The 57671-nt window shown below is 39.0% G+C and carries 32 protein-coding genes (1 of these 32 cut by a window edge); 17 read left to right on the top strand and 15 right to left on the bottom strand.

Annotated features, from left to right (window positions below; translation table 11 throughout):
- The 3 genes from H5163_RS11575 to H5163_RS11565 all read left to right on the top strand — a co-directional run.
- Positions 1–60, top strand: partial view of a TRAP transporter small permease gene (locus H5163_RS11575; protein WP_182735177.1) — the 3' end only. It extends 429 nt beyond the left edge of the window; the window shows 60 of its 489 coding nt (coding positions 430–489); its start codon lies beyond the left edge, outside the window; it ends in the stop codon at positions 58–60.
- Positions 60–1361 (top strand): TRAP transporter large permease, encoded by a 1302-nt coding sequence (locus H5163_RS11570; protein ID WP_165742666.1) that lies wholly within the window; start codon positions 60–62, stop codon positions 1359–1361. The genes H5163_RS11575 and H5163_RS11570 overlap by 1 nt, the downstream gene beginning before the upstream one ends.
- A 190-nt stretch (positions 1362–1551) precedes the next feature.
- On the top strand, positions 1552–2571 hold the full coding sequence (locus H5163_RS11565) for a LacI family DNA-binding transcriptional regulator (protein WP_145239108.1): 1020 nt from the start codon (positions 1552–1554) through the stop codon (positions 2569–2571).
- Positions 2572–3180: 609 nt separating this feature from the next.
- Here H5163_RS11565 and H5163_RS11560 read toward each other — a convergent pair.
- Together H5163_RS11560 and H5163_RS11555 are read right to left on the bottom strand one after the other, a co-directional pair.
- Complete coding sequence (locus tag H5163_RS11560; RefSeq protein ID WP_182735176.1) at positions 3181–9363, bottom strand: pectinesterase family protein; 6183 nt, start codon at positions 9361–9363, stop codon at positions 3181–3183.
- A gap of 80 nt (positions 9364–9443) precedes the next feature.
- Positions 9444–12413, bottom strand: coding sequence for a TonB-dependent receptor (locus tag H5163_RS11555; RefSeq protein WP_182735175.1), 2970 nt, complete (start codon positions 12411–12413; stop codon positions 9444–9446).
- A 200-nt stretch (positions 12414–12613) separates the two neighbouring features.
- On the opposite strand from H5163_RS11555, the gene H5163_RS11550 reads away from it, so the two are divergent.
- Positions 12614–14041 (top strand): polysaccharide lyase family 1 protein, encoded by a 1428-nt coding sequence (locus tag H5163_RS11550; protein WP_182735174.1) that lies wholly within the window; start codon positions 12614–12616, stop codon positions 14039–14041.
- An 833-nt stretch (positions 14042–14874) separates the two neighbouring features.
- Here H5163_RS11550 and H5163_RS11545 read toward each other — a convergent pair.
- From H5163_RS11545 to H5163_RS11520, 6 genes are all read right to left on the bottom strand, one after another.
- A complete protein-coding gene (locus H5163_RS11545) occupies positions 14875–17424 on the bottom strand; it encodes a glycoside hydrolase family 88 protein (protein WP_182735173.1) in 2550 nt (849 codons plus the stop codon).
- A gap of 49 nt (positions 17425–17473) precedes the next feature.
- Positions 17474–18922 carry a glucuronate isomerase gene (uxaC, locus tag H5163_RS11540; RefSeq protein WP_182735172.1) on the bottom strand — a complete coding sequence of 483 codons (1449 nt, stop codon included), beginning with the start codon at positions 18920–18922 and terminating at the stop codon, positions 17474–17476.
- Between the two features lie 91 nt (positions 18923–19013).
- Positions 19014–19637 carry a bifunctional 4-hydroxy-2-oxoglutarate aldolase/2-dehydro-3-deoxy-phosphogluconate aldolase gene (gene eda, locus H5163_RS11535; RefSeq protein ID WP_182735171.1) on the bottom strand — a complete coding sequence of 208 codons (624 nt, stop codon included), beginning with the start codon at positions 19635–19637 and terminating at the stop codon, positions 19014–19016.
- Between the two features lie 22 nt (positions 19638–19659).
- On the bottom strand, positions 19660–21129 hold the full coding sequence (locus H5163_RS11530; RefSeq protein ID WP_182735170.1) for a glycoside hydrolase family 28 protein: 1470 nt from the start codon (positions 21127–21129) through the stop codon (positions 19660–19662).
- Positions 21130–21370: 241 nt separating this feature from the next.
- On the bottom strand, positions 21371–24394 hold the full coding sequence (locus H5163_RS11525) for a TonB-dependent receptor (RefSeq protein WP_182735169.1): 3024 nt from the start codon (positions 24392–24394) through the stop codon (positions 21371–21373).
- A gap of 533 nt (positions 24395–24927) precedes the next feature.
- Positions 24928–27642: a TonB-dependent receptor gene (locus H5163_RS11520; protein WP_182735168.1), complete on the bottom strand. Its 2715-nt coding sequence runs from the start codon at positions 27640–27642 to the stop codon at positions 24928–24930.
- Between the two features lie 421 nt (positions 27643–28063).
- Between H5163_RS11520 and H5163_RS11515 the strand changes: the two genes are divergently transcribed.
- The 3 genes from H5163_RS11515 (at position 28064) to H5163_RS11505 (ending at position 31295) form a co-directional block, all read left to right on the top strand.
- Positions 28064–28822, top strand: coding sequence for a rhamnogalacturonan acetylesterase (locus H5163_RS11515; RefSeq protein ID WP_182735167.1), 759 nt, complete (start codon positions 28064–28066; stop codon positions 28820–28822).
- 257 nt (positions 28823–29079) lie between these two features.
- A complete protein-coding gene (locus tag H5163_RS11510; protein WP_182735166.1) occupies positions 29080–30075 on the top strand; it encodes an LLM class flavin-dependent oxidoreductase in 996 nt (331 codons plus the stop codon).
- Between the two features lie 239 nt (positions 30076–30314).
- On the top strand, positions 30315–31295 hold the full coding sequence (locus H5163_RS11505; RefSeq protein ID WP_182735165.1) for a patatin family protein: 981 nt from the start codon (positions 30315–30317) through the stop codon (positions 31293–31295).
- Between the two features lie 83 nt (positions 31296–31378).
- Here H5163_RS11505 and H5163_RS11500 read toward each other — a convergent pair whose 3' ends face one another.
- The gene (locus tag H5163_RS11500) at positions 31379–32245 is read right to left on the bottom strand and encodes a DMT family transporter (RefSeq protein WP_182735164.1); all 867 of its coding nucleotides are present in this window, start codon (positions 32243–32245) and stop codon (positions 31379–31381) included.
- Between the two features lie 88 nt (positions 32246–32333).
- On the bottom strand, positions 32334–32942 hold the full coding sequence (locus H5163_RS11495) for an AraC family transcriptional regulator (RefSeq protein ID WP_259399806.1): 609 nt from the start codon (positions 32940–32942) through the stop codon (positions 32334–32336).
- Between the two features lie 295 nt (positions 32943–33237).
- Here H5163_RS11495 and H5163_RS11490 point away from each other — a divergent pair, with 295 nt between their 5' ends.
- On the top strand, positions 33238–34644 hold the full coding sequence (locus tag H5163_RS11490) for a sodium:alanine symporter family protein (protein ID WP_182717275.1): 1407 nt from the start codon (positions 33238–33240) through the stop codon (positions 34642–34644).
- 73 nt (positions 34645–34717) lie between these two features.
- Positions 34718–35764 (top strand): patatin-like phospholipase family protein, encoded by a 1047-nt coding sequence (locus H5163_RS11485; protein WP_182735163.1) that lies wholly within the window; start codon positions 34718–34720, stop codon positions 35762–35764.
- Between the two features lie 135 nt (positions 35765–35899).
- Here the strand turns inward: H5163_RS11485 and H5163_RS11480 are convergent, their stop codons facing one another.
- Positions 35900–36463, bottom strand: a complete 564-nt coding sequence (locus tag H5163_RS11480) for a YSC84-related protein (protein WP_145239042.1) — start codon at positions 36461–36463, stop codon at positions 35900–35902.
- Positions 36464–36605: 142 nt separating this feature from the next.
- On the opposite strand from H5163_RS11480, the gene H5163_RS11475 reads away from it, so the two are divergent.
- Entirely contained in the window at positions 36606–37817 is a 1212-nt protein-coding gene (locus H5163_RS11475; protein ID WP_182735162.1) for a tyrosine-type recombinase/integrase, read from the top strand.
- Entirely contained in the window at positions 37818–39008 is a 1191-nt protein-coding gene (locus H5163_RS11470) for a sodium:proton antiporter (RefSeq protein ID WP_182735161.1), read from the top strand.
- Between the two features lie 56 nt (positions 39009–39064).
- Here H5163_RS11470 and H5163_RS11465 read toward each other — a convergent pair whose 3' ends face one another.
- On the bottom strand, positions 39065–42121 hold the full coding sequence (locus H5163_RS11465; protein WP_182735160.1) for an FAD-binding and (Fe-S)-binding domain-containing protein: 3057 nt from the start codon (positions 42119–42121) through the stop codon (positions 39065–39067).
- 149 nt (positions 42122–42270) lie between these two features.
- Here H5163_RS11465 and H5163_RS11460 point away from each other — a divergent pair, with 149 nt between their 5' ends.
- The gene (locus H5163_RS11460) at positions 42271–42480 is read left to right on the top strand and encodes a PGPGW domain-containing protein (protein ID WP_145239030.1); all 210 of its coding nucleotides are present in this window, start codon (positions 42271–42273) and stop codon (positions 42478–42480) included.
- Between the two features lie 77 nt (positions 42481–42557).
- Here the strand turns inward: H5163_RS11460 and ppsA are convergent, their stop codons facing one another.
- Complete coding sequence (ppsA, locus tag H5163_RS11455; protein ID WP_149980298.1) at positions 42558–44933, bottom strand: phosphoenolpyruvate synthase; 2376 nt, start codon at positions 44931–44933, stop codon at positions 42558–42560.
- 154 nt (positions 44934–45087) lie between these two features.
- On the opposite strand from ppsA, the gene H5163_RS11450 reads away from it, so the two are divergent.
- Positions 45088–45897 carry a pyruvate, water dikinase regulatory protein gene (locus tag H5163_RS11450; protein ID WP_149980299.1) on the top strand — a complete coding sequence of 270 codons (810 nt, stop codon included), beginning with the start codon at positions 45088–45090 and terminating at the stop codon, positions 45895–45897.
- A 94-nt stretch (positions 45898–45991) separates the two neighbouring features.
- On the opposite strand, the gene H5163_RS11445 is transcribed toward H5163_RS11450, so the two are convergent.
- Positions 45992–47341 (bottom strand): class II 3-deoxy-7-phosphoheptulonate synthase, encoded by a 1350-nt coding sequence (locus H5163_RS11445; protein WP_145239021.1) that lies wholly within the window; start codon positions 47339–47341, stop codon positions 45992–45994.
- A gap of 1276 nt (positions 47342–48617) precedes the next feature.
- On the opposite strand from H5163_RS11445, the gene H5163_RS11440 reads away from it, so the two are divergent.
- Complete coding sequence (locus H5163_RS11440; protein ID WP_145239018.1) at positions 48618–49493, top strand: DNA replication terminus site-binding protein; 876 nt, start codon at positions 48618–48620, stop codon at positions 49491–49493.
- Between the two features lie 57 nt (positions 49494–49550).
- On the opposite strand, the gene H5163_RS11435 is transcribed toward H5163_RS11440, so the two are convergent.
- Positions 49551–50765 (bottom strand): replication protein A, encoded by a 1215-nt coding sequence (locus H5163_RS11435; RefSeq protein WP_145239015.1) that lies wholly within the window; start codon positions 50763–50765, stop codon positions 49551–49553.
- 771 nt (positions 50766–51536) lie between these two features.
- On the opposite strand from H5163_RS11435, the gene H5163_RS11430 reads away from it, so the two are divergent.
- From H5163_RS11430 to H5163_RS11420, 3 genes are all read left to right on the top strand, one after another.
- A complete protein-coding gene (locus H5163_RS11430) occupies positions 51537–52775 on the top strand; it encodes an AAA family ATPase (protein ID WP_145239012.1) in 1239 nt (412 codons plus the stop codon).
- Positions 52776–52790: 15 nt separating this feature from the next.
- Positions 52791–53753 carry a transcriptional regulator gene (locus tag H5163_RS11425; protein ID WP_182731207.1) on the top strand — a complete coding sequence of 321 codons (963 nt, stop codon included), beginning with the start codon at positions 52791–52793 and terminating at the stop codon, positions 53751–53753.
- A gap of 412 nt (positions 53754–54165) precedes the next feature.
- Positions 54166–57312, top strand: a complete 3147-nt coding sequence (locus H5163_RS11420; RefSeq protein WP_145239006.1) for a DEAD/DEAH box helicase — start codon at positions 54166–54168, stop codon at positions 57310–57312.
- Positions 57313–57671: the final 359 nt, after the last annotated feature.

Genomic DNA, 57671 nt, shown 5'->3' with positions numbered 1-57671 from the left:
ATTAATTGCATTGAAAACCTGATCAATTATGCACAGCAAACATTCACGGAGGAAGCGTAATGGACTTAACAGCCATCGTTTTAATTATTTGCTTTTTTGCTTTATTGTTTATTAATGTACCTATTTCTTTGTGTATTGCGCTATCAACATTAGCAGCGCTATTAATGCACATTGATTTTACGCCTGCCACCACGACCATAGCCCAGCAAATGGCCGGTGGCATTGATAGTTTCGCATTATTGGCAATCCCATTTTTTATCTTGTCTGGATTGATAATGGGTCAAGGCGGCATTGCTAAACGGCTGATTGAATGTGCTATGGCGATGATAGGCTTTTTACCCGGCGGCTTGGCACTAGTAAATGTAATGTCGTGCATGTTATTTGGTGCAATATCAGGATCTGCCGTTGCAGCCACATCGGCGATTGGTAGTTTTATGGTGCCAGAAATGAAAAAACATGGTTACAGTGCCAGTTTTGCTGCGGCGGTTACCGCAAGTGCAGCCACTACGGGCATGTTAATACCACCGAGTAATATTTTAATTATCTATGCCATCGCCAGTGGTGGGGTGTCGATTGCGGCATTATTTATTGCCGGCTACTTACCGGGAATTTTAGTGGGGCTGGCGTTGATGATTGTTTGCGCTATTTACTCTATTCGCAACAATTACCCTGTAACAGCAAGACTGCCATTTAACATTGTGATGAAAAAAATACTCGCAGCTTTGCCAAGCTTATTGCTTATTTTTATTGTTATTGGCGGCATTATTGGCGGTGTATTTACCGCAACTGAAGCAGGCGCTATTGCCGTTATTTATGCTTTAGTACTGTCGGTATTTATCTACAAAGAAATCAATATAGCTGAAATGCCCGCTATATTACTAAAAGCTTGTGAAACAACGGCTATTGTAATGCTGATCATTGCCGCGTCATCGGGCATGTCGTGGTTATTGTCATACACACATATTCCACAGCTGGTCAGTGAGTTCTTTTTAACACTCAGTGATAATCCGATTTTAATCTTGTTGTTGATCAATCTGATTTTAATTTTGGTTGGCGCGTTTATTGATATGACACCTGCGGTATTGATTTTTACACCGATCTTTTTACCGGTAGCTGAGCAATTTGGTATGTCGCCGATTCAATTTGGTATTATGATTGTATTAAACTTATCAATTGGCTTGGTGTCTCCGCCAGTTGGGAGTGTGCTGTTTGTCAGTTGTGCGGTGGCGAAAACATCGTTACATAAAATAATTAAGCCAATGATGCCGCTGTATGCTGTGATGTTTTTAGTCTTGATGTTGGTCACATATGTACCGGCAATCAGTGAAACGTTACCGCGTTTATTTGGTTTAATCGAGTAACTAACCTGAACTTAGGATAATTTATTTGTCAGCGTTTAGGTTAACTTAATCAAACAAATCTGTGATGGAGCTCTACAGCTCCATTTTTCTTTTAAATCAAAGTAGTCAATGTATAACAAGAGCTGACTAACTACTTCTATGGATCTACGGTTAGTGTTAAACTTTGCAATCATCCTAAATAGGAACTTTTATGTCAGTAACGATTAATGATGTAGCTAAGCTGTGCGGTGTTTCAAAGCGCACAGTTTCACGTGTGATCAACCGTTCTCCCGCTGTGGGTGAAGCGACGCGGGAGCGAGTGCTTAAAATTATCAGCGAAGTTGGTTTTTCTCCTGACAAACAAGCACGGGGGCTGGCATCAAGTCGTTCTTACTTATTAGGTTTAATTTATGATAACCCCGATGCATTGTATATTGATCAGGTGCAACGAGGTGCATTAAGCGTCTGCTCTGAACTTGGCTATGAATTGGTTGTTCATCCTAGTTACTCTAAAAGTGCTGAATTTATTGACGATTGCCTGTCATTTATCTCTCGCTCTAAACTTGATGGCGTGATTATTTTACCGCCAGTATCTGAAAACAAAGAGTTAGCTGCAGCAATTCGTGAAGCAGGTTGTCCTTATGTGCGCTTAGCATCGGTAGATTTAGATGATGCTGATAACATTGTGGTCTCAGACGAACGCGCAGCAATGAAAGAAATGGCCAGCTACTTGGTTGAACTTGGCCATAAGGACATTGGTTTTATTTCTGGACCGCAGGTTTATCGTTCTTCAATTGAACGCTTAGCCGGCTTTTTAGCTGAACTGCAACAATGTAATGTGCAACTGCCTGGAAATCGTATTATTGAAGGCAAAAATAGTTACGAAAGTGGTATTGAATGCGCTATGACGTTGTTAAGCACTGAACCAAGACCAACGGCCATTGTTGCTAACAACGACGAAATGGCGGCGGGGGTATTACGGGTTGCCAGTAATTTAAATATCAAAGTACCAGAACAGCTATCAGTAGCAGGTTTTGATGATAATATTTTGGCTTCACGGATCATTCCATCGCTAACGACTATTCGAAGACCTGTACAAAACATGGCATGTTTAGCGGTACAAAAACTCATCAATAAAAGCCAATCGACACAAAGTGAAAAAATTAAATTAGATGACGTAGTCACTCCTTACTTAGTGAAGCGTGAATCTACCAACAGATGCGCTAAATAGTACCGATTAACCCCCCTCATAATATTTTTGTTACAGGCATTCAAAGCGCCTTACTGACAGTAGGGCGCTTACTTCTATCCGTAATCCAATAATACTTTTTTGATTTAATTCATGAGTTAATTAAATCTGAGGAGCACCTTTGATAAAATAGCATGAAATATCGGTGTTAAACGAAACGGCCGATATGCTGCCTAAAGGATAAAATGCATAGCGCCCGTTTTTAATATCTGGAACATTTTGAGCGCTGTAAGCCCCGGCTGATGTCAATCGTATTAAGTTACTGACCATTTATAGCGACAGATAAATACAGTGATAACAAGTCAGAAATTTTGATAGGGTGTTCTTGGCAATTGCTCCTGCATTGCTCTACCTCCTGCATCTATGCAGTCGTACTTGAAAAATTACTAACTCAATTTAATAACGTTAACTTCATGCCCTCGCTCTTTAACCGCAGCGCCTGTTAATCTCTTTGTGAATTATTAACTTGAAGATTTTGTTGCGCAAAGAGAAAGGAATGATATGGATAAAAAAATACCCTTGCTGTGCGGGGCAAGGGTATTGGTAACTATCAAATTGTGTGAAAGCAGCGCTTGGCTGCTCTCATTACAACTATTGGATGGTTATTTCATCCAATGTGATAGTTGCTTCACTTTCCGTTCTGAGAGTGATGAATGAGGTAGCTGTGGCTACCAATCCATCGACGGTGTACGTTTGACCTGGGACTAAGTCTTGAAGCTGTACTGAGTAGAACTTCGATGAACCACCGTGGATTGAATTAGCGCTACCAGAGGTGTTGTTATCTACATATATTTGGAAGCTTTTTGCGGTATTGCCTGCTACAGCCGCGACTTGAAAGCTCACTTGATAACTGTTACTTAAATCAAGTAACCCCGTGGTGCTTGCATCTGCTGAAGTTGTACTAACCGCAGGGGTAGTATTCGCTATACTAATGCGTGCCCCTGTCATAGTTAATTGGCCTGCTGATACATCAATAGCGCCCGTTACACGATGGAACAGCGGCGTACCAGATCCAGCTAAGCCCGATAAGTCGCGGTAACTATTACTAAAAAACTCGTCCGTATTCGCTGCAGCAAAATTTTCAGTAAAGGGTAACCCAAGCGGCTCTTGCACAGGTGGCTCACTTGGCGCTGCAATGTCAGGGATGTCTAAATCGCTTTGATCCGTTTTACCAATACCGGCATGGGCAATAACATGCGCTTTAACATCCATTACTGGTGTTAACTTATACTCATAAGGTGCTTGGTATGAGCTGGTGGGTGTCATACCAGTAGCAGTAACCTCTGCAGCCACATCGCCGTCAGCCACATCACCCCAAGTAACACCTTCACCTAGGTAGTTACCCGAGGTATTCCAATAACCAATTACTTTTGAGTAAAAAGAGACCACAGGATTTTTAGTATGCTCAAAGTAGTTATTCTCAATATGTAGCTCTGCGCCCATTCGTGAGTTAATCGCGCTAGAGGTGATATTGTTATAATAGTTGTTGAAGAGATGACCTTGACCAAATCTAAACAACGGAACACGCGATATGATGTTTTCAAAGCGGTTATGGTGAAAGGTAATATGACGATTCTTGTTGCTGCTCGAGTCATCATCACTGTGACCATGGAGTGACGTTTTCCAGCTATCGTGAATATAGTTATATGAAATGGTAATGTTTTCAGCACCCGATTTAGAATCGATTAAACCATCATAATAATCTTGATCAACATTTAACGATGAATATAGTTCGTTATGATCAATCCAGATATTCGCGGTAGGTTTATTTTCATCACCTTCAATCGAAATACCATCTTTACCGCCGGTAAGTACTTCATGGATTTTTAAGTTTTGGATAATGATGTTATTAGCACGACGAATAGCAATGCCGATACCACTTAGCTCACCACGATCTGCCACACCAATGATTGAGATATTATCCATATCTTTAATTTCGATAGAAGAATTATCGCCGCCACTGTTTGCATCAGTAATGACACCATCGACATAAATAGTCACTGGAACACCTGATGATTTTGCTTGTGCTAAAGCCGATTTAAGCGCTGTGCCATTATCAACGGTTACTACTGTTCCACCTTCGCCACCGGTTAGGTTAAAATTATAACCAGCAAAACCCAGACTATTATTCACCGGTGTTATTGCAATTGGCTCATCTGGCAAGATTGGGATAGCTAGTGGTTCAGGTGTCCAACCTTGGCCATCATTAAAGCTTGCAAAAATAGCGTTACGCTCAAGTAAGTTAACTACGTCGCTGTCTTGCATAATGTAACCGCCAACACGGGCACTTAAATCAAGGGAATTACCTGCTAAATCCATGCTGCCATACTCGCGCCAGCCACTGGTAGCCGTTGCAATTTCTGGATTTGGTGCAGGTTGACTGTTAACTCCTTGCACAGCCCAACCTGAGGTTGCAATGTGAGTATCAAATTTATTATTGATAAGAGTAACATTATCAAAATATGTGTCACTGCCACCACTGCGTGCAATATAGGTTGAATTATCTAACACATCATTGCCAATTGGTCCTGGGCCATGAGTAAAGCGGTTATTTAAGAAGATAAAGCCAGGATCTGTTTGCACAGGTACGCGGGCTTGTAACACATAACCACCTGATGAGTCTTTAGTTGGATCACCATCTTTGGAGTCACCAATGGTGCGAATTTCACTGTCTTCAAATAATGCAGTGACCGGGTAGCCCCAAATAAAGTCAACATTACCTGCAACTAAGCTATTGTAAAACCATGTGTAACCTTTAAGTAATAGGGTATCTTGTTCGCTAATAAAGCTGGCATTATTAGCCACTAAACGACCATTACTATTAAAGTAAATAGTTTCAGCTTGGTTTGAATCAACATTGTTACGCAAGTGGGTGTTTTTCAATGTTAGGTTGTTGATCACTAACATATCCGCACCTTCAACTAAGAATACACCACGACCGCCGCCCGGTGTGCCAGAACCTATAGGCGCACTGCCACCTGAGCCACCATTGAGTGTTTCGTAGTTTTCGTACTGAATAATGGTATTGTCTTGGCTTTGCCCTTGTATTGTTACGTTATTTTTATTACGTAAGAACAGCAGTTCGTTGTAGATCCCATCTTTGACTGAAATGATAGTTTGCTCATCTTTAGCAAGGCTTGCCATTGCAAAGTTAAGTGCACCTTGCACGGTTCTAAAGTCAGCTACACCGTCATCATCAACCAGTAGTTGGTTGCTTGCCGGCGTTGTCACTTTAGTGGTGAACGTCCATTGGCTATTATCACCGAGGCCAATAAAATCAGCACCGTTTAGTTGTGCGCCTAGTACCACGTCATCACCAATGACAACACGATAAGTATGGCCATATTCAAGCACATTATTATGCGGTTTAATGGTTAAGGTATTGCCTTCAATCGTGAGCGGGTAGTAGTACACAGAGCGCAATCTATCTTGGCCTGTGTAACCAATCACATCGACATTTTTACCAACTTTGAGGGTATCAACAAGGGTGTTGTCGTTTTGTTTATAAATACGTATTTCACCTAAACTACCAAACGTAGGGGCGTTATCAAAAGTAATCGATAACTGGGTATCAACAAATTGGCTATCGCTAGCAATCGCTGGCATCACTTTATCTGTTAAATCACCATAGTCAGCGGTTGGCATAACAAAGCCTTCTGCAACAGAGACTTTAATAGTACGCGTAATACTTGGGTCTGAATCTGATACAAATGTGACCGTTGCATCGCCTGCAGCAATCGGTGTAAGGGTGATCGCATTTCCATCGATTGCAACGCTCACCACTGCTTCATTGCTTGAAGTGACCGTGTAGGTGTCGGCTGTGATACCGTCGTTTTTAATCGCTGTAACGTTGATCAACAATGGATCCATACTGGTACTTGTGTCCCAATTAGGCTCTTTGTAATCAAGGGTTAACTGAATTGGCTTGATGCTAGGGTCGCCCACTTTTACATCATCAATTTCAAACGAACGATTATTCGTAAACACACCAATTAAGCCACGCGCTGTATAGCTGGTATCAGTCGCAGAGCCCATTTTCTCACCATCTAAGTATACGGTAAGTTGATCATCAATCATCTCAAAGCGAGTGGTGTACCAAACGCCATCTTCTGTAGCGCCTTTTTCACCGAGTAAGATTGGTGATTTTGTTTGCACTGGACGCGAAATTGATCCTTCGCTACTAACGGCAACTTCCACTTGCGTACTGCTTGATGAGTTTTGCACATTTAAGCCACCGGCGTACCAATTACCGGCATTTAAATAGCGTGCCATCAGAAAGATCTGCTTATTGGCCGTTGTAGAGTTCTGACGTGGGCGAATTTTCGCTTCAACAAAGTAGTTACCTGTCGCAGGTACGTTTGCCATAGCTTCTTCAGTGGCTAAAATTAGCTCGCCACCAGCACCGCCTGCGGTGTATCGCATCATGTTATTACCCATAATGTCGAGTACATCAAACTCACCCATTGGGGCTTCTGTGTTATCTGGCTTGGCTAAAATTTGCCAATTATTTAAATCACCATTGGCAAAGTCATCACAAAAATACAGTTCAGGTGCATCCGTGCAGCTAAATACAGATGGATCTTTAACATACTCAACTCTGAGGTTATTGATAACCACAGTGCCGCCTGTTTCGGTACGTAACTGTAAAAATGAATTTTTAGTCGCAAGCTTTCCGGGTACTGTTAAAGTTTGACCAGGGGTAAGCGAGTTGATCAATTCATTATAAAAACGTGAGTCATTACCATGGATTGATTTAGAACTGCTTGATGAGTTGTTATCCACATAAATTTGGAATTTATTATCACCTTCAGGGTCACTTACACTGACAATATCCATCACCACTTGATAAGGACGAGACAAATCCAGTGCTCCACTGGTGGTGGTATCCGTTGCTGCTGTTTCAATACCTGGTGTGGTGTTACCTAATGTGAAACGTCCTCCATTGAGTTCTAATCCAGTATCAATCACAGTGACTGAGCCGCCTGTTTTGCTAAACATGGGGATTTCATCGCCGTTAGCATCAATAACTTTTTGATGATCAACAGAGAAAATATCCGCAGTAAGTGCGGTAAAGTCAGTGATAATTGGTAATTCTATTGTTGGGATCTCACCTTGAACAGGTGGTTCAACAGGTGGTTCAACAGGTGGCTCAACTGGCGGTTCAACATCTGGCACATCTGTAGCAACTGTTTCAATGGTTAAGTTATCAATGACAATCATTGCCGCTGAATCAGTGCGTATTTGGAAATATGAATTTTTAATCTCAGGATTTAAAATACCACGGGCATCGATATTAGTTAGATCTGGGCCGGTATTTACATCTTCACCTGGAATGTACGTATAAGAGAACTTTTTACCTGCAGGGGTGTTGGTTTCGTTTATATCTTTACCATAAAACTTTGAAGCACCACCATGCACTGAATTACTTTGACTGGCAGTATTATTATCAACATACAGCGATAATCCACCGGCACTATTATGAGAAATAACATCAAAGCTAATGGTAAACCCTTCGCTTAAATTATAAATCCCCACACCTGAGCTATCAGTCGCTGTTGATTCTTTGCCGGGCAGAGTATTACCGATTGTAATACGGTCGCCTTCTAGAATTAGGTGGCCTGCTACATCGTCAATTTTTGCACTACCGCCACTTTTAAAATATAACGGGCCGCTGCCTTGCTCATCCGATAAGCTTTTATAGCTCGATGAGAAAAATGTTTCAGTGTCAGTATCAAACTCTTCAATTAAGGCTAAACCAGCTTGCTGTGCTAAATCATTGAGTTTAACTAACTCTTCTTGAGCTTGTTGTTCGGAGAACACTAAAATATTGTTTTTAGCATCATCATTACTATCACAAGTAAGCACCAGTGTTGCCAGTGCGCTTGCATCGCTGGTGGCACAAACACTGTAGGTGTTATTAACCGTATTATGCGAACGAGAGATTATATACTCAGTGGTAGCAGACTCGCCCTCAACTGAGGTCAGTGCAAGTACACGGTTACCGAATAAAAACGAATAATTGCCTGTTACTGTTTTGTTACCATCCACTACTTGGCTGAATGTTCCACTAAGGTTTGCTTCATCAACGGGCGTGAATATCAACTGTGCAATACTTGCCTCACTGCCTTGTACTAACGGGTTATACAATGTTCCGCTAAAATCGGCAGTATTAAATGCTAAAGGTTGTGTGCTGTTGTATTGCTTAAAAATAAAATCAACAAAGTGCACAATGGCCTGATCAGTAGGCACTAACGCTGTGTTAGCCGAGCCTGCATCAGCGAGCCATGCATTTACGTTCGCCTCAAACTCGTCGCTACTAAAATAATCAGTAACTGTTTGTCCTTCACTAAGCGTCATCTGCGCTGCCTGCGCAGCTTGCGCGCTAATGGTGATCCCATTACTTGGATCGCCATCAACATCGAGTGACTGCAATAAACGTAAGCTATTTATAACAGCGGGGTGAAACACGGTATCTGTTGAAAATAAAGCAAGTGGGGTAAGCACATTTGCTGCGGCAACCGTGGGGAAGGTAAGCTCACCAATGGAAAACACGACGGCTTCCCCCCTAAAGTAATCAAACTGTCCTTCAGCTGTGGTTACGCCATTAGTAACCGATGGGCTATTATAAGTTAAACCAGCAACAGGGCTGTCAACAAACACCCCTTGGATAGCGGGTAACGGGGCTTCTTTTATATTAATAGAACTTTCTTCACCGCAGCCTGCTAAAATCGCGGTGATCAGCAAACATGATGGTATTTTTATTGTATTATTCATGCATCCCTCCAAGGATGAAAGCGTGTCTTCTACGCGTTAATTGTGTGTGAAATTAACGATTTTTATTACTTCATTGATTGTTAATAAAATTTATAATTCATACCTAACTGGAATGTGCGGCCATAATCTTCACGCTGGTAGAGGATCTCGCCACCAGATTGCTCATTACCGGTGAAGTAACGTAGATCTGATTCGTCGGTTAGGTTAATTGCATCAAAGTACACGCTGAGGCTTTTTGAAAAGTCGTATTTTACTTTTATATCAAAAGTCATTATGTCGTCTTGGTAAATATCAGCCCATGTTTTGCAAGTATGACTATCGGCTTTATTCGCTGACACAGGGCAAGAGCCAACTTCTTCAAGAATATCAGAGCGGTAATTACTAATTAGGCGTAACGAGAATGACTCATCTTCCCAGCCCACGGCAATATTACCGGTAACGTCAGCCTGACCAGGCAGTGGCATTTTATCTTGACGAATAGTGGCATCGAGCTCAGCTTCACTTTTTACAAATGTCATATTACTTTGCCAAAATAAACCATTCTCAAAGAACTGGTTGTAACTCAATTCAATACCATAAACAGTTGCTTTATCGCCGTTTAAAGTGATATCGACCTGATTGAGAACAAGATCTTGTGGAATTGCAAAATCAGACACTTGATTAACTGGTAAAGTCAGTGGTAATTCGTCTATCCCCATTTGAATACCGGTGACATCGACGATGAAGTTATCGATATTTTTGTAAAATACTGCTGCTTCCATAAATAACTCTTTTGATGGATACCAGCCAAATGATGCATCAAAGTTGTCAGATGTCATGGCTACTAGATTAGGATTACCAACTTGTACTGCGTTATCGGGTCCTAAAATATAACCTTGAAGTTCAATGGCGCTCTGTCCATCTGGCGAGCTGTAACATTCGTTCGTTGTTGGATCGCATAAGCTTATGTCGTCATCAAACTTAGCAAAACCACGAGCTTGTTTAAAAGAAGGGCGGGTGTAACTGGTCCATAATGAAGTACGTACCAAAATTTGATCGCTAGGCTCATAGCGAACATGAATACTCGGGAAAAACTCACTATAGGTAATTGACGATTCAGGTAATGGGATTGCTAAATCAAGCATTTTGTCATTGCCAAAATCCCAGTCATCGTTTTCAAGCGACATAAAACCAGTTGAAGAAAACTCAGTATGCGCATAGCGTACACCGGTGATCACGGTTAGTTGCTCAGAAAGTGGCATTTCAGCCATGATAAAAGCTGCATAAGTGTCTTCAGTAAGCGTGTAATCTTCTTTGGTACTGTCAATTGACTCTTCGCCACCGGTGGCACTTTCGCGTGTTATTTTTGTAGAATTTACAATGTATTCAACATCCTGTTGGCTTACAAATGGATAGGTAAATAAACCACCTGCTGGCACCGCGTAATTATAATCAGTGATATTTGATGTTGCGACATCCATACAGGTTTGGTCGCCACCGCAATCGGCGCTATTAACGGTATAACTCCAGCGATCTTTATTATTGTAATGCTCTCGTTCATTATAAGTACCGCCAACTTTAATAAAGTTAAGGTATTGGTAATCAAAATCTTTTTGTAAGTTTAACTTCAGGCTAGTAATTTCATCTGTACGGGTACTGTCTTCCATAAACAGATTATCGTATTCCATATTTGATAAATCGCTGATATCACCATCGGCTTCACCAGCAAATACATCTTCGTCATCTTTAAGGGCAAACCCGCCCAGAGCTGCTGCTTCTGCAGGGGTCAATACTTTAGCGATAATGTTGTCTCTGCTGCCTTTACCATAGACGATATTTTCGCGTTCACGAAATTGGGCTCGTCGATCCCCGACTGATTTATCTTCAGTTTTAGAGTAAGCAAATTCATAATCGACACGCCATGAATCAGCGATATAGTTTTCACCACCAACACTGAAATTAGTCGTAGTGGTTTCACCTTCTTGAATAAAGTACTGGTTGAAGACATCCACATCTGACAGAGCAAACTCTTTTGTTTCTGCATTCACATAGATAACTTCATCGGCCTCATCGCCATTATAAAAGTTGTAAAACTCACGTTGTGCAATATCCCCATCAGTGTAATTAGAGTAATTACCACGTAAGTAATAAAAACTGTCTTCTGAGGGTTTAAATTCAAAATTGAGGGTTGCGGTGGAGCGTTTTCTATCGGCGATTTCTCGGCGATTTTCTAGTTGTGCTGGAATTAATATTTCTGGTGCATTGCTAAGTTGCTCTTCACTTAGACCAATCCCACCTTGTAAGAAGTTTAATTCACGGGTGCTATGATGGCGTACTTCATCTACTTGAGTTTTTCTATCTTCATAAGAAAGCGCAAAACCAACACCGATTTTGTCATCTAAAAATAACTGTGTGCCATCAAGGCTAAACTTCGGCGAGTGTTCTTCTCTGAGTTCACTGTATGAATCTTGCAGCTTCATTTTTAAGGTGTTTTTACCTCGGTCATAAGCTGATATGGCTCTGACATTAACTGAGCCACCAATAGAGTTAAGGTTCATATCGGGTGTGAGAGTTTTAAAAACTTCAATGGCACCCAGAGAATCACTGGTGATGCCATCAAGACCAATCTTACGATCATCGCCTGCACCGGAAAGCTCAGCACCATTCATACTTACCGAAACGAATTTAGGACCTAAGCCCCGAACTGCAATATATTTACCTTCACCTTCACTGCGCTCTAAAGTGACACCCGGGATCCGACGCAGTGACTCAGCAACATTTTGGTCAACAAAGTTACCCATGTCATCGGTGGCAATCACAGAGCTAAACGCTTTGCTGTCACGTTCCATAGCGCGTGCTTTTAAATCAGCTTGGTAAACACCCGTTACAGCTATTATTTCTATATCGTCTTCAACAATTTGTGCTGATTTGGTTGGTTCTTGTTCAGCATTGGTTGTGGTTTTTTGTGTATTATTTTCAACCTTTGGCTGTGCAGGATCGGCCGTTTGTGCATAAATTGGCATTGCTACCAGTAATGCCGCAGCGATCGCGCTTAATCTCATGCTCTTCATTTTTATTCCTTTTTCAGGCTTTTAATTGTGTGTGCAAGTTATGCGATTCCCGTTGATTTAAATCCCAGCTTGCCACCGGTGGCAAAATGGAATAACATGAAGTTAACACTGTATTAATAATGTTGTCAATTTATTAGCCATCAACATGTGTATTTTTTTATTTAAACCCTAAAGTGTAAAAGCAATTTTAAAGGACCATTATGCAATTATTGCAAAATAATCACTCAAAATATCTGCACATAGCTTACATGTGTATGATTTTTGTGTTTACTATTTCTATTTCAGCTAAATTATCTGCTGAACAAATAAATGCTAATTTAGCATTTCCTTCTGCGCAAGGTTTCGGAAAATATGCAACCGGAGGAAAGGGCGGTGAGCTTTATATTGTCACAAGCTTAGCAGATCAAGCTGATAAACCAATTGAGGGTACGTTACGCTATGCGGTAGAGCAAAAGCATCCTAGAACCATTGTTTTTGCGGTGTCAGGAGTGATAAAGCTGGTAGACGAACTTAAAATTTCACACGGCAATATCACCATTGCAGGACAAAGCTCGCCTGGAGGTATTACCCTTATTGGTGCACCTGTGATTGTGTCGTCCAGTACTAACGTGATTATTCGCTATATGCGCTTTCGTTTAGGTACATTTGGTTACGCAGATGACTCTTTGTCAGTACGAAATAGTGATACGGTGATAATTGACCACTGTTCATTAAGTTGGTCGGTTGATGAAACTGCAAGTTTTTATAATAACCGCAATTTCACACTACAAAACTCAATGATTTCGCACAGTTTAAGCCATTCAATTCACCCTAAAGGAGATCATGGTTATGGTGGTATTTGGGGCGGAGCAAATGCAAGTTTCATTAATAATATACTCGCTAATCATGCCAGCAGAACACCAAGGATCAACGGGCATAGACTTAAATCACCATACGCACAAAATGAAGAGTTTGTTGAAATAATTAATAATATTATTTTTAACTGGGGACATAACAATGTGTATGGCTCAGAAAATGGTCGTTTTAACCTGATCAATAATTACTATAAGCCAGGCAAAGCAAGTAAGATCATGCAGTTTGCGGATATTTGGTACTCCCCTGAGATAAAAGAAAATCAGGCGTATATTATGGGTAATGTACTTGAGAACAATCCACAACTGAGTGAGCATAACTACTTAGGTGTAAACTACCGTAAAGCAGTCAAAGCAAAGCGCACAAAGAGTGATACAAAGAGCCCTTGGTTAAGCGATAAAGTAATTATTACATCTGCTGTGCAAGAATCGTTGGCCTATATTAGTGCAGAGCAAGCATTTTATACTGCCACCAAAGCACAAGACATTGGTGCAAGCAAAAATGCCAATGGCCGATTTATTGATAGTGTTGATAACTTAGTTTATCAACAATTAATAGACGCTGTGCCCATCAAGAAAAACGGTCTAATAGACCACGAGTTTGAATTAATAGGTAGTTGGGATGCTTATGAAAAACAATTTATAGGCTTTACAGCAATCACAGATGCCGATCAAGATGGTGTGGATGATAACTGGCTAAAACAACATCAGCCGCAATTGAAAAATGCCACTAAAGAGCAGGTTTTACAGCAGTACTTAAATTCACTTAGCGAATAATAAAGCAAAAACCACTTTGACTTTAACAGATCTGTTAAGTCATCGTGGCTTTCGATTATAACTTCAATAGTGTTCAACGACTGTTAGCGAATTGTGCTGTTAAAAAGTCATCAATAACGGCAGTCGTTGGTGTTAACCACGGCTGGAATAACCAAAATGAATGCTGCGCGCCTTTGAATTGACAAACTTGGCTGGTTATTTGTAATTCCTCTAACTTTTGTATTGCGCTGTTTCGACCTGCTCGAGAGCGTGGTACTGAGCTATTAATGAAAAGTGTCGCAAACGCGTTGTTATCAATATAGGAAATAGGTGATGCACAGCGCTAACGTTGTGGGATAGTTTCATAACGGTCCCCCCACCTCTTGCTAGCTGAAGTGAAATCACTTAACCCATCAATATTATAAGCGCTTGGACATTAATTCGCTTCGAGTCATTGTCGTTGCTATCAACAATCCCGCCTGTAGACTAATAGCGTTGCTCTGGTTGACGCAGATAGAGCTTCACGAATGACAGTAACACTAAGCAATGGGTAGTGTAGTACCATCGCGGTTAATCGTGCCAATAGGTGGTGTACGCCTGAAGGTTACAGAGCATCTCAGAACTAGCCATTTGTACTGCATAGCTCAGTGAGTTGTTATTATTTTGCGCAGACCCATCCATTATTGAATAAAATAAGCAGCTGATAAAAAATGTTTTTATTTGCGGTGTTTTTATTATACGCATCATAAATCATTATGAGCTTACTGTGCTGATGTGGTTGAAGGGAAAGCGAGTTTTAGCCAGTAAACAAAGTGCAATGTACTTTGTTTACTGGCTAACTTATCAGAGGCTTTTTAGTTGTTACCAGCTAGAAGCTTAGCTATTTCAAGGCTTGCTAGAATGAAGGGACCATTTCCTTTAGGATCATTTTTACTGATCGGTTCGCTCATGTAATAGTGAAAACTACCATCACGGCCAAAGCCAAGTCCTGCAACATAGCATTGGTTTGTCATACTCACCGTGCCATCGTTATGGACTAATGTAAATTGGTTAAGTAAACCTTGATAAGCTGCAAGCGCCGTGTCTTGATAATCAGCATCGATATAACCGTTATTAAGCGCTTTGGCATAAAAATAAGCGAACATTGCTGTTGCAGTAGATTCTTGGTAGTTGCCCAAAGCCGTTGGTTTGTCTAAAACTTGCCACCATGTGCCGGTATCAGTATTTTGAACTTTGGCTATATCCGTGGCTAACTCTTTTACTATGGCGAGTAAGGTATCGCGTTGCTCTGTGTTTTTTGCTGGGATGTAATCGAGTACATCAACCACTGCCATAGCGAGCCACCCCATACCACGGCCCCAAAACTCTGCCGAAACGCCGGTTTGTTTATCAGCCCATGCTTGCTGTTTTGATTCATCCCATCCGTGATAGTACAGTCCAGTTTTTGGATCGCGAAGTGCTTCACGCGTAAGCTTAAATTCATTTACCACTTCAGCAAAAGTTTCTTGTTGCTGGTGGCCCGTTTCAAATAAGCTGGCATACTGGGCTAAAAATGGCATACCCATATAAACGCCATCAAGCCACACTTGATGTTGATATTTGTTTTTGTGCCAAAATGCGCCTTGTGATGTACGTGGCTGTAACTGTAACTGCGCTCGTAACGCTTTTGCAGCCGTTAAGTAGTTTTGTTGCTTGGTATCTTGGTATAGCTGGATAAGGTTGCGACCAGGTGGAATATTATCGATATTAAAATTGCTTTGTTTATAGGCGGTGATTTTGCCTTGTTGATCAATAAAGCTGCCAGTAACTTGGGCAATCACATTTTTATATGTTTGCTCATCCGTTGCCAGTCCTAATTGATAATAGGCATACGGTTGTAAGCCAATAATATCGTATTCAAACTTTGGGCTGCGTTTACGGTTCACATCCCAGCCACCAGCATGGTAACCCAGTGTTTTTCTTTGTAGCTCTGAATCGGCAAGGGCACGAGCCCACTCGAGTGCTGACTCCTCACTCAGTCGCTGCGTTGTTTGTTTTGCTGTTACTGTGGTATACAAAGTAATACGAGGTTTAATTGTCAATCTTTCAGCTTGTTGATTCAGGTACTCAATAAAGCTTTCTTTATCGTTAATACCACTTTCAGGCTGCCACACTGAGGCAAAATAGTAATCTACATGCTGTGTACTTTGCCCTTTAGGTTTTAGTACTGCAAGGTAGTTATTTTTGTCTTGGCGTACATCAATAACATCACCTTTTTTAAAAAATACCGCCATCCCTAAAGCTGATTTATCTAAACTCTGATTGCCCCAACTGGCAATATAGCTGTAGCCATAATTACTCATTGCATCAAGATCACCTTGAATAAACTCAGTATCAGGATGCTTAACAACACCGGCGACTAAATTAGACAAGTCTTTATCTGTTGCAAGTGAAACATGTGCTAAGCGTGAGCCGCCGTGCATACTAATATTAGCGATAAGGTTTTGTTGTTGATAACTATTTTTCCAGCCTTGATACTCAAGTTGGATACTGGCACGTAGATCACCATTTTCAAGGATACGTGCTGTACGTTTGCTAACATCAGATACATGTTCTAATTCATCATTAGATCCCATTAAACCAAAGCCGCCAGCGCCTAATGAATTGCCCACTTTAAGTATATCCATTCCCCAGTCTTGTTTGTCATGATACGAATCATATCCATCAAGACCAACGGTATGTAACACTGGTTTAGTGGTTAATTTGCCAAAAATATCAAAGCCATTACGCCAATCTAAGTAAAAGCGATAGCCTACTTTATCCGACTCAATACCTGGGCCTTCATAACGGATCCAGTTTGAATGATCGGTGTAATAATCTGGTGGAGAAAGTTCTTCAACATTTTTAAATTCACCGCCAACATATTCTTTTTTGCCTGTGCCAATTTGGTGTTTTGGCGGGCGAGAATGTGGTTGCCATTGGCCACCTTCTTTGTGAGCAAGATCAGCTTGAACGCGCTTGGTTTCTACTGTGATTGGATGTTTACTCTGCTGTGTAATAGTGACTTCAACAGGCTTATCATTTAAATCGACAATAAAATATACACCGTCAAGTTCACCGTCTGAATCAATATCTACTGCTTGGCTGGGTAATACTTGCTGTGCCGTTTTTATTGTTAACGCAGATGCTTGGCTCAGACCTAAATCGTAGTAGCTAAGATAGATAGGCTCATCAGGGCGTTTAAATGAAGATGGATTAATAATGTCCACTTTAGCAACTAATGCGCTACCAATGGAGTTAGTTTCACTCGCTTGCAGTGGTGTTTTAAGATCTGCATGTTCTTGGCAGGCACCCAATAATAGGCTTGAGCTTAGAACTGTTCCCATCATAACGCGTTTTGATAGCAGTGATGTTTTGAAAGTCATTGTCTGTCCTCAATGGTTGAGCCACTTAAATTAAGTGGCTCTATTATTGTTATTTATCGAGATTGTATGCTTTTTTCACTAGCCCATAGGTTAGTTGATAAGCCAGAGTCTGTGCAGTACTTTCGCTAATTTGATGATTTGCTACAAGCTCTGCTAAATAGCGACAATCAACGCGGCGTGCGACATCATGACGAGCTGGAATTGATAAAAATGCGCGGGTGTCATCATTAAAGCCAACCGTGTTATAAAAACCAGCTGTTTCTGTTGTTTGCTGTCTAAAACGAAGCATACCGGCAGGGCTGTCATGAAACCACCACGCAGGGCCTAATTTAAGGCTAGGGTAGTGACCAGCTAGTGGCGCAAGCTCACGACTGTAGGTTGTTTCATCCAAAGTAAATAAGATAATTTTAAGATCTGGGTGATTTCCGTATTTGCTCAAGAGTGGTTTGAGTGCGTTAACGTATTCAGTTTGGCTTGGGATATCACAGCCTTTATCACGGCCAAATTGATCAAACACCGCTTGGTTATGATTACGATGTGCACCGGGGTGAATTTGCATCACTAAGCCATCTTTAATACTCATACCGGCAAGTTCAGTGAGCATTTGCCCTCGGAATAACTCTTGCTCTTGCTCTGAAGCCTGACCTGTAAGGCATTTGGCAAATAATGCTTCACATTCACTTAGTGATAAATCCGCAGTAAGTGCAGTAGGGTGACCATGATCAGTTGCTGTTGCAAGACCTTCAATGCGAAAGTAATCTCGGCGAATTTGAATGGCCGCTAAGTAACCTTGCCAAGTTGTTGTATCTTGGTCTGTGATTTCACCGAGTTTAATTACGTTGTCGATAAAATCTTCGCGGCTTGCATCAACAACATCATCAGGTCTAAAGGTAGTGATAACACGTTTTGCCATTGCAGAGCCTGCAATTGCGCGGTGGTGCGGGAGCTGATCAAGTGCACCCTCTGTTGTGGCAATTAGTTCAATATTAAAGCGGTCCATCAGTGCATGAGGCTTGAACTCGGGTGTTGCTAACGCAGCTGTAATTTTTTGATAATAGTGCTGACCATTTTCAGAGCAAAGTTTTTCTGTAAAACCAAACACATCACTAAATACCGCATCTAACCAATAGCCACTTGGCGTACCTGCATACAGGTGATAGTTATCAGCAAAGATTTGCCATACTTTTTCAGGAGCAGCTGCTTTTGAACGTGCCATATCGCCTTGCAGCCCATGCTCTGGCACGCCTAAATCAGTCATTGGGATCCCCTGACTATAAAGCATTCTAAATACGTAGTGATCGGGTTTTATAAATAGCTCAGTGGCATTGCCAAAGTTTTCATTTTCATTAAACCAACGAGGATCAGTGTGTCCGTGCGGACTAACAATCGGTAAGTCTTTAATTGATTCGTATAACTTTCTAGCGATTGCAACAACGGTAGGATCGCTCGAAAACAAACGATCTGGGTGCAATTCTAAAGGTTCAATATTGCCAGACATGGAAGATTCCTTAACTGTTCTGCTTGTTATTTGCCACCGGTGGCATTTAAAGGTAAATTACACTGACAGCACGTGGCAGTCAATATGTAAATTAATTGTTATTTAGTACCTGAAGGCAGGCTTGCGTGATTTTTTCATAGTCTTTACTTTGTACCCATTGTGATTGTGCAACCCAAGTTCCACCCACAGCCATCACATTATTAAGTACTAAATAGTCTTTAAAGTTTTGTTCATTAATGCCACCTGTTGGGCAAAAGCGAATATCAGCAAATACGCTGCTTACTGCTTTTAAAAACTGCTCACCACCACACAAAGAAGCTGGGAATAGCTTTTGCTCAGTAAAGCCATACTCTTTTGCAAGTAAAATATCGGCGGTGTTTGAAACACCCGGCACAACGGGCACAGAAGATTGTGTAAGTGCATCTAATAATCGCGGTGATACGGCCGGTGTGACAATAAAATCACTGCCGGCGGCAAGACTTTTTGCAAGTAATGCTTGATCGGTAATCGTGCCGGCACCAACGCATAAATCGGGTAGTGCTTTTTTGATGGCGACTAATGCATCAAGTGACGCTGGCGTGCGCAACACAACTTCAACTAAATGAATGCCAGCCTTGTGCATGGCAGTGGCAATAGCCACACCTTCTTCGCTACTGTTTGCTTGGATGATAGGCAATATAGGTTGGTTGCCTAATAATGTTGAAAACACGGTCATACAATTTTCCTATTAATACTTATTATTTTTGTAATTGAGCCATAGTTAAAGGCTGTTTGTTTAAAGTGACATTGGTTAAGCTCATGTTATTCACATTAGCAACAATAGAATCATCACCCACTTGGTCAAAATGACAGTCGATAAAATGGATATCGTTCATTGGTGCGCGTGCAAAGCCATTGAGGTAAAAAGCCTTACTCAACACATTTTTACAATGTAAGTTTTCTATTTGAATATCCCGCACTGTTGGGTCGAACTGTCCCGCATCGCCTTCTTCATAAAAAAAGTTGATCACAACAGCATTTTTAACTGTGCCAACTTCGATATTACGTATGCGAATATGTTCGATTAAACCGCCACGTACTGAGTTAGTTTTGATACGAATAGCACGCTCTAGGTGGGGGCTGTCCATGGTGCAGTTTTGCACAAAGACATTATTTACACCGCCAGATATCTCACTGCCGATCACAACACCACCATGGCCTTCTTTCATATGGCAGTTTTCAATAACAATGTTTTGCGATGCTACCCCAACACGGCGACCATCAGCATTTCGGCCCGATTTGATCGCGATGCAATCATCACCGGTATCAAATACACAGTTTTTAATGTGCACGTGGTCACAACTTTCTGGATCACAGCCGTCTGAATTAGGGCCATGGCTTGAAAAATTCACGTTATCAACCGTAACACTTTGGCATAAAACCGGGTTCACTAACCAAAACGGTGAGTTTTTAATCGTTACGCCTTCGATTAAAATATTTTTACATTTATACGGTTGAATAAAAGGAGGGCGTAAATAGGCACCAGTACTGTATATACGTTGGCTGACAGGCACACCGGCTTCGGCATCAACCATCAACTGATCACGTGCTTCACGCTGGTGCAATACTTTACCTTGGCTATCTTTAATTAAATCCCAATGACCTTCCTTATGTGGTCCTTTCCAAGGCCACCAGGTTTGGTTATCGCCATTTCCTTGCAGTGTGCCTTTACCTGTGATGGCAATATTTTCTTGCTCATAAGCATAAATAAGTGGTGAGTAGCCCATCATTTCTAAGCCTTCCCAGCGAGTAAATACTTCTGGTAAGTAATGAGTGGGATCAGTGCTAAAGCTCACTATTGCGTTATCACTGAGGTGCAAGTTAACGTTTGATAATAAATGAATCGCACCAGTGAGGTAGGTACCATCTGGAATATAGACCTGACCACCTCCTTGTGCGTGACAGGCTTCAATGGCGTTTTTAATGGCCAGTGTGCAATCATGTTGGCCATTTTCTTTTGCACCAAAGTCTTTAATATTAAATTGTTTAGCAGGGAAGGTCGGTACTACAATCGCTGATTTGATTTGTGCAGCCATTTGCCAATCGTCAGCGCTAATTGGTGCGTCAAAAACATTGAGCAAAGGGGCTGACTTACAGCCAACTAAGGTTGCTGTTACCAACGTGCTAGAAGCCAATGCTTTAAGAAAATACCGTCGTTGATTATTCATTTTGTATCCTGCTGCTGAAATTGGAATTATTATAATAGGTTAACATTAGCAGTTATTGCCACCGGTGGCAATGTGATTTTACTACAAAGTTTAAATTTTCAAAGACTTATTGTTTTTGAAAAAGTTATTTAAAATTAGTGACTAATAAAATAATCGATAGTAAAAATCATCGATTATGCACGGGGGAGAGTATTATATTGCAGACATAGCCTCAGTTAACGAGGCTATGTGTTGATTAAGTTTAGAAAGTGCCCCTTACACCCACTAAAAACTGGCGACCTGATGACAGATTTTCATAAGGGCGTGGCGTGTAAATATCATTCCACATATCTTGTTTTTCATCTGTTAAATTAACGGCTTCAAATGAAACACTCATTTTCTCTGTTAACTTGTAGCGGGCAGAGAAATTAAGCTTCGCCTTTGCATCATAACCACGCACAAAGGTTGATTCATCTTTATATTCGTCTAAATATTGTTTGTTATAGCCACTTCGGTAGTTATAAGAAAAACGAGCCGACCAATCGTCTACTTGATAGTACAAGGTTATGTTGTATGTGTTCTTTGATGTTTCTTCTTCTACTAAGTTAAGTTGCGTGCCGTAAAATGGGTCTTCTATATCACGTGTATAATCAATATAGGTGTAGTTAGTTTGTAAACCTAAGGCATTAAATGGTTCAGGTAAGAAGGTAAAAGGCTGTTGATAAATAAATTCTGCGCCCCACATGCCTTCAGCATCGGTATTGACAAGTTGCGATACTTGCCAAGTCACAGTGCTAGGATCTGTGTCGCCAAGGTCGATACCAAGTCTATCAAGTTCGGTTTGTGATAAAACCTGCTCAGAACTTGCTTTTGTTAAACCCGAAATATTTTTATAAAACAGTGATGTTGCAAGCAGTGACTCTTCAGCAAAATACCATTCCAAACCTAGATCGTATTGTTTCGCTTTATAAGGCTTGAGTGACGGGCCTGCACCCATCTTAATTGTCGCTGATGGATCATCAATACTCGGCGTATTAATACTGATTGAAGAGCGTAAATCAGATAATTTTGGGCGAGTAATTGCGTGTGAATAACTAAAGCGACCGATTAAGTCCTCTGTAATATCGTAAGCAAGGTTAAAAGACGGTAGCCATTCATCACCTTCACTTACTGATTCACGCCAGCCATAACCTGCAGCATAGTTTGCACCGTCGCCACGTCCCGCAGTGAAACCATCTTTGTAAATATGATCTAAATTTACGATACGACTGGTGTTTTTGTTATCAACATAACGTACACCAACATTACCACGTAGCTCTTTATCAAATATGTAGTTTCTGAAATCTAACTGGACAAATGCTGTAGCAACTTCTTCTTTAATATAATAAGTGCGTCTAAAATCTTCTTTGGCTTGAAAAAAGTCTGCCCCAGCAAAGGCGTTGAACATGGCATTATAATCAGGTGCTAACCAAGTACTACTGTTAAGCGTTGATGAACCAGGAATTGAAGCGTTGTTACCAAAACTTACACCTTGTTTATCTAAAGTGGTATTAAACAAGCTGCCATCAATTTGGGCTGCATCTAGCGATATAACACGCTCTTCTGCTATTGCGCCTGATGTTTTATTTGTATCTTTATTGATGTCTTTCCAGTTATTTAAATTATAGTGTTGTTCTGTTTCAAAACTACGCTGACCAACACCAAACTTAACTGTGTATTCATCGTTAATCTCGTATGTAAAATCAACTCTAATAGTTTTATTTTCACTTTCAATCGTTTGAGAGCGGTTACGCACTAAACCAGCGGTGTAATTACTTGGATCTGTCATCACCGATGCTATTTCATCTTTACTATAATTACCGCCAGGTGCCTGACCTGCAGCAAATGCAAATGACGGCATAGTGGTGTTTAACTCACCGCTACCAATCGCTTGTCCGCCCGGGTTATTAATTAATGATAAAGGGTCTATATTACTATCAAAACTATAGGCCACGGTAGATTGATTACTATCTAGGGCAAAGGTGGTCATATTCGGAATGTCTAAATCTGATTTACCCTGGCCAATTAGGAAGTTCATTTTAAAACGATCGTTAATAAACCAATTTCCAGTAAAGCTAACTTGGTCAAATGCTGATTCAGATGTATCTTTGCGTGTTTCTGAACGGATAATGGCGTTTGAATATGCACCAGCGACTATAGTGTTATTATTATCTACATAAATGTTTTCAGGAACGATATTTTTTTGATCTCGTAATAATACTTCGTAGTGATATTCTTCAGAATCATTATCCAAGCTTGCATGCAACACATCTAAGTTGAATGAGAGATCATCAGTAGGCGCATATTGAAAAGCAATTGTTGCACCAAGACGTTTTTGTTGTTTTGAATACAATGAATAGCGAGGAATACGCGGTAAATATAATCCATCTAAATTTTCATTGGTGTAATTCCCGTTAGGCATCAGTAATGTTTTAGGTGCTACGGTAAGATAATTTGAGCCACCTTGACCAACAGGTAAACCATCTTCGACAAAACTGGGGTTGTTTACAGTCCAACGTCCAGTTGATGAACCTTCACTTTGTACTGTGCCATCAGAGTATGCAATAGAGGCAAGTACACCAAACTTATTATCCCAGTTATTACTTAGCATAAAAGAAGCACGAGGCGATACATCCTCATCAACATCACTATAACGAGCATTGACATTGTAAGCGCCTTTAAATCCATCATATTGAAATGGACGCGCCGTTTGTAAGTTAACATTGCCTGAGATGCCACCGTCTTCAAGTTCAGCAGAAACGGTTTTATTAATATCTATTTGGGTAAACAGTTCAGATGCGAATACGTTAAAATCAAATGCACGAGATGTATTAGAACCACCCGCAGCGTCTGTTGCAGCACCAGCAGATGCGGACTCCATGCCATTAATTGTGGTTTTAACGTAACGAGAACCTAGACCACGAATGGTAATTTGACGACCTTCACCTGCATCCTCTTCAATAGAGATACCAGGTACACGCGAAAGTGAGTCAGCAACATTTAAGTCAGGAAATTTACCAATATCTTCAGCAATGATAGTCTCACGTGTACCAACGGCTTCACGCTTAGACATTAAAGCGGCATTGATACTACCGCGAAAACCTTTTACTTCGATCACTTCAAGTTGATCATCAGCAACAGCTTCATCTTGAGGCGCTGCATATGCTAAGCCACTGGTCAATGCGCCACTGAGTATTAAATTGGTCATTAACTTACTAAGTTTAAAATTGTGTGTGCTGGTTGTCATAGTGGTTCCACGTTCTACTTATTGTTATTAAGTTAACATGACTTGAAAGAGTGTGTTTGTCATGTCCTTGTTCTGATTCTTATTACACCTAACCTCATAATCCATAATGGGAAAAACAACGAGAAAGTATGTAGCGAAGTATTGATTAATTATTTTTGCTACCGGTGGCATGGGTGGAAAGTATAATGTTATTGATGTGATGTCAAACGAAAAACATAACATCATTCATCTTTAATTTACATTTTCAATGGCGTGCGAATACCATTTAAGTGCAACATTATTTATAAGCACTGTGGTTTAACTGATTATTAGCCATCGGCTGCACTTCGTTTTAATTATAAATAACTGATGCGCTACTTTAGTCGTATAATTACAACATAAGGTATTATTGTTAGTATGTGATTAATTTATGATTATCAATTAAGAAAGGCAATTAACATTGAGTTGTCTGTATTGTGCGCATAGAAAAACAGCTTAATTAACATGTTAATTAAGCTGTTTACTTTAGGGGAATTTAAAGTTTAAACATTGCTTTATAAGTTGTAGCGTATTCCTAAAAAGAACTGTCGGCCGGTATGATTATATTCACGTGGTAAATCTAAACTGCCATCACCCGTTGTATAAAGGCGTTCATACTCGTCGGTAAGGTTAATTGCTTCAAATGTTACGGTGACATTTTCATTAATATTATAAAAGGCTGATAGGTCAAAATGTGTTGGACCAGATGTCGCTTCTTCAGCATTACCATTGTTACCCGTGTAATCAGTGATGTAATTGTCGCGTTTATTTACTGAAGCACGAGCGCCATAGTTTTCTTCTTCATAATACAGGGTAAAGTTATAAGAATTTTTAGAAAGACCCGTAATTTCACCTGCAGAGACATACGTATAGTTAGACACTAACCCCATATTTTTTAACAACCCAGGTAGGAATGAAAAAGGTTGCTGATAAATAAGTTCAAGCCCTTTGATCACAGTTCCTTGACCATTTACAGGGACGAAATGTGTGTAAGGAGTAGTTCTAGGATCGAGTGCACTTGATGGATCATATTGCGGATCATTATCAATGAAAGGTAAATAAGCAGGATCGACTAGTTTTTCTTCACTATCACTTTTTATAAAAGAGCCAATGTCTTTGTAAAACGCGGTTGCTGCTAATAGCGATTCTTCTGCAAAGTACCATTCAACACCAAAGTCTGTATTGGTAGAGGTAAATGGGTCTAAGAATGGGTTACCCGCACTAACAGTGCCGTTTAAATATGAAAACGATGGATTACCAGGATTAAGTGAACTCAAACTCGGGCGGGTCATGGTTTTAGATAAACCCAGCCTTACAATCACATCATCGGTTGCATCAAGGGCTAAATTTAGCACTGGTAAAATATTGTCATAGCTATTGTCGATTGATACCGCATCAGTTTGAATAAAACCTGTTGATGTGGTCTCAGTTTTTACATAGCGAACACCTGCATTAGTTCTGAGCAGCATACTTGAAATTTCATACTCAAAATTTGTTTCGATGTAGGCAGCCATTGTTTCTTCTTCAACTTTCCAGCTCTGCGCACTGCGTGGCACCCACTCTTTTACTAAAAGCTGTGAATTTATTGCATCAAAATCAGCCACTATAAAGGGTGATAACGTACCGTCATAACCGGTGCCAAAATCATCGTAGGGCATTAGCTGAGAAAATCCAGCTGCAGAATCTTGATCAGGAAAACCGTTTATTTGTGATTCATCGTAACTAACCGTTCTGTCGTTATAGGCAATACCGCCTTTGATATTCATCATATCCATCTCGTATGATAAATCAATTTTAGCGGTGTCATTTTCTCGTAGTACATCGGTTGCACGTAAGCGCCCATCGGCTAAATCAAAGGAGTTGGCATCTAGAGTATCGTAATCGTAATTCATCACAGCGGTATTATTGCTGGTGCCAAAATCCATCGATACTCTATGAGGTGTGTTATTGGTCATGTTATAACGATACTGTTCAGAGCGAGCATCCGATTCAGCAGTGCCCACCATAGCGTCTAATCGAAGGTAATCAGATAAGTGATATTTAGCTGAGAATACGTATTGTTGAAATTTTGTTTTTGAAATCTGCTGACGACTTTCTACTCGAGATTTAACGCCGTTAAATGTCGCTGCTTGGATCTGTTTTCCATTGTCAGCAATGGTAATCGATTCAGGAGTAATTTCGCTGAATGTGTTTCTAAACATCTCGAAAAAGTTGTACATAGTACGGTCATTATCAAGAGTTGAATGTAATGTATCTAGTGTAAGGACCAGATCATCGTTAGGAGCATATTGTAATGAACCGGTAAAGCCTAAACGGTCTTGTTCATTACCGAAAAAATCAGGGCGAGGCAGGCGAGGCGTATATAAGCAGTTCACAGCATCGACTGTTTGACCTTCGAACTCACAGTCCCCTGTATTGGGTGTGCCAATAACTTCAGTATTAGAGGTGTCAGCATAGATACCGCCACCATCAAGTACGGGGGTGGTCCAGCGTACTGTACCAAAGCCTTCTTGGCGCACGGTGCGTTCAGATTTTGCGACAGAGAATAAAGCCCCGATTGTATCATCAGCAAATGTGTTGCTGATCATAAATACCATCCGTGGGTCGACTTCTTCAGTGAGGTCGTTATAACCGGCTTGCGCAGACGCTGCAACATGAAAGCCTGTTGTGTCAAACGGACGTGCAGAATACATATCAACAGTCCCGGCTATACCACCTTCTTCAGTTGCGGCCGTGGGCGTTTTTTGGATATCAACACGATTAAATAGTTCGGATGCAAATATATTAAAGTCAAATGCACGGCCACCATTTACGCCGCCACCAGAGTCTGTGCCATCGGTACTAGCAGGTACTTCCATACCGTTTAAGGTAGTACGTGTAAATGCAGGACCTAAACCACGTAAGGTAATTTGCCGTCCTTCACCACCTTCACGAGAAATAGCTACCCCAGGAATACGTTGTAATGATTCGGCGATATTCAGATCAGGGAATTTACCAATATCTTCAGCCGCGATAGATTCAGTGGTATTTACTTCAAAACGTTTAGTTGCTAACGATTTATTTAATGATGATCTAAATCCAGTTACTTGAATTAACTCAATGTCATTTTGGGCTTTAGTATCTGTTTGTGGCTGTTCATCGGCTGCGATTGCATACGATGTTGTGCCCAGTAGTAAGGCACTAACAATGCAGTTAAGTGGCTTGAGAACGAACTTATTTGCAGTCTTCATTGTGTGTTCCTTTTTTATGCTGTTGATTTGAGCTTTTATTTTTATTACTTTATTTAGCCAGTCAAATATAAGTCTATGATTAAATGTCATAAAACTATGATTTGAATCGATAGCAATATCAGCTAAATACAAATGCTACCGGTGGCATGGAAATCAAGCTATATCTAAAAAAGCGTATTGTCAAACCTAAGAAATTACATTTTTCATGGTTTATTTACATTTTTTTGCAGTAAAAGTACATTAAGGACTGGTTCAATTTTATTCAGCACTATGATTTAACTTGTTATTTGCCACCGGTGGCAGTTGGTGGTATGTTTATAACTGGAACTACATTTTAAAAAAATTATTTTTCACTAAACTACAAAAAATAATTTTATTACGAGCTAAACTGATTTTTTAAAAACGACAAAGAGCGAGTAGAATGGGAAAATTAATTGCAGCAATATTTATCATGATGAGTTTTTCAAGTATGTCAGCAACTACTAAAGTTCAGCTTTTTATGGCAGGGGATTCAACCATGTCAATTAAAGAAGTGAAGGATTACCCTGAAACAGGTTGGGGAATGCCCTTTAGTATCTTTTTTAATGACAGCATCTACGTTAAAAATCGTGCTAAAAATGGTCGTAGTACACGCACCTTTATCAGTGAAGGCTTGTGGGCAGGGATTATAAATGAACTTAATAAAGATGATTTTGTGATCATTCAATTTGGTCATAACGATCAGTCAAAACACAAAGTGGACCGTTACACTACACCAGAGCAATATAAGCAAAACCTAGTTAATTTTATTGCTGAAGTAAGAGCAAAGCAGGCACAGCCATTACTGATGACTCCGGTAACGCGTCGTAATTTTGATGAAAAAGGTCAGATCAAAGACAGCCATCCTATTTACGCTGATATAGTAAGAGATGTAGCTAAACAGACTGAGGTCGATTTTATTGACATGGAACGAGTGACCCAACAGTATTTTCAAAAGCTTGGTGGGATCAACTCACGCTTACGTTTTATGCATATAGCACCTAACTTGCATCCAAATTACCCTATGGGCGTAGAAGACAATACCCATTTCAATGAACTCGGTGCTCGAGAAGTTGCTCAATTAGTATTAATAGAAATGAAAAAAATAAATCACCCACTCGTTAAACAATTACGCATACCTGATCCAAAACATTTAAAATAAAAATAATATTTATAAATCATATTGTTATGTTTGATACAGCTAATAACGTGTGTAGTTTATTTAGTGTATTGTAATTGCATTGAATGAGTGTAAGTGCATTTAATGCAATAATCACTCTGCACTTAGCTTAATCGACAGGATCAATTGAGTAGTTAAAATCAATGATTGAATTAACCACCCAGCAGACCCATTAATGTAATGATGGTTAAATTATTTTGACTATCTTTATCACTTATTAAAGGCAATGAGGAGTACGCATGTCTGGGTTATCTGCAATACCGTTTTCTTTACTTGAGCTTAGCCCAATGAAAGAAGATGCCACCGTCTCAAGTACTCTTGCAAATAGTGTCGCTTATGCACAAAAAGCTGATGAACTCGGTTTTAACCGATTTTGGATGGCTGAACATCATAATATGCCGGGAATTGTCTGCGCGGCAACCTCTGTATTAATTGGCCACATAGCAGGGCAAACTAAAACTATACGAGTAGGTGCTGGTGGCGTTATGTTACCAAATCACCCGCCACTGATTGTTGCAGAGCAATACGGCACGTTAGAGAGTTTATACCCTGGGCGTATTGATTTAGGTTTAGGTCGCGCTCCAGGTAGCGATCATATAACCAGTCGTGCTCTGCGCCGAGATGAACGACGCGCTGAAAACTTTGCCGATGAAGTCACTGAACTGCAAACTTTATTAGGCCCTTACGATGGTAGTCACCCTGTTCGCGCTATTCCTGGCGAGAACACCAATGTACCTATTTGGTTACTTGGTTCCAGTTTATACAGTGCGCAACTAGCTGCTAAAAAAGGCCTCCCTTATGTGTTTGCTGGCCACTTTGCACCGCGTTTTGTTTATGATGCAATCGCTTTATATCGCCGTGAATTTCAACCTTCTGATGTGTTAGACAAACCGTATGTAATGCTTGGCTTACCGTTAGTTGCAGCAGATAGCGATGAACATGCACAGTTTTTAGCAACCACGTCAAAACAGCGTATCTTAGCACTATTACGTGGTGATCCTTTATGGCTAAAAGCTCCCGTTAAAAGCATGGCTGGATTATGGAATGAGCAAGAGCAGGCTCAGGTTGAAAATTTTTTAGGATTATCTGTGGTAGGGAGTCCAGTGACCATTGCTCATAAGCTAAATATGATAGTCAAAGAGCTTGGTGTCGATGAGTTCATTTTTACCAATGATCTTTACCAAAGTAGCGACCGTCATCACGCGTTGGAGATTTTACGGTCAATAAAAGCATAACCACTGAAAATTAAGCTAAGGTACACTTAACCCCCGTTATAATACAGAAACTAGCTAATACACAATGTTTACTAGTTTCTGAACTCTACTTAAAAGTGCAAAACACAGCACTAATCTTACTTAAGCTTGCGTTCTGTTTTTATAATCAATTCGATTTATATAATCAATTTTAACGTTTGATTTAAACACATTAAAATGAAGGTATAAACCAATAAAGTAATTACAAAGGAAGGCATATTTTGAAACCTCAATACCCCAAAATCACAAATACTTTCGATAAAACAGCATTGATCGCGGAAGGTGGTGGGCAACGAGGGATCTTCACCGCAGGTGTACTCGATGCATGGCTTGAACATGAATATGACCCATTCGATTTATTTATTGGTACTTCAGCAGGTTCACAAAACCTTACTAGCTATTTAGCTCGCCAAAAAGGGTATGCCAAACGCTTAATCAGAGGGCTTTCGCGTCACAAACGATTTTTTCAATTAGGCCGTGGTTTAGTTGGTAAACATATAGTCGACTTAGACTGGTACTTTGATAAAACTACCGAAGTTAACAGAGCACTTGATTTTAAAACTGCAAAAGCAAGTTTGGGTGAACGAGAGTTACTTATTACCGCCACTAATGCCCGTGATCGAAAACCTTATTTTTTATCACCAACCGGTGAAGGCCAGCAATGGCGAGATCTATTGAAAGCGTCAAGTGCACTGCCATTTTTATATAAACAAGGTGTAAAACTCACGCCATGGTTAAATGCATTAGCTGCTAATGAAATAGATAAAACCGACGTACACGCTGAGTCAGACTTTTACCTAGATGGTGGCCTTGCTGCGCCACTACCAGTGCGCGAAGCCTACAATCGTGGTGCACGTAAAATTGTGGTGATCCGCACAGTTGATCAAGACTTTCAAGCGCAATCGGCATGGGTAAACAAGTTAAAAGCGTTTGTTTGTGCATCAGGATATTGCCCAAAAACCTTAGATTACTTATTACAACACGAACAAGCGTATGAGGATGAGTTAGCATTTATTGCCAATCCTCCGAAAGATGTAGAAATAATACAAATTTTTGCAAACCAAAAGCTTTCGAGCAAATTACTTGGTAGTTCAACCAATGATCTACGTCGTGATTATAAATTAGGTTTATTGGCAGGTAATAACTATTTTACTGAGCAATACCCAGCAAACAATACCCACCCTGTTGCTGTGGCTAACTAATTGGTATTAATGAATTTATTCCTATCAGTTGTATGTGAGTTGGATAAGTATCATGTGTTGTTAGTTTGTAATTAATAAGCGAGTCATAAATGGCTCGCATTAACGACCCGAGGCCTGCATTTATAATTACTGATCGCTGCGCCAATTAAAACAAATGCCAATGCAATTAAAACTGACCATGAAAAATGTATTTGTTGAGCCATAACCAGTAACACGGTAGATAGTAGCGGTGTTAAAAAACTCAAAGAGGCGAGTAACGTTTTATTACCTCTTTTTAAAGCGATGTCCCATAAGTAAAATGCGCCACCGACAGGTCCTAACCCTAACAAAAAAATACCTACAGTCTGCGTTAATGAAAAACGTGTGACTGTTTGTTCAAAATATATATGTGCCAATAAGGCCAAAATAGCTACATAAAGAGAAAGCCAACCAATATCATCAACGTGATTATCAAAGCGAGTCATGAACAATGAATAACTCGACCATAATAGCGCACAACTCGCAGCAAATAGGTAGCCTAAAAAGTACTGGCTATTGATAGTAAAACCACTGCCATCACTAATTAAAAACACGATCCCTATAAAACCAACCAGCCCGCCTATAATCGCATTTATTTTTTTTTCAGACCGCGCGACAAAAACACCCAATAACAATGGCCATAAATATACAATCAGGCTAATTTCGATCAATGGTGCATATTTAAGTGCCATAAAATAACAAAAATGAAAACCAAATAAACCAACTATGCCAATAATTGTTTGCGCCTTACCAAGTGTAGGCAGAGTTAACAAAGGCTGCTTGGTAACAAGCCGTTTAATAAACAGCAATAAGAACGACACAAAGAAGCACATAAATAGTAATTGAAAAGCCGGTAATGCTTTAGTTAAATTACCTAACAATGCTAATGCGCCCCATAAAAAAATAGCTAATACGCCGAAAATTGTAGACATAGCAAACATTTAATTAAAAATTAATTGATAAAGGTAGTTTATCAATTTTACTATCTAACACTGTGCTTAAAAGGCGATATTGTTGACGCTAAAGCTGCTTTTTTAAGTCTCGTGGGGATTGTTTGAAGTAGCAAGTGAAGGCGCGACTAAAAGCTGATGGGTCGTTATAACCAACCTGTTCACCAATTACTGCTATAGGTAAATCAGAGTAACAAAGTAAGGAACGCGCATGTTCCATTCTTAATTGCGTGTGATGTTTAACCGGGCTGGTGTGCATACATTGCTTAAAAACCGCTTTGAATTGAGTAACACTTAAACATGCAACCGCAGCCATATCATTCAATGTATAGTCTATCGATAAATCTTTTTTTATTAATAACAAAACGTTATTTATCCGCGGATCAATAGTCGCATTGGTAGTTTGTTGCCTGAGTAACACCAAAAATAAATTAAAACATAACGCTGCTTCATCTATGTTAGTTACACCTTGCAACTGCTTTTGGGTAAAACTTAGATAGCTCATTAATTTATCGTCAATACTGAAACAGGGGGCATTCATCGTCGTTAAGTTATTAGGGAGCTCTAATAAATCGGCCACTATAAAACGTGCATTTTCATCTGATTTAAACGCATGTAGAGTATTTTTAGGGATCACAACACATTGACCAACACCAACAGGCGCCGCGAAATTATTCATTTCAAGTTATATATAGCCACTAAGTGGTAAAACAAGTTGGTGATAGTGGTGCTGGTGGCTGTGGATTTTTCGTGTGTAATATCGAATCGATAAGCTATTCATCTATTAAATTTAATAATTGCTATGACAAACAATCATGGAGGGAATTGTAGGGTGTTGTAAATAACTTTTTGTTATTTTAATACACTCAATACTTGCTAATTTATATCAGCAAGATAAAGTATTGCCAACTAAATATTCTTAAATTCAGCATATGTATTCTATTGCAGGTTGAAAAATAATAACAAGGGCAAACATGTTTGATTTAATCGTAGGCAGTATAAATAACCTACTTTGGGGTGAAGGACAAATACTGATCTACATTTTACTGTTTACAGGTATTTGGTTTTCAGTACGCTTAAAACTGATTCAAATTTTAAAATTTAAACACATGTTCAGCCTTCTCAAAGGCAGTAGCAAATGCAATAAAAACGACATTAGTTCGTTTCAAGCACTGTGCACCGGATTAAGTGCGCGGGTTGGAACTGGCAATTTAGCCGGTGTTGCTGTTGCGATATCATTAGGTGGCAGTGGCGCCATATTTTGGATGTGGGTGATTGCCATACTGGGCATGGCGACCGGTTTTGCAGAAAGCGTACTTGGCCAAGTGTATAAAGTACGTGATAGCCAAGGCGAATTTAGAGGTGGCCCCGCTTATTATATTCAACAAGGAATAGGCAGCCGTAGTCTCGCTATCGCGTTTGCGTTGTGTTTGTTCTTAGGTTATGGCTTTACTTTTAGCGCGATGCAAACCAACACCATTACTGATGCGCTTAATTTCGCTTTTGAAATTCCAACCTTATATTCAGGCATAGTCATAACCTTGCTTGCAGGCTCTATTATACTCGGTGGCTTTAAAGCTATTGCCCGCTTTGCTGAGCGAGTAGTGCCGGTGATGGGCATTGTATTTGTACTGGCAGCTGTGATTATTACCTTGATTAACTTCACCCAAGTACCTGCTATGTTGAAGGATATATTCTTATCTGCTTTTGGGCTGCAAGAAGCCGGTGCAGGCGCAATGGGTGCGGCAATCAAAAACGGTATTCAACGTGGCTTGTATTCAAACGAGGCTGGCGCAGGCAGTGTACCGCATGCATCAGCAAGTGCGTCACCCATTCCAAATCACCCAGTAACGCAAGGGTATATTCAAATGCTCGGGGTGTTTTTTGATACTATAGTGTTGTGTAGTTGTACCGCTGTGATTATCTTATTGGCTGATATTGATATCAGTGGTGAGATGGCAGGCATTCGCTTAACACAAGCGGCAATGACCGCACATTTAGCACAAGGGGGCGTGTACTTTGTAGCAGCAGCCATTACTTTATTTGCCTTTACCTCGGTAGTGGCTAATTACGCTTACGCCGAAAGTAACCTACATTTATTTAAGCTCGATAATAAAGTAGGGCGCGGCATTTACACATTTTTATATCTATCAATGATGATGTGGGGGGCGTCTGCCACATTAAAAGAAGTATGGGATTTAGCCGATATTGCTCTTGGCTTGATGACAGTTGTCAATGTAATTGCCATAATACTGCTCACCCCGACTATTTTAAATGTCACAGACGATTATAATAGGCAACGAGCTGAAGGTATTGAGCCTGAATTTAATGCAAAAAATGTGCTCATTCAAGGTAAAACCGAGCAGGGTATTTGGCACTAAACATGACTATTGTCGCGAGGTTTTTTGCATAAGTATTCACCTTACTGGTTGTTGAAAATGATTAAGTATTTTTATGATTGATATATATGCAGGTAAAACTGCGGCAAAAATAATTACAGAACAAGGTTTTAAGCCCGACCTTTTTAATGCCTTTTTAGGTGCATCCGGTGGCCCTAAATGGTTTACTTTATTTGGTTTAGATAAGTATATTTTTGGTGAGTTTTTTAAAAACCGATCATCGCAACTCAATTTAATTGGATCATCGGCTGGAGCATTCAGATCTGCATGTTTTTCACAAAACGATCCCGTTGCGGCCATTGAACGCTTAGCAAAATCGTATTCGCAAACCCGATATTCTAGTAATAAACCCACTCCTAATGAAATTACCACTAAAGCCCGCGCACTACTCGAAGATGTGTTTGGCGATAACGGTGTCACCGAAATTATAAATAACCCCGTATTTAAAGCGCATTTTATTGTCGCAAAATCCAATGGCTTAGTAGCGAGTGAACTAAAAGCATTGCAGTTACTCGGACTTACCAAAAGCTATTTAAGCAATCGTGTAAACAGACGATTTTTAACAACCCAATACGAACGCATTATTTTTCAAGCGCCCAACAGTGAATTGGCAGTTAAAGACAGTTATAAATTTAAAACCACACATATAGATTTAACCACTGACAATTTAAAAGATGCGTTACTGGCATCGGGATCAATACCGCTGGTAATGCAAGGTATAAAAAATATTGCCGGCGCGCCTGCAGGCATGTATCGCGATGGTGGTATTGTTGATTACCACTTTGATTTTAAAATTAACAATCCTGGACTTATTCTATATCCACATTTCAATTCAGATCCAAAAGCAGGGTGGTTTGATAAAAGTTTAAAACGTAAAGTCGCCGCTGAAAATTACGATAACGTGGTAATGATCACTCCCTCTAAAAAATTCATCGCCAGCTTACCTTACGGAAAAATCCCCGACAGAAACGACTTTACAGATCTCGATGCGGATACACGTATAAAATATTGGCGAACAGTATTTAGCGAGACTGAAAAACTAGCCGATGATTTTGATAAAAAACTCAATAGCGAAAATGTTGAGCTGAAAATAATTGAATGATCTAATCTATCAAGTAATGTAGTTTTATCACTAATAGTTAACAGCCCATAAATTACGTTATGTTAAATAGGCTGAAATAAATTAAAGTGGGCGTAATCATACGAACTAGCCCACTTTTAGAAGGGTTTTGAGGTCTTAATTTAGCTCAGAATCTACCCAGAATTTAGTGCCTTTTAGTACGGCTTGTAATGCTAGGCCATTTTCGGTTAATGAATAAACAGTTACTTGATCTGCAATGGCTTCGGCAACAAGTGCACCGCCTTTATCTTGGTACTTTGCCGCTGCATCGGCATTGCCACCGAAGGCCCAACCATTTTCAATAAAACGATTTAACGCAGCTTGATTATGAAAAACCATTACAACGTTAAAGTCTTTAACACCTAAACCAAGTCCTAAACCAGCTTCACCCATATTCATATAAGTGGATTTACCCGTCAAATTATTTTTAACCACACCATAGCCGCCACCAAAGCTGGCTAAAACAACATTGACATTAGCATTATCAAATACTGCATAACCAGCGGCATTTTTAATTTGCTCTTTAACATCTGGTTTTTCTTTGTATAATTTACTGAGTGTATCTGCTCGCATATTTTGCACTAGATTACGCTTTTCAGTTGGAGAAGCACTACCTGTTGTAGCACAACCAGACAGGACTAATGTAAGTGCAACTAAACTTAAAACTATTAACTTTTTCATATGCCTTCCTTAAACCAGCAACATTGCCTTGGTATTATCTGATTAGCTTAACAATATAATTATTCACTAAGTCCAATACTAGACAGTATCGGACTTTAAAGTTAAACTGTAACTACTTTATTTTATTAGAAATAACTATATTATGCTTGTTGCTTTGGTCGATACATTAAAACAATTACGGTATCAAATTGCCCATCTTGAAGATGATACAATGCAATCAGAATACCCAGAACTTGCCACCTTTATACAGCAAGTTGGCTTGACTGTCGCTGAATCTAAGCAAGAATTAGTATTTTTGTATCAATTTTTATATGTTTATGGCCGAAAATCAGAAGCGACCTATAATCGTTTTCGTAACGAACTCGAACGCTTTTACCTATGGTCTTGGTTAGTCGCAGAAAAATCAGTATTTGAATTAAAACGTGAAGACATAGAAGCCTATGTCGATTTTATGATCGAACCCGATAAAAGCTGGGCGATGACTTCAGTGCAATGGCGCTATAAAGATGAGCAAGGGATCCGTAGATTAAACGAAAATTGGCGCCCTTTTATGCTCAAAGAATCTATTGCTAGCCAACAAACATTAGCGGCCATGTTTACTGCTTTAAATGTATTTTACAAGTTTGCTATTTTAGAAGAAAAAACCTTTGCTAACTTTGTACCGGTTGTAAAAAAGAATAGCCCTTATTTAGTTGTGCAATCACAAATAAAAATTCCTGATACCTTGAGTGATATTCAATGGGAATATGTATTTGGTGTCACACGTGATAAGTGTGAGCAACAACCTGATCTTGAAAGAAATTTATTTACCTTAGCGTGTTTAAAAGGTCTTTATTTACGGATCTCTGAACTATCAGAGCGACCACAATGGTCGCCTGTTATGTCTCATTTTTGGCAAGATAATGATGGCTTTTGGTTTTTAAGAATTATGGGTAAAGGAAATAAATTACGTGATGTCACACTCAGTGAAGATTTTGTAACTTATTTAAAACGTTATAGGTTGTACCGAGGTTTACCAGCCCTGCCCCGCGTTGATGAATCTGATCCATTGGTGCATAAAATTCGTGGTCAAGGCGGAATGACCGTTCGACAAATTCGTCGCTTAGTTCAACAAAGTTTTGATTTAGCCAAACAATCTTTACTTGATGATGGCTTTACTGATGATGCCGAGCAACTAGAATCGGCAACAGCGCATTGGCTCAGACATACTGGTGCTACGCATGATGCACAAACTCGCCCTTTAAAACATTTATCAGAAGATTTAGGACATGCAAAAATTGCCACCACCGATCAAATATATATTCAGACAAATATCAAAGAACGAGCAAAATCTGGACTTAAAAGGAAAATCTAAATGGAATATGTTGTATTAGCTGCAGTGGGTTTAGCCTTTTTAATTTATTCATTATCTATGCATCAATTAGAGCGAGCTGAAATTACCGGACCTATGTTTTTTGTTATTATCGGTGCGTTGATCGGGTTTATGCTACCAAGTAAAACGGCATATTTAACCAGAGACTTAGATCACTTATTACCTTTAATAGAATTAACACTGAGCATATTTTTATTTACTGATGCGGCAAAAACCAAACTGATGGTTTTAAAACACAGTTTTCAATACCCTAGCCTATTACTTTTTATTGCTTTACCACTTACCTTGTTTTCTGGAATTATTATTGCGAGTTTAATGTTTACCCAGCTGACACTTATTCAAGCTGCACTAGTTGCAATAATATTAACGCCGACAGATGCAGCGCTTAGTAAAGGATTATTAAATAGCAGCGCGGTGCCTGAAAAAATTCGTGAAGGGATCAATACTGAAAGTGGTTTAAACGATGGTTTATGTGTGCCAATATTTTTAGTCTTGATGTTGTTAGCAAAAGAGCCTGCATCTACATTTTCGGTTTTTGATACGGTCATTGTTTTTGCGCGTGAATTAGGTGTGGCTATTCTGGTTGCAGTTGCTGCAATGGGATTGATCATTCCCGCGATTAAATTTGCCATGCAACGTCATTATTTTTCAAATAATAGTAGCCCATTTTTAGTGGTTGGTATGGCAATGGCCATTTTTTCAATCGCACAAAGTTTGCATAGCAGTGGTTTTATTGCGGTGTTTGTTGCTGGATTAATTTTTGATAGATTTACCGATCAGGCTTTACGCTTAAAACTCGTTGAAGATAGTGAACACATCGCGGACTTTACTGGTTTGTTGATCTGGTGTTTATTTGGTTTTGTATGCAGCTATTTAGTTTTGCCAGAATTATCATGGGCACTTACTGTATTTGCACTACTGAGTACAACGCTTATTCGAATTATCCCTGTGATGCTGTCATTACAATTTACTAAATTAAAAATGAAAGAACGTTTTACTTTTGCTTGGTTTGGCCCGAGAGGCTTAGCATCTATTGTATTTACTTTAATGGTGATCGATAGCGGCATCGAAAATAAATACCTTATAGCTACGATTGCTATGACAACTATTTTATTTAGTGTTTTTATTCATGGTATGAGCACCAAGCCTATTGCTGATAGTTATTTAAAATAAAAAAAACGATATAAAAAATGCCGCAATCCTTTTTAAAAGCGTGCGGCATTTTTATATTAAATGTTATTGCTTAGCTTATCTGCTAGTAGTTCTATTGGGTGTTTTGGTTTGAATTTTTCATAGCGTTTAACTTGGCTACGACAAGAAAAACCGGTTGCTAATAATTGCTCAGGTTTATTTTTCTCTACAACACCTTGCCAACTCATTTCATATAATGCTCGAGAGTTTTTTTGGTTTTGCGCTTCATGGCCATATGTACCTGCCATACCGCAACACCCTGTTGCTGTTGTATTAAGTTTTAGGCCTAAGTCAGTAAAAATTGTTTGCCATACATTCGCCGCTTTTGGTAATGCGGTTGTTTCAGTACAATGACTTAATAACGTAAATGTTATATTGCTATCAACTTTGTTAGCTAAAGATTTAAAAGATTGTGTTGCTAACCATTCATGAGCAAGTAGCACTTCAAACTCACCACGTTCATCACCTAAAATAGAATTATATTCATCCCGATAACACATTACTAATGATGCATCTAAACCTACAAGTGGTGCATTTATTTCAGATAATGAATTTAAAAATGTTGCTGCATTTTTTGCTGTGATCTTAAATTCATTTAAAAAACCTTTAACGTGTTGCGGTTTTCCATTTGGCTTAAACGGTAACAGTATTGGCTTCTTGCCTAGTGCGGAAATTATTTTTATAAAACTTTCTACCAGCTCAGCTTCATAAAAACTGGTAAACGGATCTTGCACAATTAGTACATACTCACTTTGTTGCTCGGGAGATAAGCCTGAAAGTTGTGCAAAATTAAATTCGTGTGTTTTATTAATCCGTTTTGTTAAACGTGGTGAACTAAGCACGGGTGTATCAACATAGCCAACAGATTTTTTTATTAATGAGCTGACTAATTTAGTTTTTACAATTGGGTTTATTACATTTGAAAATTTGGCCATTAATGGTGCACTGGCTTCAATATTACCGACTAGATAATCTTTAAGTGGGCGCGCGTAGTAACTGTGATAATAATTTAAAAAACGTGATCTAAAAGTCGGTACATCAACTTTTATTGGGCACGCTGTGGTACATGCTTTACACGCTAAACACTCATCCATTGAGGCTTTAACTTCATGAGAAAAATCATACGCGCCTTTCTTTTTATCGCGGCTATGTTGAAAACGTTCCCACCAGGTGATCACTTCACCTTTATTAAGTTCTTTTTCAACCTCAATTAAATCAATCTCTTTTGCTTCTTGTAATCGTAACCATTCACGCATTAAACTTGCGCGACCTTTAGGTGAATTACGACGATCACCGGTTACTTTATATGATGGGCACATAGGAGAGTTTTCATCATAGTTAAAGCAAATACCATTGCCATTGCATGTCATTGCATTATTAAAACTAGTTTTAACATCAACCGAAATTTGTCTGTCGAACCACGCACGCTTTTGACCGTCAACACTGACTAGTGAGTCCTTACTTTCAATCGGAGTACATATTTTTCCGGGATTAATCCTATTGTTAGGATCAAAAGCTGATTTTATAAGTCGTAATTGCTTAAATAAATGCTCACCAAAAAACTCAGGGCCATATTCACTTCTATACCCTTTGCCGTGCTCGCCCCACATTAAACCACCGTATTTAGCTGTGAGTTTAACAACTTCATCAGAGATCACTCGCAGTAATTTTTCTTGTTCGGGATCACACATATCAAGTGCCGGTCTAACATGTAATACACCGGCATCAACATGACCAAACATGCCATATTGTAAATTATGGCTATCGAGCAAAGCTCTAAATTCAACAATATAATCTGCAAGATTCTCAGGTGGTACGGCGGTGTCTTCAGCAAACGCCAAAGGTTTTTGTGCGCCTTTAACATTACCCAACAAGCCAACTGATTTTTTACGCATGGCATAAATTTTTAAAATATCAGTCTTACTGCTGGTAAGTTGATAACCAATTACGCCGTTTTTTTGTTGTGCAACGCAATCATCGAGTAATGCACATAGCGACTCAACTTTGTCTTTTATGTCATCAGGCGATACAGCATTAAACTCAACCATGTTAAGCCCTTGCATATCTTTATTTGGCACATCGGTTATTAAGTCCGATACTGAATGCCAAATTATATCTTCACGTGCAAGATTTAAAACTTTGCTGTCAACGGTTTCAACTGAGGTAGCACGAGCATCGACCAAAAATGGTGAATGCCGCAGTGCCGAATCAAAGCTATCATACTTGATGTTGATTAAAGTTTTGAATTCAGCAATAGGTGTGATGTTTAATTTAGCCTCAGTAACAATACCAAGCGAACCTTCTGAGCCAGTTATTAGCCTACTCATATCAAAAGTTTGTAAGTCATCACTTAGCACATGTTCTAGGTCATATCCGGTTAAAAAGCGATTTAAACGTGGAAACTTGGCTAAAATTGCATCCCGCTCAGACAAACAAATATCAAGCACTGTTGCGTACAGTTTACCGATTGTAGTGTTTTGTTCGGCAATTAGTTTGGCTTTATCAATGTCGATTGGTGTCGTTGACATTTGTGTGCCATCGACTAAATAAGTGGTAAGTCCTAAAACATGATCGCTAGTTTTACCATACACCAGTGAGCCTTGTCCTGATGCATCGGTATTAACCATTCCGCCGATTGTTGCGCGATTACTCGTTGATAAATCAGGTGCAAAGAAAAATCCATAAGGGCGTAAAAAATCATTTAATTGATCTTTAATCACGCCCGTTTGCACTCTAACCCAACCTTCTTCAGGATTAATTTCGAGGATTTCTCGCATATAACGTGATAAATCGACTACGATCCCGGGAGTTAATGATTGACCGTTGGTGCCTGTACCACCGCCGCGAGGTCCAAAAGTCAGCGATAGATAAGGGTCTTGTGCAGCAGTTTGCAGGGCAATTTGAATATCTTTTTCAGTTTTAGGAAAAATAACACTTTGCGGTAACTGCTGGTAAATACTGTTATCAGTTGATGCAGTTATACGAGTGGCATAACTTGCATCAGTGTCGCCAGTAAACCCTTGTTTAATTATAGTTTTTAAGTAACTTGCGACTAAATCGGTCGCGGCATCTTGTTGGCTAATAGTTGCTATCATGACGGTAGTAAATTAAGGCATTTGTTCGATTATATCATGCTAAAGAGCAATAGAAATTGAAGATTTTACAGTTTGTAACACTCTTTTTATCGTAAAAAGACTGTGATTACTTATACTCATAGTAGATGCTTAATTGCGAGGGAATTGAAATGAAAAAATGTGTATTAGTTTTAGTCGGCAGTTTATTTATGTTGCTGGGATTATTTTTTGCTATTGTACCAGGCCCTTCTTTGATTTTTTTTATTGCAGGGCTTATGTGTTTCTCTTTTTATTACCCTAAAGCACGCCATTATTTAGCAATTTGCCAAAAAGCGCTGACAAAATCTTGCGCGTTCTTAGATAAGAAGTTAGCCCGATAAAAGTTATAAATAAGCTATAACATATTGAGTAAACAAAAATGCCAGCAATAACGCTGGCATTTTTTATACTTTAACGATTATTTTGCTAATTTTTTAGCAAGGTATAACCAAGTTTCAAGTACTGTATCTGGGTTTAGTGAAACAGAATCAATGCCCTGCTCTACTAACCACGCAGCAAAGTCTTCATGATCTGATGGACCTTGACCACAAATACCAACATACTTTCCTTTTGCTTTGGCAGTTTGAATTGCCATAGAAAGTAGTTTTTTGATTGCAGGGTTACGCTCATCAAATAAATGGGCAATTAATCCTGAGTCACGGTCTAAACCAAGTGTAAGTTGCGTTAAATCGTTTGAACCGATTGAAAAGCCATCAAAATGTTCTAAAAATTCATCAGCAAGTAATGCATTTGATGGAAGTTCACACATCATGATTACTTTTAAGCCATTTTCGCCACGTTTAAGGCCATGCTCTTCAAGTAATTCAATAACACGTTTACCTTCTTCAAGGGTACGTACGAATGGGATCATGATTTCAATGTTGGCCATATCCATGTCGTTACGAACACGTTTGATTGCTTCACACTCTAGTGCGAAACAGTCACGGAAATCTTCCGAAATATAACGTGCTGCGCCACGGAAACCAATCATTGGGTTTTCTTCTTCAGGCTCGTATTGTTGTCCGCCAACTAAGTTAGCATATTCATTTGATTTAAAATCAGACATACGAACAATTACACGCTCTGGTGCAAATGCACAGCCTAAGGTCGAAATACCTTCAACTAATTTAGCAATATAGAATTCAACCGGTGATTCATAACCTGCAATCATCTGTGTGATTTCAGCTTTTAACTCATCTGTTTGAGCATCAAAATTTAGCAATGCTTTAGGATGCACACCAATCATACGGTTGATAATAAATTCAACGCGCGCAAGACCAACACCTGAGTGTGGTAAGCGTGCAAAATCAAATGCACGATCTGGGTTACCAACGTTCATCATGATTTTCATTGGTAGTTCAGGCATTTTATCGACACGTGAAGTGAGGATTTCAAAATCTAAAATACCTTCATAAATAAAGCCAGTGTCGCCTTCAGCACATGATACGGTTACTTCTTGGCCTGCTTTAATTAGGTCAGTTGCATTACCACAGCCTACAACTGCTGGAATACCTAACTCACGGGCAATGATTGCCGCGTGACATGTACGACCACCACGATTAGTTACAATCGCTGCAGCACGTTTCATGATAGGTTCCCAATCTGGATCAGTCATGTCGGTTACTAAAATGTCACCTTGTTGAACTTGATCCATTTCTTTAATCGAATCAAGTACACGAACAACACCTGAGCCAATTTTATGACCGATGGCACGTCCTTCAACGACAACAGCACTGCTGCCATTTAGTTGAAAACGCTCCATAACATTCGTATCTTCGTTTGAACGAACTGTTTCAGGGCGAGCTTGTACAATGTATAGCTTGCCGTCATTACCATCTTTTGCCCACTCGATATCCATCGCGCGGCCATAATGTTTTTCGATGATCACAGCTTGCTTTGCAAGCTCTTGAACTTCGGCATCGGTAATTGAGAATTTATTTGAAAGGGCTGCATCTACATCTACGATTTCTACTTGTTTACCATGCGCTTGATCGGCAGAGTAAATCATTTGAATTGCTTTTGAGCCAATATTACGGCGCACTACAGATGGCTTACCTTTAGCAAGTGTTGGTTTATGAACATAAAATTCATCAGGGTTTACTGCGCCCTGTACAACCATTTCACCTAGACCATAACTTGAGGTGATAAACACGACATCTTCGAAACCTGATTCAGTATCAATACTGAACATAACGCCAGACGATGACTTATCAGAACGTACCATGCGTTGAATACCCGCAGATAATGCTACGCCGCGATGATCATAACCCTGGTGAACACGGTATGAAATGGCACGGTCATTGAAAAGCGATGCGAACACATGCTTGATGGCGACCATTACTGAGTCGATACCACGTACATTTAGGAAGGTTTCTTGTTGACCTGCGAATGATGCATCAGGCATATCTTCAGCTGTTGCTGATGAACGTACTGCGAATGAAACATCGTCTGCTGCATTGCCGTGGAGTTGGCTGTATGCGTCGCGAATGGCTTGGTCTAAATTAGGTTGGAATGGGGTGTCGATAATCCACTGACGAATATCAGCGCCGACTTTTGCTAGTGTATTTACATCTTCCACGTCCAGTGTGTCTAAAATGTCGTGGATCTTTGCATTTAGTCCTGATTGCTCAAGAAACTCATTAAATGCGTCTGCGGTAGTAGCAAAACCACCTGGGACTTGTACACCAGCGTTTGCTAGGTTAGAAATCATTTCGCCGAGTGAGGCATTTTTGCCGCCAACACGAGGAACATCTTGCATACCAAGCTCTTGATACCAGAGAACGTATTCTTGCACGGATCTTTCTCCAAAAAAACAAATTGTAGTAATAACTGTGAGAGTTAAGAAAGAAAACCTTCTAAAAAGGTCACCTTCATTCTACACTGGCAATAGACCTTACGTAAACCGTAGGGTGGCTATTTTAACTATTAAACGTAATAAAAAGGTTAATATGAGAACTGCATTTTATATTTCTGACGGTACAGCTATCACTTCTGAAGTATTTGGCCACGCCACTTTGTCATTATTTCCCGTTGAATTTAATCATAAAACTATCCCTTTTGTTGAAACTGAAAAAAAAGCGAACGAAATAAAAGCATTGATCAATGCAACGGCACAACGCGAAGGCGAAAAACCATTGGTTTTTTTTACTTTTGTTAATCACAATTTAAGTGAAATTATTCGCTCATCGACCGCCGTTACTTATGATTTCTTAACTACATTTAGTGAGAAAATTGAGCAAGAACTAAAAGTAGCGCCTGTGCCTAAAATTCATCGTACTCATTCAATGCATGAAAAAAGTTATGACTTTAGAATTGATGCCGTGAACTATGCGCTTACTAATGATGACGGCGCTAATATTAGTAACTATGCTGAAGCCGATATAATTTTGGTCGGCGTAAGCCGCAGTGGTAAAACGCCAACTAGTTTATATTTAGCGCTACAGTATGGTATTAAAGCAGCTAATTACCCTATCACTGAAGAAGATTTAGATTCGGGTAACTTACCACAGTGCTTAGTAGCCTATAAGCATAAGCTGTTTGGTTTAACGATTGATCCAGTCAGGTTGGCTGATATTCGCCAACGCCGTATGGCTAATTCAAAATACGCATCACTTAAGCAATGTCGAATCGAAGTACGCGAAGTTGAAATGCTGTATAAAAAACATAAGCTGGCGTATTTAAATTCGACCCATCATTCTGTAGAAGAAATTTCCGCTAAGATCATTTCTGATACTAACCTTGAGCGACGTAAGTACTAACTTCAATATAGCTAATTATAGTTACACAAGGTATAAAAATAATATCGGACATTAAAAAAGCCGCAGATGCGGCTTTTGATTTTTTGGACTAACTCTACTTACGTGCGTCTTTTAATAAATCTGCAACTAAGAAGCCAAGTTCTAATACCTGATCAGCATTTAAACGTGGGTCACACTGTGTGCGATAACGCTGTGCTAGATCGTCATCAGATAATCCGTAAGCACCACCAGTACACTCAGTAACATGTTGGCCAGTCATTTCTAAATGAACACCACCTGCATACGAGCCCTCAGCTTTATGAACTGCGAAGAACTGGCTGATCTCACGCAAGATATTGTCAAAGCTTCGGGTTTTATACCCTGATGTCGCTTTTTCAGTATTCCCGTGCATTGGATCAGAACTCCAAATTACTTTACGGCCTTCTTGTTGAACGCGACGTACTAAGGCCGGCAACTTTTCAGGAAGTACATCAGCACCCATACGTGTAATTAATGTTAAGCGCCCTGGGATGTTATCTGGATTAAGCGCATCAATTAAACGAATTAAGTCGTCAGGATCCATTCCTGGGCCAACTTTTACCCCAATTGGATTTTTAATACCTTTAAAGAATTCGATATGTGCATGATCAAGTTGGCGAGTACGTTCACCAATCCAAACAAAATGTGCTGAGCAGTCATACCAATCGCCAGATAGATGATCACGGCGAGTAAGCGCTTCTTCATACCCCAGTAATAACGCTTCATGAGAGGTGTATAAATCAGTCTCTTTAAGGCTTGGTGCAATTGTTGAGTTAATACCGCACACTTCCATAAACTCAAGCGCATCTTGAATCTTATCCGCAAGTTGTTGGTATTTTTCTTTAAGTGGGTTTGCTGCAACAAAACCCATGTTCCAGCGATTTACCTGATGTAAATCTGCAAGTCCACCTTGTGCAAATGCGCGTAATAAATTTAATGTTGCTGCACTGTGATGATAAGCCGTCATTAAGCGTTGTGGATCGGGAATACGCGCTTGTTCAGTGAACTCAAAATTATTTACGATATCACCACGGTATGAAGGTAAAGATACCCCATCAATGGTTTCTAAATCTGCTGAGCGTGGTTTAGCATATTGCCCTGCCATGCGCGCAATCTTAACTACAGGGCATTTACCGCCATAAGTTAGTACGACTGCCATCTGTAATATTGTTTTAAATGTGTCACGAATATTAGCGGCATTAAAGTCACTAAATGATTCAGCACAATCACCACCTTGAAGTAAGAAGGCACGGCCTTCACAAACGTCTTCTAGTTGTTTAAATAAACTACGGGTCTCTTCTGCGAAGACCAGTGGCGGTGCACTCTTTAATTGGCCTTCAACAGTTTTCAGCGCTTCTTGATCTGGATACTGTGGCTGCTGAAGTATTGGGAGCTCTCTCCAGCTATTTGGGTTCCACGACTGCATATTAATTTCCTCATTCCTACATTTACCTGATAGATGAAAATTAACGTATGCAGTGCCCCTGTTCAAGGACTATATTCGCTAATTATCAATTATTTAGTTATGAGATAAATATTATTGATGATTTGCACTGTTCTGCCACCTTTTTATTTTTTAAAATATGCACAGGGTATTGTTTAACTTATTAATATAAAACATAAAATTAAATAACAGAGCAAGACCGTAGTAAATAAATCAAGTGCCTACTTTACAACTAAAAATAAGAACACATCATACTTAAATTGCAATGCTATGTACTCTTAACTTTACAGGTGAAATTAAGTTATTTTTTATATCAAATGGCTGAAGTTTAAAATATGTGCTATGAGTGCTGGATAATACAAAGGTATACCTAAATTAAATGAAATTCAGTTCGCCTGATGCTGCTTGTAATTACCTTGTTTGATTCATGTTGGCTAGTATTTCAAATTACTGATAGTTGTCAATTCAAGACTGAATAACACTGCAATTAAATTAAGCAATAGTATGTAATTGTAAAATTCGAGCGCTGGTTTGACTCCAACTCCTATACATCTTATTGGCTTATTTCTCAGCGTTCATACAACATTTTTATAATGCCTGGCTTAAACTAGATAGGTTTAGCAGCTTGTTATCACTGTAGTTCAGCTCTTTAACAATATCGACGATTACTTAAGCTTCATGGTTATAAAGTCTTTATGCGCTGTTTATCTTTGTGCTCATAGCCATAAACTTACTACTGCAACTGCACGACTGATATTTTTTAGCTATTTAAATTAGATAATCCCCTTAAGCAAAATTGAAATAGTGTGCCTATAACTAATTTATAGAATTGGTCACATCTATAAGCTCCCGTAAATTATTGCAATGATATACCAGTATCCATTGGCAACTGAAAACTACAATAGAGTTAGTCCTCCCCCTTTAATTACACAGCTTTTACTTAAGGTAAATACTTCTATCGCATCGGAGATTATGCAATTGCAGCAACATGATGTACTTAATCATCAGCTCAAAGGCAATATTTAAACATACTTATTTAGAGATGATCGAACTTTTAAGTTAGAAAAACTATCAACCTATCCGTTATAAGATCCTTACCAAATTTTAAGAACACATCATACTTTATACGATTTAAAATATATACTTAGCATCGAGTAGAATTTAACAATATATAGACAGTTAATTGTGCGCTGCTTTGTTTTTAGTTTAACTGCGGCTATGGTAGACTATTATCATCTATATTGTATGATGTGTTCTTATGGTAACTAAAGTACAAATTCGCAGTCAGTTCGATTTACTTAGTGATTTAACTAATCACTTTATTGATGATTTAATGCAATGCGATTATTCAAAGGCTGATTATTATCAATTGCCTGATATTGATAGTAACGATGAAAAGATAGTCCCTCAATCGATCAATGTTACAAAAATTACAGGTGCTACGGGCCAAAAGTTGATTTTAAATTCATTTAACGATATCTATAAAAAATCAGGCTTAAGTAGTCGTGTTTTAAAACGTCACCCTGGGTTACTGGTAATAAAAAATGCGGATCAAAAACAACTTGTTGCTCGAATTCAACAATTAAATAAAGCTAAAGCTGCATTTAAAGAATGTATTCTAGCCATTGATAATAATGATGCTCGCTTTGAAGCGGTTCATAATGCGATACCAAATTTAATAACACTCGCCGCGTACCGTAAAATTCATTTTGAAGTAAACTCCCCTTTTTCAGTTCGTTTTACCTGGATGCACAAACACGCGACTAAAACACTGACAAAAAAGATGGCACTAGCCATGCTCGAAAAATCAGCCGGTTATTCCAATCCTAGAATGATAGATCAACTCAGTTGGCAAACACTCGTTGCTCAAGAACAATTACGTGTCGCTAGTTTAGGAGATAAAGATAAATTACGAATAAGACGCCCAACCCGCGTTAGCCCACAAGTAAATGTGAGATACACCGCGCAAAATCGTTATCATGTTAGTGCCGCACTACCTTTTATTTTGATAAACCCTGAACCGGATGTAAAACTAGGTACGTTATCAGATTATCAAAAACCACAAAGCCATCCGCGTAAACGAGAGTATGATTTTCTTGTTGATAGATTATATTTGGAACAAGTTGATAAATAATTATGTTAAAAAGGCCGCTTTATAGCGGCCTTAGTCAGAATAAGCTTAAGCGGTAAGTTAATCTTTAACTATTTCTTCAATTTTATCTTCGTCGATTAAAACTGCATTTTCAACTATGCGTTTACCACCTTGAATTTCAATACGTTTGTTATGCTTATTCAAAGTAAGTATTTCATCACAAAACTGATCTGAAGGATGCATCTCGTATGTATAATCGACAATGTTGCCAGTTTTATCATCTTTAACATTCGTAATGCTATATTCTGAAATAGCACCTTTTTCGATAAGATCTTTCATCGTAGTGGTCATATCACGACGCAATGCTTTTAATTTATTTTCAGTGATATCGTCAGTTGAATAGATTGAGCCATATTTTTCCATGATAGATAACAATCTAAAATGATATGTTTTTCCTGGTGCCGCATAGCGCCAAAGATGATAAAGACGCAACATCATCCAGCGAGATAATCCGCGCTTTAATTCTTGCGCGCTATTGAAATAGTAACCTTTGTATTCAAGGTTATCGATCATGTTATGGACAAACGCATTCAAGCACGCAACACATTTAACATTACCGCCCTGCCCTTTTTTACCACTAAAGTGCAAAGAAGAAAGAAAGTTCATATTTGATTCGTAAAATGAATCATCAATATTGGTATTTTTAGTATCTGTCGCTGAATACTTAAACGATAGCTTAGAACCTTGCAGTGCTTCTAATGCTTCTTTGATTTGTGGGTAAGGCATTGATTGCCCAACAGCTTTAAGTTCTTGCGCTAATTCGTTCATCGAAAAAACCACGGCATATTGAATACCGGACTTAAAATTGATTTTAACAATTTTACCTTTAGAAGCTAAACGGATTAATGCACGTTCTACTTTTTCTTCACGATCTGATGGCCAAACTAAATATTCAACATCTTCACCGTCTTTACGGGTACTTACTACCGCTGGAGTAATTTTAATTTCACCATCATACAAAATGCCATCCACTTTTTCGGATATTTTTCGAGTAATAATGGTTTTTTTAGGCGCTTCTTCGAGTGGTAATTTTTTATGGCCTGAGCGAACAAAACGTCCCCACAAATCATAATGATTAAAAGTATTCGAATAGGCCCTTAGTCCATGCGCTGCATTTTCTAATGAAACTCGCACATCTTTATTGTCTGTAAATAATGCGAGGCTTTCGTTATCTATTGCACTTTCCACCCCGTGGATCTGACCCCGTAATGTATCGGGTAAGTTATCTACCGAGATGTTGACCTTTCGGTTCATTGTTCTTATTTCCAATTTTATTGCGACAGCTAATAACAACACATTAAACAGAAAAAGTTAAATGTTTAAGTTAGTACAAAACTGATCTGGGATTAAAATATATGTTCAGATCACTATTTTACTAAGTAACCTTAATGATCTTGATTTTCAGATCAGTTTTTTACTAACACTACGGTTATAAGTCTAAATTTTACTAACTCACGCATATTTTTGTCCGTCTATTTTTGTTTTTTAACCAAAAATACACGACATAAATCTAATTTTTACTAATGCCTGTGGATAATCATCGAATCAGTTAGCATAGATCTGATCTATACCTACTACAGATCAGATCTATACTAATTGAACAGCCTATTTATCCCGATCGTAAGTGGATAAGTTCTTAATTATCTTAGTAAAAAACTGATCTCAACAGCGGTTTTTGTGCGTAAACCTGTGTTCAAACTGTGCATAACTTAAGTCTCAGATTCAGAGTTAGTAAAATTACGATCTGTCAGTTACTAAAGATCTGATCTTAACCAAGTATAAACCTGATCCACTTTTTTTACTATTATTTATATATATCAAAAACTTAGATGTGTATTTTATGCCCTTAACCTTTACTACCTTATATATTTAACCACCTTTAAACTTCTTTATTTATACTAAGCAATTTTAAAATTACAAATTAATTCTAAATGTCTTGTTATTAAAAGCCATGTCGTCATAAATAGTTGTTTACAGTCAATTGAATGGACATTATACTTAATACCTAACTTCGAGGAATAAAGTATGTCAATTCATAATAATGCGCTATCCACCTATCGGCTTTTAAAAGCAACTGCAGAAGTCGCAGAAAAATCATTAGCAGGACGTATTCAGCATTATCGTGCCCACTTAAAATCTGAAGAAAAAGAGCTTCGAACTTACACTCAAAAAGCAGCAGCAGATCTGTTAGGCTGTAACAATCGTACCTTAAAACGCCGCCATGACAATGGTGATTTTGATGAGCTAAACATCAAACGCGGTGCAAACGGCCATTACGCTTACACTTTGGTAAATATATTTGCTATGGCAGATATAATGGATATTCAGCCAGATCACCGCAATGTTGACGATAAATTACAAGTTATTGTTATCAACTCTCTAAAAGGCGGCTGTGGTAAAACAACCAGTATGGTAAATATTGCTGCAGCCCTAGCTACGACTAACATTAAACGTTACCGTATTGGTATTATTGATTTAGATCCGCAAGGGTCATCATCAAGTTTTTTCCCACCCAGTGAACCTGAACCGATCACGGTCGGTGATTTAATGCGAGATTGCATTGATTTAGATCCAGATGAAACTTGGCAGCAACTTGTTACAAATGCTTTTTTGCCTACGCATATCCCAAATATACGCATTTTGCCTTCTGGTATGGATGACTTTTACTTTGAACATGAAACTGCAACGTTGCTAAAAGATAGTTCAAGTTATGAAAAAACCCGTCATTACCATAAACTATTAGAAAAAGTTATTGATCCGGTCAAGGATCAATTCGATATCATTTTAATTGATACAGCTCCATCTCTTAACTTCATGTTTTATAATGCTTTAATGGCATCTACGGCAATGCTGATCCCGGTGCATCCTGAGGCCGTTGATTTCGATGCTAATAACAAATATTTAAAACGTTTAGGCGAGATCTATCATACCGTTGCATCTTTAGGTCATGAAGGCTGGGACTTTATGCAATTTTTAGTAACTAATTACGTAAAAGGCAATCATTCACAGCGTGACATCGTTAAAGATGTACGCAGTGCATTTGGTCGTCAGGTAATGAGTTACCCAATTAACCACAGCTCGGCAATTACAGCGAGCTCTTCGTCATTCAATACTATTTTTGATCAAAAAACATCTGACAGCTTAGCAAGTAGAGAATCACTGATCAGAGCTCAAGAAAATATAAAAGATGTTGTTGATGAATTAGAAATGCTGATCCGTTCAAACTGGCAATCAACACAATCTCAATTGAATGAAACTAAGTAAGGTAGTTAACAAAAAATGGCTAAAAAACGTAAAAATGACACCAGCTTAGATCCTTTTGCTACTTCAATTGGTAATAGCAATCTTGATGAATTACTAGAACAAGCAAACGCAGGCGATGTGATCAAAATGCCTGCACCAAGCGATCCTAATCGTCAGATCACACTCGTTTGCAAAGTGATCCCGCATGCTGAAATAGAAAGTACCACCAAGGTGTACGCAAAAAATCGTCGTGTTCAAGTATTACTCAATGAAAAGTCTGTCGCTGATATACTCCCTGCAATAGCCGAGGATGGTCGTAACCAACACCCCGCCCTATGTTGGGACAAAGGTGATGAAACGTTGGTATTAGCCGGCTCACGTCGTCGTATGGCATGTATAATCGGCAATGCTGACTACATGGTTCTTAGTTCGAGTGATTTTACAGATTTAGATGCTAAGATTTTAGCGGTATCGTCAGACCAATATATTGCCCCGAGCCTCTGGGAGCTTGGCCAAGCATATCAACAAACAAAAGATGAGTTAGTTGCACAGGGAAAAAAAGGCTCTTACCGTGAAGTAGCCGCCATTGAAGGTGTATCGCATACAGCTATTGCTGATGCAATTAAAGCCTTTGAGAAGCTTCCTGCTGCTGTACTTGCCCTTTATCCAACAGCGAATCATGTTGGCCGTGAAGTAGCTAAAAAACTGATTGCAGCAAAAGAACGTGATGAGCATAGTTTTAATCAGCAAGTAAATCATCTGACACACGATAATAGCTTAGATGAGATTATTGGTGATGATAAGCGTGCAATGGCGATCACTAAATTGCTTACCGCTGAGCCACAGTCAACTCAACGTCGAGAAGCACTACTAGAAAATAATTACATTAGCTTGCAACGTAATTTAAAAAGTGGTGATTTATCAATCAAAATTGATAATAAAGTGATGACTGACAAGCGCTTAGAACAGCTAACTAAGTTATTAAATGCATTTAACTAGTTAATAAAAATCTGATCTAAAGGCTTTTTTTGTTAGTAAAATTCTGATCCCAAACTGTGTTTTGTTAGTAAAATAATGATCTGAAATATCAATAAACCTTACTATTGAGCTCATAGATCATTTTTTTACTAACTGATTAGCTATATTTTTCATTCTTACCGCTATTTTTTTATAACTTAGTAAAAATGTGATCTGTAAACGCGCTTAATTATTAGCAATATGTTTATAACTTGTGGGTTTATTGTTGGTTAGTTGTGTTTAACTATTAAATTCAGCTGTTTTTGTATTGAGATCATTTTTTTACTAACTTATCAGCTCCAACCAGTCTTTTTAATCATTTTAATGCTTTAGCTCGACGCCGATAAATCATATACTGGTAAAATTATTTTTATTTTTTACTGCCCTGAGCAATATGTCTGCTAACTTATCTAAGAATGACCTACTCGCTATTTTTGAAGAGATCAAGCAAGAGCAAGCGACTCAATTTCCTTTATCTGAACGATTTATTAAACAGCTGTTTAAGCCTCATGTGCTCAGTAAAGCAAAAGAGTACGTAGCAAATGGTCAAATTAATTGGTTAGAGCATAATCATGATTTCTCTGTCATTGATGCCTCGGTGTTTGGAAATCAAGGCAGTACTTTTACCCAACACATAGAGATAAAGAAGTTAGCCAATGGTTTTGCAGTTGATCGACACTGTTCATGTAATGCCAAAACTAACTGTCGCCACTTGGCTGCTGTATTGTTAAAGCTGAAGATTGATCATTCTGGTGATTACGGCCAAGACTATATAATGAATGATTGGTTTGAAGAGCTAACAACACTTAAGCAAAACCAGTCAGCACAAGCTAAAAATGTACTTTTATTTGTGCTTGATGTAGAAAACAATCGGGTTATTTTAACACCAAAAATTGCCGCTTTCTCTGCAGAACATCAGTATACCCTCGGTAGAAACCTTACTGATCAGCAGCTTAATAGTTTTGTAACACCATCCGATTTACTCGAAACTGATTTTCGTTTATACAGTTGGATCCGTTCTCAAAATGCACTTGGTAATTTAGAGCTTAGAGGGCAATGGGGATTTAACGCATTACAGCAGTTGATTGCTTCTCAGCGTTTGTTTTTTGGGCGTTCTCGTCAGTCGATTAAAGCTGACAGTGCTGAAGATCTGAGTTTTTCGTGGTCACACAAAAAAGATCTTATTCAATTAAATGTAAGTTTAACGGGTAAACAATCCTGGTTCTTACTTAAAACCACACCACCAACTTACCTTGATACAGAGTCACTACGCATAGGCCGTTTACGTACGCCACTAAGTGGTGAAGAAGTTGCTCATATCAGAGCGATCCCAGCCATTCATACAGCTAATTTTGATCGTGTCTATAAGCAATTAGCTGCAAATTTTGGTGACGGTGTGATACCCCATTACCAATCATCTGAACGTAAAAAAATAAAACGGGTAGCAGATACTTGCGCGGTTATTGATGTTAGTAATAGCAATAACCAATTAAAGCTTACGCTTACCTTTAACTATCAAGATGGTAATTACGCTCCAAACTCAGCACCAGCAAATATTCTCAATGCATCGCTTGAAAATACCGTTATCACAGAGCTCACAAATTTAGGCTTTGAACTATGTAAAGGGGCTTTACAAAATGAGTTTGTTTTTAATAAACAATCAGTTATTCATCAGCATTGGTTTAAATACGAGGTTTTGCCTAAACTTCGTCAGCGTGGTTGGAAGGTAACTGATAAAAAACTAGTGATTAAAAAATCAATCACTAATGTCAGCTTGGATGTTAAACGTGGTAAAGGTCATCAAATTGTTAGTAAAATAATGATCTCAAACGCTAAAGCTGCCACCGTATTAGCAAACGATAATTCAGAATTTCAATCACTTAATCGTCAAAGCGAACTTTTTTATTATTATGCAAATGGTAAACAGTTTGGAGTAATAACAAAACCAGCTTTTGATACGCTTACTGATTTTAAAGATCGTTTTGAGTTTATAAAAACACGCGATGAATTACTTATACCTTTATCATTTTTAGTGCATTTAATAAAGATGAGCTGTTTTGCGGTTAACTTAGTCGACGACAGCTTAGAGTCTTATTTAGCTGAGCTAGATGCACCAACTACTGCCACTACAGTGTTACATGGCTTGAATGCGGGCGTGCGGCTTCGCGAGTATCAACAGCAAGGCGTTCAGTGGCTACAGTTCTTAAAACGCCATCAGTTAGGCGGAATACTAGCCGACGACATGGGATTAGGCAAAACCTTACAAGTTATTGCATTTTTAGCTAACGCACGGCAACGAGAGCAAGCAGGCCCAACGTTAATTGTCTGTCCAACGAGCTTGGTAAGTAATTGGCAAAATGAAATGGCTAAATTCGCCAGTAGTATTAAAGTGACGACCCTATTTGGTAGCGCGCGGATTGAGCAATTACAACATTTAGCCCAGGCAGATTGCATTCTTACTACTTATCCATTACTCAAGCGTGATATCGCTTACTACTCACCGTTGTATTTCGAGAATATTATCCTTGATGAAGCGCAGTATATAAAGAATGACAGTGCGCAAGTATCTCGTTTAGTTAAGCGTTTAAATGCTCAATTTAACTTATGTTTAAGTGGTACACCGATTGAAAACAATTTATTTGAATTGAAATCATTGTTAGATTTTGCAATGCCTTCCTTGCTTGGTTCACAGGCTCATTTTAAGCAGCATTTTCAGACTCCGATTGAGCGTGACGCTGATAGTGATCGTGCTAAAGAGCTTAAATCACTGATCTTGCCTTTTATTTTACGTCGAACTAAAGCTGAAGTAGCACAAGAGCTACCACCGAAAACAGAGTTGATCAAAGAGTTTGAATTCGAAGCACAGCAAAAAGATATTTATCAAAGCATTACTGATTCTCTAGAAGAGAAAATGGTCGACCTGTTTGCTTCCCAAGGCGCGCAAAAGAGCAAATTAGCCTTTTTAGAGGCGTTATTAAAGTTACGACAAATATGTTGTCACCCGCGTTTGATTGACGAACACACCTCAGCTAGAAGTGCAAAACTTGACTGGTTGAGTAGCCATTTACCAGTGATGTTAAGCGAAGGTCGTAACATTATTATTTTTAGCCAGTTTACTTCTGCATTAGATATTATTGCGCAGCAGTTAGCATCATTGGAGATCAATTTCAGCCTGCTTACAGGGCAAACGCGCCATCGCGATAAAGTGATCGAAGAATTTACCAGTGGTAAAACGTCGGTATTTTTGATCAGTTTAAAAGCTGGCGGTACAGGGCTTAATCTTACTCAGGCGGACACTGTGATCCATTTCGATCCTTGGTGGAATCCAGCAGTAGAAAAACAAGCGACAGATCGTGCTTATCGAATCGGTCAAACAAATCCTGTTTTTGTTTATAAACTGATAATGGCGAATTCAATTGAGCAAAAAGTATTTAAAATGCAACAACATAAGCAAGCGCTTGTTGATGCATTATTTACTGAAAAATCAATGAGTTTTACAAAGTTTGACGAACAACAAATGCTTTCTTTGATAAAAAGTTAGCATTATTTCAAATTAGCCTGATTTATTTTGAACTAAATTAGCGTGAGGGCGTCTACTTCTTTGCTTGTTGTTGAATTGCAGTTTACACAAGCATCATTGTTGATTTCCCCCTATTTGGTTACTAGTTTTAGTAATGATTGAGCCAGCCCATTTTGAGCTGGCTTTTTTTATGCCTGCTATTTGGTTCACGAGTTATTTTCAACAAATTTAAATTTATTTTGAACTAAAGTAGTTTGAGGGCGTCTACTCTTTTGCTTGTTGTTGAATTGCAGTTTACGCAAGCATCATGTTGATTTCCCTATTTGGTTACTAATTTTAGTAATGATTGAGCCAGCCCATTTTGAGCTGGCTTTTTTTAT

Source organism: Pseudoalteromonas sp. SG44-8, from assembly GCF_014164125.1.
In the GTDB taxonomy this organism is placed as follows: domain Bacteria; phylum Pseudomonadota; class Gammaproteobacteria; order Enterobacterales; family Alteromonadaceae; genus Pseudoalteromonas; species Pseudoalteromonas rhizosphaerae.
The sequence above is the reverse complement of the archived record's forward strand: the minus strand, read 5'-3'. Positions and strand labels throughout refer to the sequence as shown.

Bases quoted from the DNA above. Each gene is read 5' to 3' on its own strand.
- H5163_RS11445 (WP_145239021.1), bottom strand. From the start codon at position 47,341: ATGCAGTCGTGGAACCCAAATAGCTGGAGAGAGCTCCCAATACTTCAG.
- H5163_RS11430 (WP_145239012.1), top strand. From the start codon at position 51,537: ATGTCAATTCATAATAATGCGCTATCCACCTATCGGCTTTTAAAAGCA.
- H5163_RS11530 (WP_182735170.1), bottom strand. From the start codon at position 21,129: ATGAATAATCAACGACGGTATTTTCTTAAAGCATTGGCTTCTAGCACG.
- H5163_RS11440 (WP_145239018.1), top strand. From the start codon at position 48,618: ATGGTAACTAAAGTACAAATTCGCAGTCAGTTCGATTTACTTAGTGAT.
- H5163_RS11420 (WP_145239006.1), top strand. From the start codon at position 54,166: ATGTCTGCTAACTTATCTAAGAATGACCTACTCGCTATTTTTGAAGAG.
- H5163_RS11470 (WP_182735161.1), top strand. From the start codon at position 37,818: ATGGAATATGTTGTATTAGCTGCAGTGGGTTTAGCCTTTTTAATTTAT.
- H5163_RS11560 (WP_182735176.1), bottom strand. From the start codon at position 9,363: ATGAATAATACAATAAAAATACCATCATGTTTGCTGATCACCGCGATT.
- H5163_RS11500 (WP_182735164.1), bottom strand. From the start codon at position 32,245: ATGTCTACAATTTTCGGCGTATTAGCTATTTTTTTATGGGGCGCATTA.
- uxaC (WP_182735172.1), bottom strand. From the start codon at position 18,922: ATGTCTGGCAATATTGAACCTTTAGAATTGCACCCAGATCGTTTGTTT.
- H5163_RS11490 (WP_182717275.1), top strand. From the start codon at position 33,238: ATGTTTGATTTAATCGTAGGCAGTATAAATAACCTACTTTGGGGTGAA.
- H5163_RS11460 (WP_145239030.1), top strand. From the start codon at position 42,271: ATGAAAAAATGTGTATTAGTTTTAGTCGGCAGTTTATTTATGTTGCTG.
- H5163_RS11425 (WP_182731207.1), top strand. From the start codon at position 52,791: ATGGCTAAAAAACGTAAAAATGACACCAGCTTAGATCCTTTTGCTACT.
- H5163_RS11495 (WP_259399806.1), bottom strand. From the start codon at position 32,942: ATGAATAATTTCGCGGCGCCTGTTGGTGTTGGTCAATGTGTTGTGATC.
- eda (WP_182735171.1), bottom strand. From the start codon at position 19,637: ATGACCGTGTTTTCAACATTATTAGGCAACCAACCTATATTGCCTATC.
- H5163_RS11515 (WP_182735167.1), top strand. From the start codon at position 28,064: ATGGGAAAATTAATTGCAGCAATATTTATCATGATGAGTTTTTCAAGT.
- H5163_RS11525 (WP_182735169.1), bottom strand. From the start codon at position 24,394: ATGACAACCAGCACACACAATTTTAAACTTAGTAAGTTAATGACCAAT.
- H5163_RS11550 (WP_182735174.1), top strand. From the start codon at position 12,614: ATGCAATTATTGCAAAATAATCACTCAAAATATCTGCACATAGCTTAC.
- H5163_RS11475 (WP_182735162.1), top strand. From the start codon at position 36,606: ATGCTTGTTGCTTTGGTCGATACATTAAAACAATTACGGTATCAAATT.
- H5163_RS11465 (WP_182735160.1), bottom strand. From the start codon at position 42,121: ATGATAGCAACTATTAGCCAACAAGATGCCGCGACCGATTTAGTCGCA.
- H5163_RS11510 (WP_182735166.1), top strand. From the start codon at position 29,080: ATGTCTGGGTTATCTGCAATACCGTTTTCTTTACTTGAGCTTAGCCCA.
- H5163_RS11570 (WP_165742666.1), top strand. From the start codon at position 60: ATGGACTTAACAGCCATCGTTTTAATTATTTGCTTTTTTGCTTTATTG.
- H5163_RS11545 (WP_182735173.1), bottom strand. From the start codon at position 17,424: ATGACTTTCAAAACATCACTGCTATCAAAACGCGTTATGATGGGAACA.
- H5163_RS11565 (WP_145239108.1), top strand. From the start codon at position 1,552: ATGTCAGTAACGATTAATGATGTAGCTAAGCTGTGCGGTGTTTCAAAG.
- H5163_RS11435 (WP_145239015.1), bottom strand. From the start codon at position 50,765: ATGAACCGAAAGGTCAACATCTCGGTAGATAACTTACCCGATACATTA.
- H5163_RS11555 (WP_182735175.1), bottom strand. From the start codon at position 12,413: ATGAAGAGCATGAGATTAAGCGCGATCGCTGCGGCATTACTGGTAGCA.
- H5163_RS11450 (WP_149980299.1), top strand. From the start codon at position 45,088: ATGAGAACTGCATTTTATATTTCTGACGGTACAGCTATCACTTCTGAA.
- H5163_RS11485 (WP_182735163.1), top strand. From the start codon at position 34,718: ATGATTGATATATATGCAGGTAAAACTGCGGCAAAAATAATTACAGAA.
- H5163_RS11520 (WP_182735168.1), bottom strand. From the start codon at position 27,642: ATGAAGACTGCAAATAAGTTCGTTCTCAAGCCACTTAACTGCATTGTT.
- H5163_RS11480 (WP_145239042.1), bottom strand. From the start codon at position 36,463: ATGAAAAAGTTAATAGTTTTAAGTTTAGTTGCACTTACATTAGTCCTG.